The sequence below is a fragment of the Paracoccus salipaludis genome, assembly GCF_002287065.1.
In the GTDB taxonomy this organism is placed as follows: Bacteria; Pseudomonadota; Alphaproteobacteria; order Rhodobacterales; family Rhodobacteraceae; genus Paracoccus; species Paracoccus salipaludis.
Genome location: NZ_NSJZ01000006.1, coordinates 55,807 through 113,216, shown reverse-complemented (window position 1 = coordinate 113,216; position 57,410 = coordinate 55,807). Strand labels below are relative to the sequence as shown.

Below are 57,410 nucleotides of genomic sequence, written 5' to 3'. Positions count from 1 at the left end.
TCGGCACGCTCTACGTCTTCGGCCTGATGGGCCTGCTGGTCGGGATCATCTCGGACCTGACCTATGTGCTGGTCGATCCGCGCATCGACTTCGAAAGCCGCGCCGGATGAGCCTGTCGCCCCTGAACCAGCGCCGCTGGCGCAACTTCCGCCGCAACAGGCGCGCCTTCTGGTCGATGGTGATCTTCGCCGCGCTGTTCGTGCTGTCGATGCTGGCCGAGGTCATCGCCAACGACAAGCCCATCGTCGCCAGCTATCGCGGAGAGCTGTATTTCCCCGCCTACCGCTTCTACCCCGAAACGGCCTTCGGCGGCGACTTCGGGACGGAAGCCAACTACACCGATCCGTCGGTCGAATGCCTCATCATCTCGGGCGGGCGCGAGGAATGCTGGGACGAGCCCGAGGACACCATCTCCGAGGCCCGCAGCGCCGGCACCGTGAACGGCGAGGAAATCCAGCGCGGCTGGACCCTCTGGCCGCCGATCCCCTATCATTACCGCACGATCAACAACGTCGGCACCGCGCCCTCGGCGCCCGATGCCGCGCATTGGCTGGGCACCGACGACACCGCGCGCGACGTCCTGGCCCGCGTGATCTACGGCTTCCGGCTGTCGATCCTGTTCACGCTGATCGTCACGGTCATCGCCTCGGCCCTGGGCATCGCGGCGGGGGCGGTGCAGGGCTATTTCGGCGGGCGCACCGACCTGATCTTCCAGCGGCTGCTGGAAATCTGGGGCTCGACCCCGTCGCTTTACGTCATCATCATCCTGTTTGCGATCCTCGGACGCAGCTTCTGGCTGCTGGTCTTCGTCTCGATCCTGTTCGGCTGGCCCGCGCTGGTGGGCGTCGTCCGGGCCGAGTTCCTGCGCGCCCGCAACTTCGAATATGTCCGCGCCGCGCGTGCGCTGGGCGTGAACGACCGCACCATCATGTTCCGCCACATCCTGCCCAACGCGATGGTGGCGACGCTGACCATGCTGCCCTTCGTGGTGACAGGCACGATCTCCAGCCTCGCAGCGCTGGACTACCTGGGCTACGGCCTGCCCGCCTCGGCGCCCTCGCTGGGGGAACTGGCCTTGCAGGCCAAGCAGAACCTGCAGGCGCCGTGGCTGGGCTTTGCCGCCTTTTTCACCTTCGCCATCATGCTGTCGCTTCTGGTCTTCATCTTCGAAGGCATCCGCGACGCCTTCGACCCGCGAAAGACCTTCCGGTGAACGATCCCCGCAATCCCGCGGCCCCGCCCGCCGCGTCCGTTCCCCCGGTCATCCCGGCCGCTGGTGAGGCCGCTGCCGTCCCGGTCCAGGCCCCCCGCCGCGCGGACGGCGCACTCCCCGCCGGATCGCGGGCAGAGCCCCGGCCCCAGGCCGACGCCGATGCCGTCCTCGACATCCGCGACCTGCGCATCAGCTTCGTCAACGAGGGGCGCTCGACCCCCGCCGTCAAGGGCGTCAGCTTCACGGTGAAACGCGGCGAGACCGTGGCGCTGGTGGGTGAATCCGGGTCCGGCAAGTCGGTCACGGCGCTGGCCACCGTGCGGCTGCTGGGCGCCTCGGCCCAGATCGAGGGCAGCGTCCTCTACCAGGGCACCGAGATGATCGGCGCGCCCGAGGAAAAGCTGCGCGCCGTGCGCGGCAACGACATCAGCTTCGTCTTCCAGGAGCCGATGACCTCGCTGAACCCGCTGCACACGCTGGAACGTCAGATCGGCGAAAGCCTTGCCCTGCACCAGGGGCTGACCGGCGCGGCGGCGCGCGCCCGGATCGTGGAACTGCTGACCCGCGTCGGCATCCGGGACGCCGAAAGCCGGCTGGCGGACTATCCGCACCAGTTGTCCGGCGGCCAGCGGCAGCGCGTCATGATCGCGATGGCGCTGGCGAACGGGCCGGAACTGCTGATCGCGGACGAGCCGACCACCGCGCTGGACGTGACGATCCAGGCGCAGATCCTCGACCTGCTGGCCGAACTCAAGCGCGACGAAGGGCTGTCGATGCTGTTCATCAGCCACGACCTCGGGATCGTGCGCCGGATCGCGGACCGCGTCTGCGTCATGCAGGGCGGCGAGATCGTGGAACAGGGCCCCGTCGAGCAGATCTTCCGCAACCCCCGGCATCCCTACACGCGCAAGCTGCTGGCCGCCGAGCCCAAGGGCATCGCCGAGCCCATCGACCCTGCCGCGCCCGAGATCGTCTCGACCGAGAACCTGCGCGTCTGGTTCCCGATCAAGCGCGGCTTCCTGCGCCGCACCGTGGGCCACATCAAGGCGGTGAACGCCGCGACCCTGCGCGTCCGGGCGGGCGAGACGCTGGGGATCGTGGGCGAATCCGGGTCCGGCAAGACGACGCTGGCGCTGGCGATCATGCGGCTGATCGAAAGCAATGGGCCCATCGTCTACATGGGCCGCGACATTTCCGCCTTGCAGGGCCGGGGCCTCCGCCGGCTGCGCCGCGACATGCAGATCGTCTTCCAGGACCCCTTCGGCAGCCTCAGCCCCCGCATGACCGTGGGCCAGATCATCGCCGAGGGCCTGGGCGTCCACGGCGTCGAAAAGGGCCGCGACCCGCGCGAGATGGTGGCCGGGATCATGGCCGAGGTCGGCCTCGACCCCGCCTCGATGGACCGCTATCCGCATGAGTTCAGCGGCGGCCAGCGGCAGCGCATCGCCATCGCGCGGGCCATGATCCTGCGACCCAAGGTGGTGGTGCTGGACGAGCCGACCAGCGCGCTCGACATGACCGTGCAGGTCCAGATCGTCGAGCTTCTGCGCGATCTTCAGCGCCGCCACGGGCTTGCCTTCCTGTTCATCAGCCACGACCTGCGCGTGGTCCGCGCGATGAGCCATCAGATCATGGTGATGCGCGCGGGCGATGTGGTGGAACAGGGCACGACCGCGCAGGTCTTCGATGCCCCCCAAAGCGACTACACCCGCGCGCTGATGGCGGCGGCCTTCCACGACAGCAAAGACCGCCCGGCGTGAAGATCCTTTTCGTTCACCAGAACTTTCCCGGCCAGTTCCCCCATCTTGCCCCGGCGCTCGCCGCCCGGGGCCATGACGTGCTGGCGATGACGGACGAAGGGAACCAGCGTCCCAGCCCGGTGCGGGTGGTGAAATACGCCAAGCCCCCGCAGGTCACGACCAGCAACACCCTGGGCCGCACCTATGCGGAGATGGCCGAACGAGGCTGGCTGGCCGCTCGGGGCGCGCGGGCGCTGAGGGATCGCCACGGCTACGCCCCCGACGTGATCTTCGGCCATTCCGGCTGGGGCGAGACGCTGTTCCTGCGCGAGATCTGGCCCGAGGCGAAGCTGCTGGTCTATGCCGAACTGATGTACCGCACGCGCGGCCAGGACGTGGGCTTCGACCCCGAGATCAGCCCCGGCACGGACGAGGCGCGGGTCCGCACGGTGGCCCGCTCGGCCCACCTGATCCAGGGGCTGGTGCAGGCGGATGCGGGACTGTCGCCCACGCGCTATCAGGCCGACAGCTTCCCGCCCGAGTTGCGGTCCAAGCTGACCGTCATCCACGACGGCATCGACACCGAACGCGTGCGGCCCGATCCTGCGGCCACCCTGGCGCTGCCCGATGGCCGCGTCCTGCGCGCGGGCGACGAGGTGCTGACCTATGTCTCGCGCTCGCTGGAACCCTATCGCGGCTTCCATGTCGTCATGCGCGCGCTGCCCGCCGTGCTGGCGGCACGGCCGCAGGCGCAGGTGGTGCTGATCGGGGGCGATGGCGTCAGCTATGGCGGCAAGCCGTCGGACGCCGAAAGCTGGAAGGCCAAGATGCTGGCCGAGGTCGGGGACCGCCTGCCGCTCGACCGCGTGCATTTCCTCGGCCGCGTGCCCTATGGCACCTACCTGTCCACGCTGCAGGTGTCGCGCGTCCACTGCTACCTGACCTATCCCTTCGTGCTCAGCTGGTCGCTGACCGAGGCGATGTCGGCGGGCTGCCTGATCGTCGGCTCGGACACCGAGCCGGTGCGCGAACTGATCCGGGATGGCGAGAACGGCCGCCTTGTGCCGTTCCACGACCGGGCCGCGCTGGAGGCTGCCCTGATCCGCGCGCTGGAAGGGGACCCGCAGGCCGGGCGCCTGAAGGCGGCGGCGCGGGCGACGATCACCAGCAGCTATGACCTGAAACGCCACAGCCTGCCGCGCCTGACCGAGTGGGTCGAAAGCTTCGGTCCCCGGGCCTAGAGCAGCAGGGCCAGGACCAGCGGGATCGCCGCGACGGCCAGCACCGTCTGGACGGCGGTGATGCCCGCCATCAGCGGCGCGTCCCCACCCAGCTGCCGCGCGAGGATGTAGGAGGACGAGGCCGTCGGCAGCACCTGGAAGACCAGCGCCGTCACCAGCGCTTCGCCGTCCAGCCCGGCCAGCAGGGCCACGGCCATGGTTGCCAGTGGCATCGCTCCGAACTTCAGCACCGAGGCGATGGCGACCGGGCGGACCCAGCGCCGCGCACCCGCGAACTCCAGCGCCGCGCCCACGCACAGAAGCCCCAGCGGCAGCGAGGCCGCGCCCAGGGACCGCAGCGCGGGTCCGATCCCCGGCGGCATCTGCAACCCTGCCGCCTTGGCCGCAATCCCGGCCACCGAGGCCACGACCAGAGGATTCGTGGCAAGCTGCCGCGCGACCCCGCGCAGGCCCAGCCGCACGGTGCCGTGGCGGGCAAAGACCAGCACGCAGAGGATGTTGACCGTGGGCACGATCACCGCGTTGCAGATCGCCGCCAGCGCGACGCCGTTCTGCGGGAACAGCCCCGCGGCCAGCGTCACGCCGACATAGTTGTTGAACCGGATGCTGCCCTGGAAGACCGAGGTGAAGCCCGGCCCGTCCATCCCCATCAGCGGCCGCAGCACCACTGCCAGTGCCGCCACCCCCAGGATCGCCGCGACCAGCGTGAAGGTCAGCGCCGCGATGGGCAGCGCCTCGGTGTCGGCGGTGACGAGCCCGTGGAAGAACAGGCTTGGCAGCAGGATGAAGTAGCTGAGCCGTTCCGCCTGGGGCCAGAAGCGGTCGTCCAGAAAGCGGCGCCGGCGCAGCAGGAACCCCAGCGCGATCAGCAGGACGACCGGCGACAGGGCTGCAAGAACCTGAGCCGTCATGTACGCGGCCCGGAACCGGCGACGCGGGAAAGGGCCAGGGCAGGGGGTGTGGGCGTGGCGAGGATGTCAGATCCGTGGCGAAGGCATCCGTCTGGGGACGGCATCGCGGAAGGCGCCGCGCACCCGAGGCGCAGCTGTCCCAAAGGGCGATGCGTGCGATGCCCGGCGGTCCGGGCCCCCGGCTCGATCGCCCGGCCGGACATGTCGCTCGCAGGATGCGTGCTTGCCGCGCGCCGTGCCTTCACGGCCGCCCTATGCCCCGCCCTCGCGCAGCCAGCGCAGCCCGGCCTCGGTCGTGGTGGCGGGCATGTATTCCGCCCCCACCCAGCCGCGATAGCCCGAGGCATCCACACGCCGGAAGAACTCGGCGAAGTTGATCTCGCCGCCCTTGGGCTCGTGGCGGCCGGGCGCGCCCGCGATCTGGATGTGCCGGACGCGGGCGGCATGGCGGTCCCAGCAGGCGATGACATCGCCAGTGATCTGGTGGGCGTGGTAGGCGTCGAACTGCAGGCCGAGGTTCGACGCGGCCACCTCGTCGATCAGCTCGGCTGCCTGATCGAAGCCGGCCAGGAAATAGCCGGGCATGTCGCCGGGGTTGATCGGCTCGACCAGCAGGCTGGCATGGGGCGCCCGCGCGCAGGCCCAGCGCAGGTTCTCGACAAAGGTCCGGCGCGCGGCCTCGCCCTCGGCCCGCCCCGCCATCACGTGGATGTGGCGGCAGCGCAGCGCCTGGGCAAAGCGCAGGGCGCGGTCGAAGTCGCGGCGGAACCGCTCCTCTCCGCCGGGGATGGCCGCGAAGCCGCGGGGACCGCCGGCCCAGTTCGGGGGAGGGGTGTTCATCAGAACGAACTCGACCCCCGCGGCCTGCGCGGCCGAGGCAAGCTCGGGCGCGGCGAGGTCATAGGGGAACAGCACCTCGGCGCCCTCGAACCCGGCACGGCGGGCGGCGGCGAAGCGTTCCAGCATCGGCAGTTCCGTGAAGAGGAACGTCAGGTTGGCGGCAAAGCGCGCCATTCAGGCCTCCAGCACGAAGGTCGCCCCGTGCGAGCGCAGGGTCAGCCGCCCGAGTTCATCGGGCTGTGCGGCCTCGGCCAGCCGATAGAAGGTCTTGCGGTCGATCAGGGCGTCAAGGCCCCTGCGGACATGGACATAGGGGCGGGGGGCGCCGTCCCGCTGCTCGACCCGGATGGGGTTGTCCGGACCGGCCACGACCACCTCGCCCACGTTCGTCGTGAAGCGGATCTCGTCCGCGTCGATGTCCGCGTCCACCGCCAGGAAGGGCGCGTCCGCGACCCGGATCCCCAGCTTCTCGACCGGCGTGACAAGGAAGAACCTGTCCCCTTCGCGCTTGAGCACGGACGCGAACAGCCGCACCATCTCGGGCCGGCCGATGGGCGTGCCCTCGTGGATCCAGCGGCCGTCGGGCAGGATCTCGAGGTCCATCTCGCCGCAGTAGGGCGGGTTCCACAGGTGGACGGGCGCGGGGCCGCGGCCTTTTGCCTGCCGCGCGGCCTCGGCGATGCTGCCGCCCCTGGTCGCGCGATCGTGCCCGGAATTTTCCCTCATGTCCGTCATTGCCAGTGGAGCCTTCCGTCGTCCCTCAATATGGTCGGGACTATAGCAGCCCCAGAGGCAGAGTCATGGCCGCAGAAGATAAACTCGTCGCGGATGCCACCCTTCTGGCCGCGCGGCTGACCGAGGCCCGCGCCAGCATCGAACGGCGCTTCGTCGGGCAGCACGAGGTGGTGGAACAGGTGCTGGCCGCGATCCTGTCGGGCGGCCACGCGCTGCTGGTAGGCCAGCCGGGCCTGGGCAAGACCATGCTGGTCGATACGCTGTCCACGGTCCTCGGTCTCGACAGCGCGCGCATCCAGTTCACGCCGGACCTGATGCCGGCGGACATCCTCGGCTCCGAGGTGCTGGACATGCGCGCCGACGGCACCCGCGCCTTCCGCTTCGTCGAGGGGCCGGTCTTCACGCAGCTTCTGATGGCCGACGAGATCAACCGCGCCAGCCCCCGCACCCAGTCGGCGCTGTTGCAGGCCATGCAGGAGGGCGAGGTCACGATCGGCGGCCAGCATCGCCCGCTGGGCCGCCCCTTCCACGTGCTGGCGACGCAGAACCCGATCGAGCAGGAGGGAACCTATCCGCTGCCCGAGGCGCAACTGGACCGCTTCCTCGTGCAGGTGGACATCGACTATCCCGACCGCGACACCGAACGCGCGATCCTGCTGGCCACGACCGGCCTGGACCGGGACCGGCCGCACGGCGTGCTGGACGCCGGGTCGCTGATCGAGGCCCAGCGGCTGGTGCGCGCCATGCCGGTGGGCGAGGGCGTGACGGCGGCGATCCTCGACCTCGTGCGCGCGGCCCGTCCCGGCAGCGCCGAGGCGCCGGGCTGGCTGGGCGACACGCTGGTCTGGGGGCCGGGGCCGCGCGCGGCGCAGGCGCTGATGCTGCTGACGCGGGCGCGGGCCGTGCTGCAGGGCCGCTTCGCGCCGACGCTGGACGACGTGGCCGCCATGGCGGCGCCCGTGCTGCGTCACCGCATGGCGCTGTCCTTTGCCGCCCGCGCGCGGGGCGAATCCGCAGATGCCGTGATCGCCCGGCTGATGGGCGAAAGCCTGCGGGCGGCCGCCTGAGCCCCGCGATGCGCCCCCTCCGGTCCAGCCGCGCCAGCGGGCCCGCGCGCGAGGACGCGGTCGCGCTGCGCCTGCGCTCCGAAACGGCCGCCGCCGGCCTGCCCGAGCTGATGCTGGCCGCCGAGCGTCTGGCCGTCACGGTCGATCCGGGCGCCCATGGTCTGCGCCGTGCGGGCACGGGCGAGGATTTCTGGCAATACCGCCCGGCCGTGGCGGGCGATCCGGCGGGACTGATCGACTGGCGCCGCTCGGCCCGGTCCGACGCGGCCTTCGTGCGCGAACGCGAGCGGCAGGCCCCGCAGTCGGCGGCGCTGTGGGTCTCGGGCGCGGCGGGGATGGGCTGGACGGGGGATCCCGCGCGGCCGACCAAGGGCGACCGGGGGCGGCTGCTGGCGCTGGCCTTGGGGCTGGTCCTTCTGCGGGGAGGCGAGCGGGTCGGCGTCGGTGCGGCCGAGGCCAAGGCGGGCCGGACGCAGGCCGAGGCGCTGGGCCGGGACCTTCTGGCCGCGCAGGACGAGCTGCCGGGCCGGGAAACGCTGCGGTCGCACCGCCGGGTCGTGCTATTCGGGGACTTCCTCGGCGATCCCGCGCCGCTGCGGGGTTTCCTCGCCGAGGCGGCGGCGCTGGGCTGTCCCGGCGCGCTGTTGCAGGTGCTGGACCCGGTCGAGGAAAGCTTTCCCTTCGGTGGTGCGGTGCGCTTCCGTTCGCCCGGCGGGGATGTCCATTCGACGCGCAACGCCTCGGGCCTGCGGGATGCCTATCTGGCGCGTTTGGCGGAACGGCGGGCCGAACTGTCGCGCCTTGCGGCGGGCGCAGGCTGGCGCTTCGGCACGCATGACACGGCCGCCGTGCCCTCGGTCGCGCTGATGTGGCTGTACGAGGCGCTCGCGCCATGATGGTGCTGGGCCCCCTGGGCTTTGCGGTGCCGTGGATGCTGGCCGCAGGCGCCGTGCTGCCGGTGCTGTGGTTTCTGCTGCGCGCCGTACCCCCCGCGCCGCGCGAGGTGGTCTTTCCCGGCACCGCGCTGCTGCTGGGGCTGGCCGACCCTGCGCCGATCACACGGCACACCCCTTGGTGGCTGCTGGTGCTGCGCCTGCTGGCGGTGGCGGCGGCGATCCTGGCGCTGGCCGGACCGGTCTGGAAGCCGGGGCCGCAAACCTCGGGCTCGGGACCGCTGCTGGTGCTGGCCGATGCCGGCTGGGCCGCCGCGCCGGGCTGGCAAGAGGCGCAGGCGCGCGGGCTCGCCGCGCTGGAGCAGGCCGAGGGGCAGGGCCGCCCCGTCGCGCTGTGGATCGCGGACGGGCAGGGCGGACGCGGCGCCGGGCCGGTCTTCGGGACCGCCGCCGAAGCCGCAGCCGCCCTGCGTGCCGCGGCGCCGCAGCCCTGGGCCACGCGCTATCCCGACGACCCCGCAGCGATGCTGGCCGAAGCACCCGCCGCCTTCGACACGCTGTGGCTGTCGGACGGGCTGGACCATCCCGGTCACGCCGGGCTGCTGGCCGCGCTGACGTCGCGCGGGGCCGTGACCGTTGTGCCGCCGCCGCGAATCCTGCGATCCCTGGCGCTGGAGGGCACGCCGCAACCCTCGCTGGTGCTGCGCGCCTCGGCGCCGGGGCCGCTGCCCGACGTGCTGGCGATCGGCCCCGACCCGCAGGGTGTGCCGCGCCAACTGGCGCGCATGACCCCGCCCGAGCCCGTGGCCGCAGGGGACGGCACCATCGCCGCGACCCTTCCCATCGACCTGCCGCCCGAGCTGCGCAACCGCATCACCCGCTTCGCCATCGAGGGCGAGGCCTCGGCGGGCGCGGTGGTCCTGGCCGACGACCGCGTGCGGCGGCGCAAGGTGGCGCTGGTGGGCGATGCCCGCACAACGGAAGGCCAGAGCCTGCTGTCGCCGCTGCACTATCTGCGACAGGCGCTGGCCCCTTCGGCTGACCTTGTCGAGGGCGGCCTGGCCGACGTGCTGCCCGCCGCGCCCGACGTCGTGGTTCTGGTCGATGCCGCCCCGGGCGCGCAGGCGGACGCCCTGGCCGACTGGGTCGACGAGGGCGGGTTGCTGATCCGCTTCGCCGGTCCCCGCGTCGCCGCGCAGGAAACGCTGGCCGACGACCCGCTGCTGCCGGTGCGCCTGCGTCCCGGCGGACGCGACGCGGGCGGCGCCCTTAGCTGGGGCGAGCCGCGCGCCATCGCGGCCTTCCCGACTGACGGGCTGTTCGCGGGGCTGTCCATTCCCGCCGACGTGACCGTGCGCGCGCAGCTTCTGCCGGAACCCGACCCCGAACTGCCGGATCGCACCCTCGTGCAGCTTGCCGACGGCACGCCGCTGGTCACCCGCGCGCCCTTCGGCGAGGGGCAGGTCATGCTTGTCCACACCACGGCCAATGCAGAGTGGAGCAACCTCGCCCTGTCCGGCCTGTTCGTGGGGATGCTGGATCGCATGGTGCAATCCGCTCGCCGCAGCCCGGCCGAGCCCGCCGATCCCGCCGAGGCCGCGCATTGGACCGCCGAACTGGTGCTGGACGGCTTCGGCCGCCCGCGAGAGCCCGAGGGCCTCGCCCCCGTGCCGGCCCCTGACTTCGTGACTGGTCCCGGCCCGCTGGCCCCGGCGGGTGTCTATGCGGCGGCCGAGCGCCGGGCGGCGCTGAACGCGGGCGGCGGTCCGCTGGTGCCCGCGGCATGGCCCGGCGCCACGGTCGAGGCGACCGGCACCGCCCCCGGCACGCCCCTGGGCGGGTGGCTGCTGGCGCTGGCGGGGATGCTGCTGGCGGCCGACGCCTTGGGCAGCGCGCTGATCGCGGGCAGCCGCCGCGGACGGAGGGCCGCGGCATGAGCGTCCGTCTGACCCGGCGCGGCTTGCTGGCCCTTGCCGCCGCCTCGCTGGCGCCGGCCATGGGACGGGCGCAGGACGAACTGGACCCGAGGCTTTCCGAGGCGGCGGGGGAAAGCGCGCTTGCCTATGTGGTCACGGGGGATCTCGAGGTGGACGAAGCCTCGGACCTCGGGCTGGCGGGGCTGACCGCCGCCCTCTGGGCGCGTACCACGGTCGAGCCCGGAACGCCCGTCGCCGTGGCGCTGGACGAGGACGACCTGTCGCTTCTCAGCTTCCTCTACTGGCCGATCACCGACAGCCAGCCGCTACCCTCGCCGCAGGCCTATGCGCGGCTGAACCGCTTTCTGCGGACAGGGGGCATGATCCTGTTCGACACGCGCGACGGCGACCTGGCGGGCACGGGCGCGCCGGGCTCGGCGCAGGCGTTGCAGCGACTGGCCGCGCCGCTGGACATCCCGCCGCTTGGCCCTGTGCCGGCCGACCACGTGCTGACCCGTGCCTTCTACCTGCTGGACGACTTTCCGGGCCGCTGGCAGGGCGCGACCGTTTGGGTCGAGGCCGCGCAGGCCAGCGCCGAGCAGGGCGCCTTCGGGCCGTCCAACGACGGCGTCTCGCCGGTCGTAATCGGCGGCAATTCCTGGGCCGAGGCCTGGGCCGAGGACGAGTTCGGCCGCCCGCGCTACGTCATCGGCTCGGGCTACGACGGCGAGCGGCAGCGCGAACTGGCGCTGCGCTTCGGCATCAACCTCGTGATGTATGCGCTCAGCGGGAACTACAAGTCCGACCAGGTCCATGTTCCCGAACTGCTGGAACGGCTGGGACGCGAGCAGGGCGAGCCGCCGCCCCTGCAGGTGCCGGGGCTGCTGCCATGACGCGGCTGGGCTTCGATCCGCTTCTGCCCTGGCCCTTCGTGGCGGCCTTGGTGGCGCTGGCGCTGCTGGCGGCCGGGCTGGCCTGGTGGCGGGGCCTGCGCGGCTGGCCGTGGCGGGGTCTCGCGGGGCTGGCGGCGGCAGCCGCGCTGGCAGGGCCGACGCTGGAAACGGGCGTGCGCCGGGGCCTTTCGGACATCGTGCTGCTGGTCGAGGACCAGAGTGCGAGCCAGTCGCTGCCGGGCCGCGCCGAACAGGCCCGCGCGGCGGCGGACGCCTTTGCCGAACGCCTGACAGCAAGGCCGGGGACCGAGCTGCGCCGCATCACGGTCGGCGACGATCCCGACGGCACGCGCCTGGGCGAGGCGATCACCCGCGCGCTGGCCGCCGAACCCGAGGCGCGCGTCGCGGGCACCATCGTCGTCACCGACGGGCAGCTGCACGACGCCCCCTCGCTGCCTGCGACCGCCCCCGCGCCGGTCCATGTGCTGCTGACGGGCCAGCCCTCGGACTGGGACCGGCGGCTGGTCGTCGAGGAAGCCCCCGCCTTCGGCCTGATCGGCCAGCCCGTGACGATCCGCCTGCGCGTCGAGGATCAGGGCGCCGTTCCCGACGAGGTCCAGGGCCGGGCCGTCACCCTGCGCGTCTCAATCGACGGCGCGCGCGAGGAGGTGGTGGCGATCCCGCCGGGGATGCCGCTGGACATCCCCGTGACGCCCGAGCATCCGGGCCAGAACGTCGTCGCCGTCTCGATCGACCCGCCCGAGGGCGAGCCGCCGCAGCTGACCGACCTCAACGATCGCGCGGCCATCCAAATCGAGGGCGTGCGCGACCGCCTGCGCGTGCTGCTGGTGTCCGGTGAGCCGCATCCCGGCAGCCGCGTCTGGCGCAACATCCTGAAATCGGACACGAATGTCGATCTGGTGCATTTCACCATCCTGCGCCCGCCGGACAAGATGGACGGGGTTCCCGTCGATGAACTCGCGCTGATCGCCTTTCCGACCGAGGCGCTGTTCGAGGAGCGGATCGAGGACTTCGACCTCATCATCTTCGACCGCTACAGCGTGCGCGGCATCCTGCCCTCCGCCTATTTCGACAACATCCGCCGTTACGTGGAAAACGGCGGCGCGCTGCTGGTGTCCTCGGGGTCCGAGGCGGCGAGCGTGGAAAGCCTGCACCTGTCGCCTCTGGGCGCGATCCTGCCGGGACGGCCGACAGGGCTCTTCCTCGACGCGCCTTTCCTGCCGCAACTGACCGGAGAAGGCCGCCGCCATCCGGTCACCGCCGCGCTGCCCGGCGCGCCCGACCCCGAACGCACGGATGCGCCCCACTGGGGCCGCTGGCTGCGGATGGGCGACGTGATCCCCGAGCCGGATGCCGAGGTGCTGATGACCGGCGACGAGGGCCGGCCGCTGCTGATCGCCAGCCGCGTGGGCGAGGGGCGGGTGGCGCTGCTGACCTCGGACCAGGTGTGGCTGTGGGCGCGGGGGTTCGAGGGCGGCGGGCCGCAGGCCGAGCTTCTGCGCCGCGTGGCCCACTGGTCGATGAAGGAACCGGACCTCGAGGAGGAGTCGCTGCAGGTCCAGCTTTCGGGCAACCTTGGCCTGATCGTCACGCGCCGGACGATGGAGGATGCGGTCGGTCCCGTGACGATCACCCAGGCCGATGGCGCGACGGCCGAACTGACGCTGGAACCTGCGGGCGAGGGCCGCTTCACCGGCCGCTGGCAGGCGCCGGGACCGGGATTGTACCGGCTGGCCGAGGGCGAGTTGTCGCGCGTCGTGGCGGTCGGCCCCAGCGCCCCGCGCGAGTTCGAGCAGACCGTCGCCACCGGCGCGCGGCTGGAGCCGCTGGCGCAAGCCACGAACGGCACGGTCCTGCCGCTGTCGGAGGGTGTGCCGGACCTGCGCACCGTTTCTGTCGAGCGGCAGGCTCATGGCGAAGGCATCCAGCGCCCCTGGATCGCCATCACCCCGCGCGAGGCCGAGGCCGTGGACGGCCTTGCCATCCGGCCGCTGCTGCCGCCCTGGGCCTGGCTGCTGCTGGTGGTGGGTCTGGCGCTGGTGGCCTGGCTGGTCGAGGCGGGCCGGGTTGGCCGTCGCCGGGTCCGGGCTTAAGACTGGGCGCCATGATAATGAAAAGACGAACGCTTCTTCTGTCCGGGCTTGCGGCTGCGACCAGCTTCGCCGCGCCCGCTTGGGCCGACCGCCCGCGCCGCAGGCCGTTGCCTTCCCCTGCGGAAATGCTGGAACGCGCCAGGCTGGGTGCGGCCGACCTGGGCTTCGTGGCCATCGACCTGCGCAGCGGCACGGCGGGGATGTCCGTCCAGCCCGACATGATGCTGCCGCCCGCGAGCACGCTGAAGACCGTGACGGCCCTTTACGCGCTGGACCGGCTGGGGGCGGGGCACCGCTTCACCACGCGCGTGCTGCGGGATGGCGACACGCTGGTGCTGGCGGGCGGGGGCGATCCGACGCTGGACACGGACGGGCTGGCGGCCCTGGCGCAGGACACGGCGCGGGCGGTGGGGGACTGGCGGCCCGCGCGCTTCGTCGTCTGGGGCGGGGCGCTGCCGCGGGTCGAGCAGATCGCGCCAGGGCAGGCGGCGCATCTGGCCTATAATCCCGCCATTTCCGGCATGATCCTCAACTTCAACCGCGTGCATCTGGGCTGGCGCTGCGAGACCGACTGCGCGCTGAGCCTCGAGGCGCGGGCCGAGGGACATTCGCCCCGCGCCTACAGCATCGCGGCGGCGGTCCGTCCCGGCGGGGGCGCCTATCTGCATGGGGCGAGCGGCGGGCGCGAGCAATGGGACATCCCGCGCCGGGGGCTGTCGGCGCGCGGCACCCGCTGGCTGCCGGTGCGCCGCCCCGAGGCCTATGCGGGCGACGTCTTCCAGACGCTCGCCCGCGCGGCCGGACTGCCACTGCCCGCGCCCGAGGTGATCGACACGGCACCCTCGGGGGCCGAGATCGCACGGCGCGACAGCGAACCGCTGCCCGCGATCCTGCACGGGATGCTGAAGCACTCGACCAACCTGACGGCGGAGGTCGTGGGGCTGGCCGCCAGCGGGGCGGACGGGCAGGTGGCCTCCGCTCAGGCGATGGCCGGATGGCTGGCCGAAACCGGCGCAGGCCCGGCGCAACTGGCTGATCACTCGGGGCTGAGCGCGGGGAACCGCATCTCGGCCGGGGTGCTGGCAAGGATGCTGGCGCGGCCCGCCGCGCGCGGGGAACTGAGGCCGCTGCTGAACGCCGACCCGTTGCGTGACGTGCTGGGCCCGGACGCGGGCGGAAGCGGGGCGGGCGGGGCGCCTTTGGTCCAGGCCAAGACCGGGACGCTGAACTTCGTGTCCTGCCTTGCGGGCTATGCGACCCTTCTGCAGGGGGCCGAGGTCGCCTTTGCCGCGCTGGTCGCGGACGATCGGCGTCGCGCGGCGACCGAGGGTCAGGACTGGCCCGAGGGAAGCCTTGCCTGGGTCAGGCGGGCGAAGCTGCTGCAACGCGACCTGGTTGCGGCAAGCGTGACCGCGCCCGAGCCGTTCCATCCGCTGCCACCGGAAATCTAGGCCCATCGGGGCATTGCAGGGAAAACCTGAGTCCTTGCAGTCAAAGCCGCTGGTTGCGCGCCCGCGCGGCCAGTTCGATGGCGGCGGCGTGCAGGCGGTCGATCTCCAGCTCGTCGCGCAGTTCGATCAGCATCCGCAGTTCGTCCTGCCCCAGCTTGCCGTCGGCAGTCGCCACGTCACAGGCCAGCACATAGGCGGTTTCGTGCAGCTTCGGTGGCAGCGCCTCGCGCAGCAGGCCGAACAGCGCGTCAAGGCCCTCCTCGTCCTCGAAGATGGTCAGGACGGTTTGGGACACGGCCCGCAGCCGGTCGATGTCATAGGTGGCAAAGACCGGCGTATGGTCCACCAGCCGCTCGATCGCCACCATCTCGGCCGTGCCCAGACCCTTGCCCGAGGCCGAAATGGCCACCATCACGGCGACCAGGGCGTCACAGGGGGAAAAAGAGGGCAGGTCGAGGCTCATCGGCGGCTCCGCGAGAGGATTGGAAATATTGACGATGCACGGACCGGCCATTACGGCGAATGCCGAACGGACGGAGAGCACCCATGACCACCCTGCGCGATGCGGCGATGAATTCCAAGGCCTGGCCCTTCGAGGAAGCCCGTCGGGTGCTGAAACGTTACGAGAAGAAGGATCCCGAGAAGGGATACGTCCTGTTCGAGACCGGTTACGGGCCCTCGGGCCTGCCGCATATCGGCACCTTCGGCGAGGTCGCGCGGACCACGATGATCCGCCGCGCCTTCGAACTTATCAGCGATATCCCCACGCGCCTGTTCTGTTTTTCCGACGACCTGGACGGGATGCGGAAGGTCCCGGACAACGTTCCGAACACCGAGATGCTGCGGCAGCACCTGCAGGAGCCGCTGACCTCGGTGCCCGATCCCTTCGGTGAATATCCCAGCTTCGGCGACCACAACAACGCCATGCTGCGCCGCTTCCTGGACACCTTCGGCTTCGAATACGAGTTCATCAGCGCGACCGAGTTCTACAAGTCGGGCCAGTTCGACGACACGCTGCGGCTGGCGGCCGAACGTTACGACGCGATCATGGAGATCATGCTGGCCAGCTTGCGCGAGGAGCGGCAGCAGACCTATTCCTGCTTCCTGCCGATCCACCCGGAAACCGGCCGCGTCCTGTACGTGCCGATCAAGAACGTGGACGCCGTGCGCGGCGAGATCACCTTCGACGACGAGACGGGCCGCGAATGGACCCTGCCGGTCACGGGCGGCCATGTGAAGCTGCAGTGGAAGCCCGACTTCGGCGCCCGCTGGGCGGCGTTGGACGTCGATTTCGAGATGTATGGCAAGGACCATTCCACCAACACGCCGATCTATGACGGCATCTGCGAGGTGCTGGGCGGCCGCGCGCCCGAGCATTTCACCTATGAACTGTTCCTGGACCAGCACGGGCAGAAGATCTCGAAATCCAAGGGCAATGGCCTTTCCATCGACGAATGGCTGACCTACGCGGCCACGGAAAGCCTGTCCTATTTCATGTACCAGAAGCCCAAGACGGCGAAGCGGATGCATTTCGACGTCATCCCCAAGGCCGTGGACGAATACCATCAGCAGTTGCGCGCCTTCCCGGGCCAGACGCCCGAGCAGCAGCTGGCAAACCCCGTCTGGCATATCCACGGCGGCAAGGTGCCCGAGTCGAACCTCGTGGTGCCGTTCCAGATGCTGCTGAACCTCGCCTCGGTGGCGGGGGCCAAGGACAAGGACGGTCTTTGGGGCTTCATCCGCCGCTATGCGCCCGAGGCTTCGCCGGAAACGCATCCCGACCTGGATGCCGCGGCCGAGTTCGCCGTGCGCTACTTCAACGACTTCGTGGCGCCGACCCGGCAGTTCCGCGCGCCGACCGACAAGGAACGCGCGGCTCTGGAGGACCTGTCCAGGCGGCTGGCCGCGTGGGATCAGCCCGCCGACGCGGAAGCCTTGCAGACCATGGTCTTCGCCGTCGGGACCGAACATGGGTTCGAGCCGCTGCGCGACTGGTTCCAGGCGCTCTACCAGGTGCTGCTGGGCGCCGATCAGGGGCCGCGCTTCGGCGGTTTCATCGCGCTTTACGGCGTCGATGAAACCCGCGCCCTGATCGAGCGCGCCCTGGCCGGAGAGCTTCAGGGCGCGGCGGCCGAGTAGGCCTTGCGCCCAGGGGATCGCGCTTTCCCGTTGCCGCGTTCCCCGTTGCGCCGCCCGGTCGGTTAACGGCGCGTCAACGCTCGTCCGGCAGGTTCCCTCGCATGACCGCGGGGCCTTCGTCCTCGCGCCCTGAGAGAGGACGAGAGCGCATGAACATCGCCATCACCGCCGGACTGCAACTGATGCCTCCCGGCTTCAGCGCGGGGCTGGGCGCCTGGTCCCAGGCGAACGGCCTTTCGGGCGAGGCGACCTGGGCCGGCGCCCCAAACGCGGCGATCGTTCCGGCGGACCAGGACTTCGGCGCCTGTCTGGAGGTCGTGAAGCAGGCGGATGTCACGCGCATCCGCTTCACCGGGGAAACGCCGATCTTTCCCGGCACCTACCTGCGGATCTCGGCGCGGGTGAAGGGGATCGCGGGCAACCTGCCCCTTGTCCGCGTCGCAGGATGGCCGGGAACAGCGCAGCGCCAGCGCGTGGGGGGCGTGCCCGACAGCGGGCCCGCCGTGGCGCTGCCGGGCTATGGCACGGTGGTCGAGGTGTCGGCCATCGTGGGCACCGCCGTGCGGCCCGGCGTCAACATGGGCTGGGGGCCAACCGCCACGCTGGGGCACATGGGGCTGGACCTGATCGGGCCGAACGGCGGCGCGGTCCGCATCGAGAACCTGAAGATCGAGGATGTGACCGCCGCCTTCGTGCCCTCGATGATCGACTGGGTGGACGTGCGCGACCATGGCGCGATGGGGGACGGGGTGACGGACGACCGCGCGGCCTTCCTGCGCGCGGATGCGGCGGCCGCCGGCGGGCAGGTGCTGGTTCCCGCCGGCACCTATCTCATCAACGGCGACCTGAGCATGAGCGAGCCGGTCCGCTTCGTGGGCAAGCTGCGGATGCCGCGCACGGCGCGGCTGGCGCTGAGGCGCAACTTCGACCTGCCCAGCTATGCCGACGCCTTCGGCGACGAGACCGAGGGCATGAAGCGGGGAATGCAGGCGCTGCTGGACTACAGCGACCACAACATCTTCGACCTTTGCGGCCGCACGGTGAACCTGACCGAGCCGCTGGTGATCGGGGAGATCGCTCCGGGGCTGACCGAGTTTTCCACGCGGCGGGTCGTCGCGAACGGACAGATCGCCGTCGTGGACGGGCCCGCCTGGGCGACGCGCACCGTGGCCTCGGCCGCGACCTACGACCCCGCCCGTGGCGAGGAGCTGCGCAACGTGGCCCAGGTCGCGGCGATCGAGGTCGGCTCGCGCGTGACCGGGCCCGGCGTCGGGCGCGAGGTCTATGTGCGCGCGAAAAACATCGCCGCGGGCACGCTGACCCTGTCGCAGCCCCTTCATGGCGGCGCGGGCACCCGCAACTACAGCTTCCTGCGCTATCGCTATGCCTTCGACTTTTCGGGCGTCCGGCAGGTGGACCGGTTCTATTTCATGAATGTCGAGTTCGGGCTGGACGGGATCGCCAGCGGCGTGATGCTGCCGCCGCAGGGGGGCCTCTGGTCCTTCCGCGACTGCTTCTTCACCCGCGCCAAGGATCGCTGCATCACCTCGATCGGCGAGGCCTGCCAAGGGCTGCTGATCGACCGTTGCGAGTTCATGGCCGACGACATGGGCCGGCCCGCGCAGGACCGCACCAGCGTCTGCCTGAACATCAACAACAACGACGCCAAGATCCGCGACAACCGCTTTGTCCGGTTCGGCCATTTCTGCGTGGCGGCGGGCAGTGGGCACCTGATCACGGGCAACCACTGGTTCCAGGGCGACAGCCAGAACTCGGGCCTGCGGACGGCGGGGCTGGTGCTGACGGGGCGCAACGCGCAGGTGACGGTCACGGGGAACTACATCGACAACGCCAGCGTCGAATGGACCAACGAACATCACCCCAGCCCCGATTCGGACGGCCAGCCCCCGTTCGGCGGCCTGACGATGACGGGCAACACCTTCCTGTGTTCGCACACCGTGGCGAACTTCTCGTGGATCGTCATCAAGCCCTATGGCAGCGGGCATTCGTTGCAGGGGCTGACGGTGATGGGCAACGTGTTCAAGTCGCTTTACTCGCAGATCGACCGGGTCGAGCGGGTGGACAGGACTTTCGCCGACCTGGATGCCAGCAAGATGCGCAACGTCCGGTTCGAGGGGAATACCTTCAACGGGGTCCGGACGCCGACGACGAACCCGCTGTCGATCAGCCACAGCCAGAACACGGCCGCCGCCCGCTGGGTGGTGGCGACCGGGGGCGCTCTGCCCTTCGACGGGCGCTCGATGAAGGTCGAGTCCGTGGTGGCCGAGGGCGCGATCCAGACCGCGAGCGGCGCGCGCAACACCGACCTGCCTTCGATCACCACCGGGCAGGGCAGCGCGAAGAACCAGGTGGTCCTGGACTTCTCGCAGCCCGTGCGGGGGACGATGGCCCTCAGGGTCAGGATGGACCAGCCCGAATAGATCCCGGGCGGGGCGAAGGGAAAGGGCAGGGCCCGGCGGTCAGTCGCCGGGCCTTTCGTCATGCCCGCCGAAGGCAAGGTCGGCGGCGGTCAGGCGGTAGGCTCGGCCGAAGCCCGCGTTCAGCAATCCGCCGCGCGGCAGCATCCGCCACAGCCGGAAATCCCCCAGGCGCGCATAGACCGCCGCCTTCGGGTCATGCGCGACCCAGGCGCGGCGCAGCGCCTCGTCCTCGGCGGGGGGAACCGGGCAGGCCTCGACCTGCAGCGACAGCCGCGCGTGGGTCAGGGACATGCCGCGCCCGGGCTCCTTGGCGGGCGCGTCCAGCAGCAGGGCCGCGCGGCGGTCGGCCCTCAGCGCCGCCGTGTGCAGGGCCAGGTCCGACAGCATGGCGAGAGGTCGCCCCTCGGCATCGGCCTGCAGCGCGATGCGCGACACCATCGGCCAGCCTTGGGGGTCCAGAACCGACAGCACCGCGTCCCGTGCAGCTTCAAGGATCGCGCGCGCCTGCGCGAGGGCCGCGGCGTCCGGCACGCGATGGGGATCGGGAAACAAATCGGTCATTGCAATTTCCTGCTGCAGAATGCCGCAGGCGACTTTTACAGCCATGGCAGCATCCGGAAATAGTTTTGCAATATTTGCATGTGACAAGCCCAAAACCATTGTTAGGCTTGGTTCAGCCCGGATGCGTCGCCGTCCGGGTTCCTGCGCCGGGGGGAGCCGTCGCGGGCCTACAAGTGCAAGGGAGGTCACATGTCGTCCGTCGAAGCCGTTGCCAGGCATCCCATTCCCGAAGGGTTCACCAAGGCCCACGTGACGCCTGAGGATTACAAGGCGCGTTATGCGGAATCGCTGTCGGACCCTGACGGGTTCTGGGGCCGCGAGGGCAAGCGCCTCGACTGGATCAAGCCCTATACGAAGGTCAAGGACACGGACTTCACGCTGGGCCAGGTCTCGATCAAGTGGTTCGAGGACGGGGTGCTGAACGCCTGCGTGAACTGCGTGGACCGCCATCTGCCCAAGCGCGCGAAGCAGACGGCGATTATCTTCGAACCGGATGATCCCGACCAGCCCGCCCAGCACATCACCTATGCCGAGCTGTCGGAAAAGGTGAACCGCTTTGCCAACGTCCTGCTGAGCCAGGGCGTGATGCGGGGCGACCGCGTCGTGATCTACCTGCCGATGATCCCGGAAGCCGCCTATGCGATGCTGGCCTGCGCCCGGATCGGCGCGATCCATTCCATCGTCTTCGCGGGCTTCTCGCCCGACGCGCTGGCGAACCGGATCAACGACTGCGGCGCCAAGCTGGTCATCACCTCGGACACCGCGGCGCGCGGCGGCCGCAAGACGGCGCTGAAGTCGAACACCGACGCGGCGCTGCTGCACTGCTCGGACAGGGTGCGCTGCCTTGTCGTCAAACACACGGGCGACCAGACGACCTGGGTGCAGGGCCGCGACGTTGACGTGAAATACCTGATGGAGCACGCGAGCCCCGACTGCCCCGCCCGCCCGATGGGGGCCGAGGACCCGTTGTTCATCCTTTACACCTCGGGGTCCACGGGCAAGCCCAAGGGCGTCGTCCACACGACGGGCGGCTACCTAGCCTATGCGTCGATGACGCATCAGTACACCTTCGACTACCAAGACGGCGACGTCTTCTGGTGCACCGCCGACGTGGGCTGGGTCACGGGCCACAGCTACATCGTCTACGGCCCGCTGGCGAACGGGGCGACGACCCTGATGTTCGAGGGCGTGCCCACCTATCCCGACGCCGGCCGCTTCTGGGCCGTCTGCGAGAAGCACAAGGTCACGCAGTTCTACACCGCGCCGACCGCCATCCGCAGCCTCATGGGCCAGGGGCCCGAGTGGGTCGAGAAATACGACCTGTCGAGCCTGCGCATCCTCGGTTCCGTGGGCGAGCCGATCAACCCCGAGGCCTGGGTCTGGTACGACAAGCACGTGGGCAAGGGGAAATGCCCGATCGTGGATACCTTCTGGCAGACCGAGACCGGCGGGCACATGATCACCAGCCTGCCTTACGCGATCGAGACCAAGCCCGGCGCGGCGACGCTGCCCTTCTTCGGGGTCAGGCCCGAAGTGCTGGACGCCAGCACCGGCGCCGTGCAGGAGGGCAACCCGGCCGAGGGCGTGCTGGCCATCGCCGACAGCTGGCCGGGGCAGATGCGGACGCTCTGGGGCGACCACCAGCGCTTCGAGGAGGCGTATTTCTCGCAGTATCCGGGCTATTACTTCACCGGCGACGGATGCCGGCGGGACGAGGACGGGTATTACTGGATCACCGGCCGCGTCGATGACGTCATCAACGTGTCGGGCCACCGCATGGGCACGGCCGAGATCGAGAGCGCGCTGGTCGCCCATCCCAAGGTCGCCGAGGCCGCCGTGGTCGGCTATCCGCACGATCTCAAGGGGCAGGGCATATATGCCTATGTCACGGTGATGAACGACGTCATGCCCTCGGAGGACCTTCGGAAGGACCTCGAGACCTGGGTCAGGACCGAGATCGGGCCCATCGCCAAGCCCGACCTGATCCAGTGGGCGCCGGGCCTGCCCAAGACGCGGTCGGGCAAGATCATGCGCCGCATCCTGCGCAAGATCGCCGAGAACGACTATGGCAGCCTCGGCGACACCTCGACGCTGGCGGACCCGAGCGTCGTCAACGAACTGATCGAGAACCGCATGAACCGCGCCTGACGCGGATCGTGCCACCGGGCTGGGGAGGGCCCGGACCCGTCCCAGCCCGGCAGAAGGAACCGGGAACGCGGCGCATCGCCGGCGCGTCCCGGACAAGAAAAGGGCAGATACCTAGGGAGGAGGGACATTCCCATGCTGGACCCGATGCTGCAACGCATCGCATCCAATCCGAATTACAACGAGCTTCGGACCCGAAGGCTCCGTTTCGGATGGACGCTGACCATCGCCATGCTGATCGTCTATTACGGCTTCGTCCTGCTGGTGGCGTTTGGCAAGCAGACGCTGGCCACGCCGATCGGCGACGGCGTCATGACCTGGGGCATTCCCATCGGTTTCGGGGTGATCCTGTTCACCATCGTCGTGACCGCGATCTACGTGCTGCGGGCGAACCGCGAATATGACGACCTGACCGATCGCATCAAGCGCGAGGCGCTGAAATGAGGGCTTTCCTGACCATCGGCCGCGTGCTCGGCCTTTCCGCGCTGGCTGCGGTCCCGTCGGCCGTCATGGCCGCCGGCGCCATCGAAGGCGAGGCGGTGCGTCAGCCGACCAACTGGACTGCCATCGGCATGTTCGCGGTCTTCGTCGTCCTGACGCTGTTCATCACTAAATGGGCGGCGGGGCGCACCAAGTCGGCGGCCGACTTCTATACCGCGGGCGGCGGCATCACCGGCTTCCAGAACGGCCTTGCCATCGCGGGCGACTACATGTCGGCGGCCTCGTTCCTGGGGATCTCGGCCGCGGTGATGGCCAGCGGCTTCGACGGGCTGATCTATTCGATCGGCTTCCTTGTCGGCTGGCCGATCCTGACCTTCCTGATGGCCGAACGGCTGCGGAACCTCGGCAAGTTCACCTTTGCCGACGTGGCGGCCTTCCGGTTCGAGCAGACCCCGGTGCGGATGTTCGCCGCCATTTCCACGCTGGTCGTGGTGGCCTTCTACCTGATCGCGCAGATGGTCGGCGCGGGACAGCTGATCAAGCTGCTGTTCGGGCTGGAATACTGGGTCGCCGTGGTGATCGTGGGCGGGCTCATGATGATCTACGTGCTGTTCGGCGGCATGACCGCGACAACCTGGGTGCAGATCATCAAGGCCTGCCTGCTGCTGGGCGGGGCGTCCTTCATGGCGTTCATGGTCATGTCGGCCTACGGCTTCAGCTTCGAGCGCCTGTTCGCCGAATCCGTCCGCATCAAGACCGACATCGCCACCGGCGCGGGCCAGGCGCCCGACGAGGCGGCGACGGCCGGGCGGTCGATCATGGGGCCGGGCAACTTCGTGAAGGACCCGATCTCGGCCATCTCCTTCGGCATGGCGCTGATGTTCGGCACCGCCGGCCTTCCCCATATCCTGATGCGCTTCTTCACCGTTCCCTCGGCCAAGGAAGCGCGCAAGTCGGTGATGTGGGCGACGGTGTGGATCGGCTACTTCTACATGCTGACCTTCATCATCGGCTTCGGCGCCATCACCTTCGTGCTGACGAACCCGGCCTTCCTGGAAGGCGGCGTTCTGGGCGCGCCCCTGATCGGCGGCAACAACATGGCGGCCGTGCACCTGGCCAACGCCGTCGGCGGCAACATCTTCCTGGGCTTCATCTCGGCGGTGGCCTTCGCGACGATCCTGGCGGTCGTGGCGGGCCTGACGCTGTCGGGGGCCTCGGCCGTGTCGCACGACATCTATGCGACCGTCGTCCGCAAGGGGCACGCCGACAGCGCGGCCGAACTGCGGGTGTCGCGCATCACCGTGCTGGCGCTGGGCGTCGTGACGGTCCTGCTGGGCATCCTGTTCGAAAAGCAGAACATCGCCTTCATGGTGTCGCTGGCCTTCGCCGTGGCGGCCTCGGCCAACTTTCCGGTGCTGTTCCTGTCCCTGCTGTGGAGCGGGATGACCACGCGCGGCGCGGTGATCGGCGGCTTCCTGGGGCTGATCTCGTCGGTGGTGCTGACGGTCCTGTCGCCGTCGGTCTGGGAAGCCACGCTGGGCAACGAGGCGGGCTCGGCGCCCTTCCCCTACACCTCGCCCGCGCTCTTCTCGATGACGCTGGCCTTCCTGGGGATCTGGCTCTTCTCGGTCACCGACAAGAGCCGGCGTGCCGCGATCGACAAGGCGGGCTACGTGCCGCAGCAGATCCGGTCCGAGACCGGGATCGGCGCGGCCGCGGCCTCGGCGCATTGAGCGGCGAGCGCCCCCTGCACGAAACTGCGGCCGGACCTTCGGGTCCGGCCGTTTCCCTTGACGCGCCCGCCGATCCCCATGTCCGGCGCGAGGCGCTGTCGCTGATCCATTCGCGCGTGGGCGATGCCTTTCTGCGCAAGGCCTTCGTGGTCGAGGGGGGCCTCGATGTCCTGACGCTGTGCCGCCAGCTGGCCGAGCGCGGCCTGGGCGACGCCCTTGTCCGGGACGAGGGGCGCTTGGGGGTCTTCACCACCACCAACCTGCGGGACGTGCTGCTGCTGGACCGCCCGCCCGCCGCCATCCCCGTGCGCGAGGTCGCGAGCTTTCCCGCCGTGTCGGTCCCGATCGATGCCGAGCTGCTGGAGGCGATGATCCTGATGCTGCGCCACCGGGTCCACCGCGTCGTCGTCCGCCAGGGCGACCAGGTGGTCGGCGTTCTGGGCCAGCTGGACCTGATGAGCTTCCTGGCCAACCATTCCCACCTGATCGCGCTGGCCGCCGCCCAGGCCGAGACGGTCGCCGAACTCAAGTCCGCCGCCGACCAGATCGCCCCGCTGGTGGGTGTGCTGCACGGCGACGGCGTCCGGGTCGAGGTGATTGCCGGCATGGTCAACGAACTGAACCGCGCCGTCTTCCGCCGGTTGTGGGAACTGGTCGCGGACCCCCACCTGCGCGAGGACAGCTGCCTCATCGTCATGGGCAGCGAGGGGCGGGGCGAGCAGATCATGCGCACCGACCAGGACAACGGGCTGATCCTGCGCGACGGCTACGACCCCCGCGCCGCCGCCGAGGCGGCCGAGGCCTTCACCGCCGCACTGGCCGACTTCGGCTATCCGCCGTGCCCGGGCGGGATCATGGCCAGCCGCCCTGAATGGCGGCAGACCGTCTCGGGTTTCCGCAGCGCCATCGGCGGCTGGGTCCACGGCAGCGACCCCGAGGGTCCGATGAACCTTGCGATCTTCATGGATGCGCTGCCGGTCGCGGGCGACGCGCGCCTGCTGGAGGAGCTGCGGGCGCACATGGGCCGCCTGATGGCGGGCAACGACGCCTATCTCGCGCATTTCGCGGGCTCGGTGCACAGCTTCTCGCAGGACGGAAGCTGGTGGCGGTGGCTGCCGGGGCTGACGGGGCGCGCGGCGGCCGAGATCGATATCAAGAAGCTCGGGATATTCCCGCTTGTGCAGGGGACGCGGGCGCTGGCGCTGCAATACCGCCTGCCGCAACTCTCGACGGCCGACCGGCTGGCCGCGCTGGTGGAGGCGGGCCACATGGACGCGGCACGCGCGCGCGACCTGACGGACGCGCTGCACCTGCTGATGGCCGTCAAGCTGGACAGCAACCTGGCCCAGCTGGCCGAGGGGCGCGCGCCGGGCAACCTGATCCGGCTGGACGCGCTGGGAACGCTGAACCGGCAGGGCCTCAAGCAGGCGCTGGCGATCGTGGCCGATTTCCGCGCCTGGATCACCCAGCATTTCCGGTTGGCGGTATGAGCGCCGGGGCCGACCGCGCGCCCTTGTGGCAGGAGGAGGCGGTCGCCGCCCTTGTCCACGAGCTGCGGACCCCCGTGACCACGATCCGCGCCCTGTCCGAAATGATGATGCAGGCCCCCGACATGGACGGCGCCGAGAGGCAGGGCTTCCTGTCCATCATCGCCGCCGAGTCGCAGCGGCTGGGGCGGCTGGTGGACGAGGTGATGGACGTGGCGCGGCTGGGGTCGGATCAGGCCGAGCTTCGGCGCGAGGCCGTGGATCTTGGCGATCTGCTGCGCGAGGCCGTGCGGCTGGCCTCGCCCTTGCTGGCCGGCAAGGACGCGCGGATCGCGCTGGAGTTGCCGGCCGGGGCCGTGGTGGCGCCCGGCGACCGCGACCGGCTGTTGCAGGTGCTGCTGAACCTGCTGTCGAACGCCGCCAGGGTGGTGCCGGACGGGGGCGGGCAGATCACGATCAGCCTTGAGGCCGGGCGCGAGGCCGTGATCCGCGTCCGGGACAACGGCCCCGGCATCCCGCCCGAGCAGCGCGAGGCCGTGTTCCAGCCCTTCCGCCGCCTTGGACCGCAAGGGACACGCCCGCCCGGCACGGGCCTCGGCCTGCCCATCAGCCGCCGCATCGTGGAAGGCCACGGCGGCACGCTTGGGGTCGAGCCCGCCGAAGGGACCTGCTTCGTGATCCGCCTGCCCCTGCCGGAAAGCGAGGGATCGGCATGACCCGGACCGTCCTGATCGCCGACGACGAGCCGAACATCCTTGTCTCGCTGGAGTTCATGCTGCGGCGCGAGGGCCACCGCATCCTGACCGCCGGGGACGGCACCGGGGCACTGGACCTGATCCGCCGCGAGCGTCCGTCGCTGGTCCTGCTGGACGCGACGATGCCAGGCCTGACGGGATTCGAGGTCTGCGAGGCGGTGCGCGCCGATCCCTCCATCGCGGGCACGCGCATCCTGATGCTCAGCGCCAAGGCGCGGCCGACCGACATGGCGCGCGGCCTCGGGGCCGGGGCGGACGCCTATGTCACCAAGCCATTCGCCACCGCCGAGCTGCTGGAGCGTATCCGCGGGCTTCTGACATGAGCGGGCGCGGTCTCGTGGCGGCCGTGCTGGCCCCCGGGGCCGCGCTGGCGCTGTGGGTCGTCCTGGGTGCGGCACTGTTTCTGGGCGCGCTGGGTCCCCAGGGCGCGGCGCTGCGCGCGGCAGGGACCGCGGCGCTGGAAACCCATGGCATGGTGCTGATCCTGTGGTGGCTGGCGGCGGCGCTTCTGGCCGGGTGGCTGGCCCGGCGGCTTTACCGGGCCTGGGTGCTTGCGCCTTCGCGGCTGCTGGCGGCCACGCGCATCCTCGCCGCGCAGGAAAACGCGGCCGGCCTGCCCGAACTGGCGCCGGCCACGCCCGCCACCCGCGCACTGGCCGCCGAGATCGAGAGCCTCGCCCGCGACCGGCAGGAACTGCGCGCCGAGATGGCGCGGCTTGTCGAGCAGGCCAGCCGCAGCGTCGCCGAGCAGCGCGACCAGTTGGCCACGCTGATGGACGAACTGGACCACGCGGTCGTGGTCTGCAATCGCGACGGCCGCATCCTGCTGTTCAACGCGCGGATGCGCAGGCTTGCGCGCAACCTGTCGCCGCAGGACGGGGCCGAACTGGTGGGACTGGGGCGCTCGATCCATGCCGTGCTGGACACCGCCGCCATCGCCCATGCGCTGGAAACGGTGGAAGGGCGGATCGCGCGTGGCGTCTCGCCCCATGCCGCCGTCGCGCAGGTCGTGACCGCGACCCCGCTGGGGCACCTGCTGCGCATCAGCCTTGCCCCCGTCCGCCACGCCGAGGCCGCGGACAACCGGCTGAGGGGCTATGTCCTGCTGGTGGACGACATCACCCGCGACCAGCAGCGCCAGGCGCGGCGCGAGGGGGCACTGCTGCGCATGGCCGAGCAGGGCCGCGCCTCGATCGCCAACATGCAGGCCGCGCTGGAGATGCTGGACTATCCCGACCTCGCGCCTGCCGACCACGACCGCTTCCTGGGCGTGATCCGGGACGAGGTGGCGCGGATGCGCGACCGGCTGCTGTCCGAGGACGAGCCGGGCGCGGAACTTTCCGCGCGCTGGCCGCTGCACGACATGCTGGCCACGGACCTGATGGCAGCCGCGATCCGCAAGCTGCAAGGGACGGCCAATGCGCCGATCACCACCCTTCCGGTCGAGGACGACCTGTGGCTGCGGATCGACAGCTTCGGCCTGATCGCGGCACTGGACCACCTTGCGGCACGCATCCTGTCGCTGGGCGGCGATCCGGTGCTGTGGCTTCGGCTGGCGCGGGCGGGCAGCCACGCGCATCTGGACTTGGGCTGGGTTCTGCGCGAGGGCGCCCCCCCGATTGACCCCCGCGACCTCAGCGCCCTGCCGGACGAGCGAACCGAATCCTGCGCGGCGGCAGCCTCGGTCCGCGACGTGGTGGACCGGCACGGCGGAGAGATCTGGCTGGACCGCAACCGCGATGACGGGCGGCCCTTCTTCCGCCTGCTGCTGCCGCTCGCCGCCGTCGAGACCGCGCCCGCCGATGCGCCGATCGGCGGACGGCCCGAGTTCTACGACTTCGACCTGTTCGCGGCCGCCCACGCGGATGCCGGGGACGCGCGTCCCCTGTCGGAACTGGCCTTCACCGTCTTCGACTGCGAGACCACCGGCCTCGATCCCATGGGCGGGGACGAAATCATCCAGCTCGGCGCCGTCCGCATCCTGAACAGCCGCATCCTGAACGGGGAAACCATCGACCAGCTTGTCGATCCGCAACGCCCCATCCCCGAGGCGGGCATCCCCATCCACGGCATCCGCGACGAGATGGTGCGCGGCAAGCCCGCCATCGCGCAGGTCCTGCCGGTCTTCCACCGCTTTGCCGAGGGCAGCGTTCTGGTGGGCCACAACGTTGCCTTCGACATGCGCTTCCTCAAGCTGAAGGAAGCCGCAACCGGCCTGCGCTTCGATCATCCGGTGCTGGACACGCTGCTTCTGTCCTCGATCCTGCACCCGGCCGAGGAAAGCCACAGCCTCGAGGCCATCGCCGCGCGCTTGGGCGTGCAGATCGGCGCCCGTCACACGGCCCTGGGCGATGCGCTGGCGACGGCCGAGGTCTTCCGCCGCATGATCCCGCTGCTGGAACGCCAGGGCATCGTCACGCTGGGGCAGGCAAGGGCGGCCTCGGACCGCTCGCAATTCGCGAGGCTGCGCTATTAGAGCGTGATCTCGTTCCCGCCTGTGTCCGGGGGCAGCGTGGGCCCCGGCGCGGGTTCCGGCAGAAGGTTCTGCAGATCCCCCAGCGGCGGAGGCGGCGGCGCATCGGCCTTGCGGCGGATCAGGATGTCGCCGTTGGGCAGACGCTCGGGCGGCATCTGGTAGTTGCCGATGTCGTCCATCAGCTTCGACAGTTCCTCGAAGACGGGACGATAATCCTCCATCAGCCCGCCCATGTCGCGCGCGAGCCCCTCCAGGTGTGGCTGGGCGCGGGTGACGAAATCATTCAGCAGGCCTTCCAGCAGGCTGCCGCCCTCGCTGTCCGGCAGTTCAGGGGACGTGTCCGCGCCCGGCGGAGGGTCGTCGGCCCGCGGCATCTCGAAGGGCGTGCCCTGCGCCAGCGCCGAACCGGCAAGGGAAAGCGCCAGGGCGGCGGTCAGGGCGAAGCGGCTCATCCGAGGCGGTCCTGCGATCGGGCGGGACGATCCCGCGCGCCCTGCCAACCTTTCAGGGCAGGCACCGGTTCCTTCAGCCGTATTGCGCGCGCCAGGAGGCCCAGGCCTCGTTGATCGCACGGGTGCGCGATTCGGCCAGCCGCACCGCCTCGGGGGGCAGTCCGTGGGCCTGCGCGCGGTCGGGATGGTTCTCGCGGATCAGTTCGCGATAACGCTTGCGCGCCTGGTCCAGCGGCGTGCCCGGCGGAATGCCCAGAACCTCGCAGCACTGGCAGCGGGGGGCGTCGGGCAGGCGGCTGGCACGGATGGCGGCGTGATCCGCGGACGAGATGCCGAAGATACGCGCGACCTCGTCCAGGAAGACCTGTTCGGCTTCGTGCAGGTCGTGCGCGGTCGAGGTGGCGATGACGTAAAGCCCGTCCAGGACGTCCACCAGCACCGGGTCGCCCGGCGGGAACATCCGTGCCAGGCGTTCCGCCCAGAGGTCGAAGCCCGCCACGTCCTTGCGCGCCAGGTCGAAGACATGGGCCGCGTGGCGTTCCTCGGCGCGCGGGATCTTGAAGATGCGGCGGAAGGCCGCGACCTCCTCGCGCGCGACGCGGCCGTCGGCCTTGGCGATCTTCGCGCCCAGCGCGATCACGCCGATGGTGAAGGCGACCGAGCGTTCCGGCGGCACGGCCGCGCGCGTCCCCCCCATCAGCGCGGCCAGCCGATCACCGATACGCTGCCAGAACCCGCGGGGCGGGGGCAGGTGCGGAGGCGCGTGGGCGGCAAGCGCGAGGTCGTCCATGATCCCGACCCTAGCGAAAGAGAAGGTCATGGAAAAGGGCGGCAGAAATACTAGCTGCCGGGAATGCCATCGTCGGGCCGAGCTAGGTCCTTGCCCATCAGCACGAGGTCATGGAACTGTTCGAACTTCCACCCGGCGGCCGGGATGACGCCCCAGCGCGCATAACCGTGCCGTTCGTGGAAGCGCAGCGAACCTGCGTTGGACCCTGTGATGCCGCCGATCATCAGCCGCCCGCCCCGCGCCCGCGCATGATCCTCGACCGCCGCCAGAAGCGCCGCGCCAAGGCCCTGCCCGCGAAAGCCCGAATGGGCATGGATCGAATGCTCCAGCGCCCGGGCATAGCCCGCGCCGCCGCGGAACTGGGTGTAGGTGGCGAATGCAGCGATTCCGTCGGGCGTTTCGGCCACCAGGAAGGCATGGCCCGCCGCCTGCCGCGCCCCGATCATCCCGGCGATCTCGGCCTCGCTGCGCTCGGTCGGCCAGAAGGTGATGGCGGTGTCGCGGATGATCGGGTTCCAGATGGCCGCGATCCCGGCCGCGTCCCCGGCATCGGCGTCCCGGATCACCGCATCTGTCGCCCGCTTGTCCGGCATGTGCTTCTTCTTCGATCAAATATCCCGGGGGAGCCCGGAGGGCGGGGGCAGCGCCCCCTTGCAGCAGCTCCGCAAGGGCCGCGTTCAGGCCCGGTGCACACCTTCCGCCAGGCTGCGCACGAAGTCCATCACCTCGGCCACGGGCTTGCCCTCGCCGATCTGGCGCACGATGGCCGAGCCCACGACGCAGCCGTCGGCGACCTTCGCCACCGCTTCGGCCGCCTTGGGGGTCGAGATGCCGAAGCCCACGACGACGGGCAGGCCCGCCGCCTTGCGGATGCGCGCGACCTCGGGGGCGACCTCGGCCGCGTCCGCCGCAGGGCCACCGGTGATGCCCGTCACGCTGACATAGTAAACAAAGCCCGAGGTGTTCCTGACGACCGCCGGCAGGCGCCGGTCGTCGGTCGTGGGGGTTGCCAGCCGGATGAAGTTCAGCCCGGCCTCCTGCGCGGGGATGCACAGTTCGGCATCCTCCTCGGGCGGCAGGTCCACGACGATCAGCCCGTCCACGCCCGCCTCGGCGGCTTCCGCCAGGAAGCGGTCCACGCCACCCAGCCGCGCATAGATCGGGTTGTAATAGCCCATCAGCACGACCGGGGTGTCCGCGTCGTGCCTGCGGAAGTCGCGCACCATCTCCAGCACGCCCGAGACGCTGCCGCCCGCCGCCAGCGCCCGCTGCCCGGCCAGCTGGATCGTCGGCCCGTCCGCCATGGGATCGGTGAAGGGCATCCCCAGCTCGATGATGTCCACCCCCGCGCCGGGCAGCCCGCGCATGATCTCCAGCGAGCTGTCGCGATCGGGGTCGAAGGCCATCATGTAGGCGACAAAGGCCTTGCGGTCCTCGGACGACAGCCGGGCGAACAGCCTGTCGATGCGGGTGGCGGGGCGCTGAGGGGTGTCGAGGGTCATGCCGGGGCCTTCTGCTTGCGTCGCGCCTCAAGCTTTACCGGCGCCGCCCCCAAAGCGCCAGCGCGGCCCGCTTTACGCCCCGGTCCCCGTGACCTAGATAGCGCGCCAAAGCTGGAAGGGATCGGATCATGGGCTTTCGCATGGGTATCGTCGGGCTGCCGAATGTCGGCAAGTCCACTCTGTTCAACGCCCTGACGCGCACCGCCGCGGCGCAGGCCGCCAATTTCCCCTTCTGCACGATCGAGCCGAACGTGGGCGAGGTCGCCGTTCCCGATCCGCGGCTGGACACCCTGGCCGAAATCGCCGGGTCCAAGCAGATCATCCCGACCCGCATCACCTTCGTGGACATCGCGGGCCTTGTGAAGGGCGCCAGCAAGGGCGAGGGCCTGGGCAACCAGTTCCTGGCCAACATCCGCGAGGTGGACGCCATCGCCCATGTCCTGCGCTGCTTTGAGGACGGGGACATCACCCATGTCGAGGGCCGCGTGGACCCCGTGGCCGATGCCGAGACCATCGAGACCGAGCTGATGATCGCCGACCTCGAATCGGTCGAGCGGCGGCTTGCGAACCTCCAGCGCAAGCTGAAGGGCGGCGACAAGGAAGCCGTGGCGCAGGAGCGCCTGCTGAAGCAGGCCCGGGACGCGCTGGAGGCAGGCCGCCCCGCCCGCACCATCACGGTGGCCGAGGACGACCGCAAGGCCTGGGACATGCTGCAGCTGCTGACCGCCAAGCCGGTTCTTTACGTCTGCAACGTGGCCGAGGAAGACGCGGCCACGGGCAACGCCTTCTCGGACGCTGTCGCCACCATGGCGAAAGAGCAGGGCGCGGGCCACGTGGTCATCTCGGCCCGCATCGAGGAAGAGATCAGCCAGCTTCCCGCGGACGAGGCGCAGATGTTCCTGTCCGAGATGGGGCTGGAGGAGGCGGGCCTCGACCGCCTGATCCGCGCGGCCTATGCGCTTCTCGGCCTGCAGACCTATTTCACCGTGGGCCCCAAGGAGGCGCGCGCCTGGACGATCACGCGCGGCACGCTCGCCCCCCAGGCCGCGGGCGTGATCCACGGCGACTTCGAGAAGGGCTTCATCCGCGCCGAGACCATCGCCTATGAGGACTACGTCGCGGGCAAGGGCGAGGCGGGCGCCCGCGAAGCCGGCAAGTTCCGCGTCGAGGGCAAGACCTACGAGGTCAAGGACGGCGACGTCCTGCACTTCCTGTTCAACGCCTGAGAAGGTCGGGGACGTCCCGAGGGGCTGGCGCTTCAATCGGGTTCGGCCAGTGAGGTCGGGCCGGGCCGGATCGAGTTCGGCCTCTGCTCCGATCTGAGAACGTCTCGGGTCAGTCGCAAAGCCGCGGCTGTCGGGTAGCGCGGACGGGCAGGGGCAAGCGCCTCTGTTTCGTCGATGATCCGCCCCGTCGATGAACGGCTGCTTGCGCCTCGGCGGAATGGCTAGCCATCACATAGTGATCCGCCGCCCGGTCCTCGCCGGGACGGCTGCCCCCGGCGGTCGACCTGAACGGCGACAAGTTGACGAACTGCGCGCTGAGCCGGGCGACCTTGCCGCCCGCCTCAAGGCCGTGGAGGAGGTGCGCAGGCGGACCTGCTCGGCATCTGGCGCGTCTTGCGGCCGTGGAAGCCGGTGCCGCACCGGCCGTCACGCAACCGCCCGTCACCCCGCGATCTGGCAACAGATCAAGGCGCCGGTCCTGTCCGCTTGCATCGGCATGACGCCTGCGGGGCTGACCGTGACAATGGATGACACGGAGGTGCTGGTCGTTCCCCGCGATCGGATGTCGGACCTGATGGTGGACATGCAAGAGGGAATGCACCCTCCTCAAAGAGAGCGGCCCATCCCAGATTTCCGGGCAACGCATTTCACCGCGCTGAAACCTCATTGATCGGGCCATTCAGGCTCGGTTGCACGAACGCGGGTCCGGGCGGCACCACGAAATCAAATCCTGTCAGCGAAACGGGAGGCACATGGTAAGCGCTGTTACCGACTGGAATGATCGCAAGACAGACAGGTTGAGATCCACATTGCTGCTGGCGTTCTGCCGTGCCCTGTTTCTGCCCGAAGGCTGCCAGTCTGCATGCGACTGACAAGGCATCGTTGACGGGCCAATGCCAGGATCGGCTCCTTCGATGCACCGGAAGATACCCATCCGGCGGGTGGAGACCGGCGCGTGCTGAACCGTCAGGAGTGAGTTCGTCATGAGAGCAGCCCTTCTTGCCGCCCTTGCCCTTGCAACGCTTATCCCCGTTACAACCTCTGCCGAGGAAGCCACGCCGGCTGCACCCGAGCGCGCCGCCATCGAGCGGCGTGCCGTCGAGGCGGTGATATGGGGCATGCCTGCCGTCAACTACGACCTCATGCTGCAGGAGATGCTCACCAAGACCGACGGCGAGGTGAACCAGGTCGTCTACTGGAGCAAGCCCCTCACCTGAAGAACCAGACCCTGACGCCAGCCCCGACACGCTCTACTTCATGGCGTTCTTCGACCTGACGGACGGACCCGTCGTGCTGGAGATCCCGCCTGCCGAGGGCGGCTCGCTCAACGGCAACATCGTCACCACCTGGCAGGTGCCGATCGAGGACCTGGGACTGCACGGCGCCGATCAGGGCAAGGGGGGCAAGTTCGTGCTGCTACTGCCCGGCCATGCCGATCCCGTGCCGGAGGGTTTTACGGCCCTGCAGTCCGACACGTTCGGGGGCTACATGCTGTTCCGCTCGACCCTCGCCAGTCACGACGAGGACGAGGTCGAGCGTGCCCGCGCCTACGCCATGCAGGTCGAGGTTTATCCCCTGGCCGAGGCCGGCAACCCGCCCCCCACCGTCTACACCGACGCCTGGGACGTCCTCTTCGACGCCACCATCCGCTACGACGCGAGCTTCTTCCAGAACCTCACCCGCATCGTCCAGAGCGAACCCTGGCTCGAACGCGACCGCCTGATGATCGACTACCTCCGGTCGATCGGGATCGAGAAGGGCCAGCCCTTTGCGCCCGACGCCGAGATGACAACGCTGCTCGACGCGGCCGCCCAGGAGGCTCGGGCCTGGCTCGAGGCGCGCTATGATGCCTTCTACCCGGGGTTCTTCACACCGGAAGGACAGTGGACCTTTCCCGTTCCAGCCGAACTCGTGCAGGCGCTGCAGAACGGCTACAGCGACCCCGACGCCTATCCGGTCGATCCGCGGGGGTGACCTTCACCTTTGCCTATGTCGCCACCAAGCGCCTCGGCGCGGGTCAGTTCTACCTCGTCAGCATCCACGATGCGGATGGCAGCGCCCTACTTCGGTCACACGGTTGCCGAGGCCGAGGGGATCGGGCGCTTCTTCCATCACCGCACGCCGATGGAGATCGACACGCAGACCGTCATCCGGGCCAATCGCGACACCCTCTACTCGACGGCGGTCGTGGACCTTGACGCCGGTCCCGTGACCATCGTCCTGCCCGAGGCCGAAGGCCGGTTCCGGTCGGTGATCGTCATCACCGGCGATCATTACGTCATCGACACCCGCTATGACGCCGGCAGCTACACCTACGACCGGGATGGGGTCGGCACGCGCTATGCCATGATCGGCGCGCACCCTCGTCGACCCCGAGGACCCTACCGATGTCGAGGCCGTGCACCGCCTGCAGGATGCCATGCGGATCGAGCAGCCGGGCGGCCCCGGCACCTTCGAGGTGCCCAGGTGGGACAAGGCCAGCCAGGACCGCATCCGCGACGCGCTTCTCGTGCTGGCCGAGTCGTTGCCGGACACCCACGGCATGTTCGGCACCGCCGACGAGGTCGATCCGGTCCGACACCTGATCGGTACCGCCTCGGCCTGGGGCGGCAATCCCGAGAAGGATGCGCTCTACCTCAACGTCACGCCCGCCAGGAACGACGGCGAGACGGTATATCGGCTCGTCGTGCCGCCCGACGTGCCGGTCGACGGCTTCTGGTCGATCAGCCGCTACAACGCGCAAGGCTACTTCGCGCCGAACGACCTGAACGCCTACTCGGTCAACAACATCACCGCGAAGACGGCCGCGGACGGCTCGGTCTCGGTGCAGTTCGGCGGCTGCGAGGGCGACATCCCGAACTGCCTGCCGATCGACCCGGGGTGGAACTACATGGTTCGCCTCTACCGGCCCCGACCCGAGGTCCTGAGCGGCACCTGGACCTTTCCTGAAGCGGAACCGGCCGAATAGCGCACCGACCGAGCCGGGCTTGCAGGGGAGGCGTGGTTCTGCGGGAGGTGGCTGACACTTGCAGGGTGGTCGTGATGGCCCGCCGTCATGACTGAGCTTCAGATTATCGCTACACGCCCGAAGGCCGCCACCCGCTTCGTGAAAGCTGCCTTTGGGGTTCGCTCCGTTAGCAGCGTTGTGCCGTGCTGGAGCAGCTTGCCGCTGGGCGGATAAGCCGGACCGAGACTTGGAGGACAGGTTTGCTGCTACAGGAATGGAACGCTTCGTTGGGTAGCGCGAACGTAGGCGCTCATGAAAGCTGCAGAGGACACGAAGGGCGGCATGAGTGAATCAAGCTGCGGCACGACGCATCGAACGAGCGTCCGCTGAGGACCTTCTGCGCCCCCGCAGTTGGAAACCAAGTCAACGTGCTGCGGTAGCCTCGAATGTTTCAGATGGCCTCATAGCGACGATCTCTGGTGCTCTCTCGCGAGCAGATGCTGGACCTGACGGTGCGGACCGGGATTGCCCTGCAGGAGGCGCCGCCTAATCCTCCAGCTTCAACGTGATGGAACGCTGCGGGAACAGGCGTCGCCAAATTTTCGCCATATATCCATGCGCGTTCTTGCGTCGTCCTGTGCTGTGGCGCTGTGCAGCAGACGCCGCAGATTTCTCGCGTCTGCTTCCAGAAAGCCCTTGTTTCCCTCGGCTTCCTGCTGCTAGACCCCGCGGCGGAGACGTGGCCGAGTGGTCGAAGGCACACCCCTGCTAAGGGTGCAGGCGGGAAACCGTCTCGAGGGTTCGAATCCCTTCGTCTCCGCCACGACCTATTGATTCCAATAGATATTTTGGCGGTTTTGACGACTTACCCGCCGAAATGCCCGCCATACTGAAAACGCTTGGTTGCTGCGTGGTGCGACAGGTGGACGCGGCGTGTCCTGTTCCTGTCCATGCGCGCTGAATCAGCGGCCTAGCCCTTTTCCTGAATCGCAGATGCGTGCTGCGCGCTGGGCTGCCGGTCAGCGGACAGAAGCCTGCCAGCTTTCATCCCGCCCCCCCCGGAGTTTAAGGCACCCCGTCCCTTCCGTGACCGGCGGCCCCGATGCGTTTTCCCCGAAAGCTGCCCGGCGGATAGGGTAGAACTTCACGCGGGCTGCGCGGCGCTCACGGCTGCACCCGAGTTGGCATCCCCAACCCTGTTTAGCCCGGCGCAGGCAGGGGTTTGCGGCCAGCGCCATGCCAATGCCAACCTCGTTTTCCCGCGCCACAGTCTAGCCCGGCCCCGGGCCTCGCGCGCCCCTATTGCGAAGCCCCGCTCGGCACGGTCCCTGAACCGGGGGGGCGTCAGAAGGTGCGGCGGCCTTCCAGACAGGACCGGCGGCTTTCTGCGCCATGAACGCTAACACAGGTTTTCGTGTCTCACGCGCGCGCAAGGGCGGGGCGGATGGAAAGTCAGGCGCTCTTGCCGCCGGGACCGGCAGCCCCATTCGCCTGCGCTAAACCGCGACAAAAAAGGTGCGCCCGGCTCACGTCTGGCTCCCTTTTTACGGCGTGGCATAATCAGGCCGCCGGGCATCACCCCATGCGCTTGATTTCCTCTTGTTTGTTTTTCAAGCGGGCCAGCCCGCCCAGCGCCTTATAGCGGGCGGCTTTCACCCCATGAAGGGGCAACGGCGTCTTAGGGTTTTCTTAGGGTGCAGGCGGGCCTGCCATCCTGGCGGGGGCTTTCAGGTTCTTCCGGGCGGCTGGCCCATGCAGGGGGCACAGCGCGCGAAGGGGACAGCGCCAAGCCGCTTTTCGGGGCATCCGGGGCGTCCGTCCCTATCACCCCATCCCGCGCGCGTCGGCGTCTGGAAATGAAGCCCGCGCCTCTGCCTTCCGGCGGGACCGGGCGGCACGTTTGCGGCAGCCTTCGCCACAGTAGCGGGCATCGGCGCGGCGGAACTCGGGCACCGGGCCGCCGCACCAGCGGCACGCCCAGCCGTTCGCGGCCAGGTTCCGCAGGATACACTTGGCACGGGCCATGCGCTGCGTGCGTCCCGACAGCATGAAGGTTTCCACCAGCACGCCCCAGCCCTGCGGGCGTTCCTCGATGGTGATGCCGTGCGGGTCAGGTGCGGGCATGGGGGACGGCCTTTGATAAATCGCGGGTCACAGCCGGGTCAGGTGCCTGATTGCCGGTCGGCGCGGAAGCTGACTTGTCCCGCGCCTTGGCCCAGCGGCGGCGCTGGGCTTGGCGAATACGCTCGATGCCCTCGGGCGTCCGCGCGCCGGTGGACAGCCCCCCGTGAAACTTGCAGCGGCGCTTGCCCGGCTCGGACTTGTTGCGGCAGGGCGTGCCCTTGCGGGTCTTGGCCCCGCAGCGGACGCAGCGACGGGCGGCGCGCTGGGCTTCTCGTTCCCGATACGCGGCAAGCTGGCGCGCAGCCCAGGCATCCATTGCCTCGAAGGGGTCTAACAGCCCATGTCCGCGCGCGTACGTAGTGGTGCAAACAACTGGCCCCAGCACCCAGCCCAGCGCCTCGGCCATGCGGCTCACTGCCCAGCCGTGCGGGTCCAGATGCGGGGCCGCTTCCCAATACTGCACCGCCGTCCGGCCCACCTCGGCCTTCGCGGCAAGCTGGCGCTGGGTCAGCCCGGCGGCCTTGCGGCGGGCGGCCAGTTCTGCCCCCTTGGGTCCAGCATATCGCCTCATTGGCAAGCCTCCCCGTCCAGGCAGGCCAGCGCCGTGTCGCGGTTCTGCAAGCGCCAGCACCTGCCGCAGAACAGCCGCCCTTGCGGGCCGTGGCGTTCAAGGTCCGACATGACCTCCCAGCGGTCGCGGCTCACCCATTCCCCGGACCAGTCCAGCCGCACCATTCCCCCATGAAGGGGAACAGCCGGGCTGCTGGGCGCAGGGGGCGGGCGGGAAGAAGGGCCGTAAAGGGGAAGCACAACGGCACCGCCGGGCATGGGCGCGTTTTCCGGCCCGGACGGCTGGGGGCGTGCTAAACGTGCTAAAGGTGCTAAATCAGCCGTTGCCTGTGGGTGCGGTTTAGCACGATTAGCACGATTAGCACCGGGGGCCGGTTCCGTTCGCGTTTCCTCGACAGGAACCGCAGGGGTCTCGGCACGGATGCGGGCCAGCGCGGCGCGGGCGTCAAACAGCATGGCTGCTCCCCTTCACGATGCGCCAGGCGGTAGAGCGGGCCGCGCCCCGCACCACGGTCCCGGCGGGCAGCGCCGCCACCCAGCCGTGCCGTTCGAGCGTGCCCAGCGCAGCGGTTGCGGCCTTGGTCTCGCGCAGCGCCCGGATGGGGGCTTTCTGCACAACGTCCCCGGTCAGCACCTCCGGGTGCGGCCATTCCTCCACCAGCCAGCGGCGCAGCCGCTCGGCCCGGTCGGTTTCCTCGCTCACCTTCGCGGCGTCGGCCAGCCGCAGCGCCTCGGACAGGTAGAAGTCGGCCAGCTCGATTGCGGACGCCATGTCCTCGGCCTCGACAGACGCTGCGTTCAGGTGGCGCCACAGGGTCAGCACGCCCGCGATGCGGCAGGCTTGTTCGGCGGCCTTGGACGCATAGCCGGTCACGCTCGACAACTCGCCCCCCGGCCCCTGCCGTTCCTCGATGCTGTCGGCAAACTCGATCAGCAGGGCGCGGGCGTCCGGGTCCAGTTTCAGCGTGCGAGGCTCCAGCGCGCGCGTTCGATGGTCCATTGGCAGGTCGCGGGTCAGGATGCCTTGCAGTTGCCGGGCGAAGGATTGCACCGCCCCATCATCCTGCCGTGTCAGGGCGTGCAGACGGGTGCCGATGGTGCTGGCGGGTTCGCAGATCAGGAAGCGCGGCAGGAAGCCCGTGTCGTCGGCCTTGGGGTCGGCCATGAAGTCGCGTGCCACGCCGGGTTGCACCATCAGGTGAACCGCCAGCCTGCGCCCGTGAAGGGTGAAACTGCCCTCGCCTTGCCGGGTCCGGCGGATCGGGTTGCCCTGCCACAGGTCATTCAGAGCGGCCAGGGTCTTTTGCCGGTTGTCGGTGGACATGGCAAAGCCGCCCAGGAATTGCCCGCCTTCATCCGAGAAGATGCCAAGGCTCGGCATCCCTTCGAAGAACAGCCGGGTCAGCCCCTCATAGGTCGGCTCGGTCACGGTGCGGTCAGGGTTGGGCGGCGGTGCGGGTTCCTCGCCCAGCGCCTCAAGGTCCGCCTGCGCTTCCGTCTGCGTCTTTCCGCTATTGCCCGCCTTTCTCTTCACGGAGGCCACGATGCTTTCGCGCTGCGCCCTCCACAGTTCGTGGCGGTCCCGCCACCGCTTGACCTCGCCCGATTGTGCCTCATGCCGCTCGCGCTCGAAGGCGCGCAGCCCGCTCATCAGGGGCGCATCGCACGCGCTCTTGCGCTCGCCGCTGCGGGCGATGGTCAGGGCGTAGAGCGACAGCGGGCGGGGTCCGCCCAGCGTCTCCACATCCGCGAAGCCCTGCACCGCCAGCGATGCCACCGCCAGGGCGCTTTGGGCAGGAATGGCGACAGGGGCCAGCGTCATGGCCTGCACCGCCTCCACCGCCGCTTGCAGCGGCCCCAGCGCGTGAACGGGATAAGCCTCGCCCGCCGGGATTTCCCGCAAGAGCGGCTGCGGGCCTTCGGACGTGAAGGCGGTTTCATCGGCGTGCAGCCGGGTTACGGTATCGGGCATCGCGTTCATGCGGCGGCCCCTTTCAGCTTGAGAATGTCGTTCCAATCCCGGCCATCCGGGGCAGGCAAGAGGCTCACGGTCCAGCCCAGGGCGGACGCGCGTTCGGCCAGCTTGTGCGCGGCTTCAAGGCCTGCCGTGTCACCGTCCGGGGCGATGGTCAGCTTGTGCGGGATGCCAGCGGGCAGACGCAGCCCGGCAATGCCTGCGGCGGACAGGGCGGCCCAGACGGTTGCAGGGCCGCGCAGAAGCCCGCTGGGCAGGCTCAAGGCGGTTTCGATGCCCTCGGCCACCACCAGCGGCCCCTCCCCGTCAGCGACTCGCACAGCGCCGCCCAGCGCCGCGCCCAGCATCGCCTTGGGCGGGTCCACCTCGGCCTTGCCACTGCCGTCAGCCCGCAGGTAGGTGCGATGCACGGCCAGCCGGGGCAGCCCGTCCACCCGCGCCACCAGCGCAGGCAGGCGCTGGGCGGTCGCCCCGTGCCAGCACGCCGGATGAAAGCGCAGGCTGTCCGGCAGGGGGCAGGTGATGCCCCGCCCCCGCAGGTAGGTGTCCGCCAAGGTGCCGTGAACGGGAATGGACTCGTTCCAGACGGCCAGCGCGTGCTTTTCCCGCTTCACGGCCTCCGCTTCATCCTCGACCCGGCGGCGGGCAATCTCGGATGCGCTGGGCGGCTGGGGGCGGTCCATCCGGTCCACCAGCCCCCGGTCGCGCAGGGCAGCCAACACGTCCAGGAAGCTGCACCCGGTCTTGCAGTTGAGAAGCAACCGCCCGTCCGGGGCATCGGCCAGGGTCAGGCTGGGCCGCCGGTCCCCATGCGCGGGACAGCAGGCCAGCCCGTAACGGCGATACCACTTGCCGCGAAGGGCGAGGGTCAGGGCGCGCGCGTCACTCATGGCCGCAGCCCCACACGAAGCCCGCCAGCATCACCGCCTGATCGGGGCTAATGCCGAACCGCTGCACCAGCAGCGCAATCCGCAGCGCCGTCATGCGTCACCGCTTTTCAGCCCATCGGCCAGGCTCTTGGCGCTGGGCGGGAAGCGCAGGCGGGCAATGTCGGTGCCGGGTTCCAGCCGGTAATGCGCCACGTTTTCCGGGCCGCGATAGTCGGTCAGGATGGGCCAGCCGTAATCGTCTTTCAGGCGGTGGACGATAGCGGCCAGACGCCAGCCCTTAACGGCCCGTATTTCGGATTTCGTGCTGATGATGCGGCCCCGGATAAGGGCTTCGCAGGTCCAGAAAACCTGCGTCGGACTTGAATACCAGCGGTCATTCGATGCCATGTCTCGGCCTCTTTCCTTGAAGGGCCGGGCGTGAAACGGTATGATGCAGCTATCCCCGCCGCACATATTACCGCCCCCGCCCGTTTGCCTCGGGTGGGGGTTTCCTTATGCGGCGGCGTTCGCGCGGGACGCTTCCCACGCCTCGATTTCCGACAGCTTCCAGCGGGTGCAGCCGGGCGTCAGCGTCACCGGCTTGGGAAAGGTCGGGTCAGCCTTCGCCCAGCGCCAGGGCGTAGTGCGGTGGACGCTGTAGCGGGCGGCAAGCTGAATGTCGGACAGGTAGGTTTCGGGGACCATGCGATGCACTCCAACGGGTTGGCGTTGGGTGCAATCTGGCGCGGCTCGCCGCGTCAGGTCAGACTGCGGAAACCACGAAAACCCGAATCAGGGTTTTCGCAGGGGGGTTCCCGTTGAAATTACTTCGCTGAACGCTCCCAAGTGCGGATGGTCGTCTCGCTTGGCGGCTCTTTTCCGGTGACGGATGCCATCTCCTTTTGGAGTACGTTCATGCTCCTATCTCCTCGCTTGAATCCTTGGCTGGCATACAATGCCTTTGCAGGATGCTCTGGCCTGCCCCCTTTGCTGCGAGGCTTTCTATCTTTCTGCCAAGCCTTGAAATCGGCAGACCTAACCAGAAGGTCAGAGCCTGAGAAAAGGCCTCCGATAAGCTTGCAAGTGTGAACGTCCACTCGGCCATTATCCGTTAGTGAATAGTAGCCGGCAGGCCAGCGCATGAGGCCTGGGTCCACTTTGTCCCGCGCCTCCAGTACTACCCATTCCGCAGTTGAAGATCGGGCAAACACTGGAATGGCGGCAAGCAACTGCCACATGTCATCCATGGTATTTTCTATCGCCGTGAGCCTCGCCTCGTCATCGGTGAGCAAGTCAGCTTTCCGCATGTGCTCGCGCTCAAGTTCTGCCCTGACCTTCGCTAACCAGACATAATCCTTCGGAACCGCCACTAGCCCAACCTCACCACCTTGCCGCCCGCCCGGCTCGTGCCGGTCAGGTAATCCGCCCATGCCGCCATCATGCTGCGGCGCTTCTCCACCATGTCTCCGCGCCGGTAGGATGCCTCCACCGCGCTTGCCACGCGATGCGCCAGCGCCACCTCGGCCATGTCGCCGGGATAGTGCGTCCGCTCGGCCACCCAATCGCGGAAGGTGGACCGCAGCCCGTGCGGCACCGCCGGGCGCTTGCTCACCCGGTCCACAAAGCCGGAGTTGCCTGCATCCAGGTCCGCCTGATGCAGCCGCTTCATGGCCGCGCTCAGGGTCATGTCGGACAACTCGCCCCCACGGGCCGCCGGGAACACCAGCGGATTGTCCGCGAAGCGCGGCAGGGCTTGCAGCAGCGCCACCGCGTCGGGCGTCAGCGGCACCCGATGCTCGCGCTCCATCTTCATCCGTGCCGCCGGGACAATCCACAGCCCGGCCTCAAGGTCGATTTCATCCCAGCGCGCGCCGCGCACCTCTTGCGAGCGGGTGGCGGTCAGGGCCGCAAACTCCAGCGCACGCGCGCCCATGCCCTCGCGCTGGCGCAGGGCCGCGAACCAGCGGGGCGCATCGTCAATCTGCACCGCCGGGTGATTGCCCACCTTCGCCACCTTGGACGGGGCGGGCAGCAGTTCCTTCAGGTTCCCGGCCCAGCGCGCCGGATTGTCGCCCGTGCGGTGGCCTGCCACCGTCGCCCAGGACAGCACCGCCTCGATGCGCCCGCGCAGCCGGGATGCCGTTTCGGTCCTGCCTTGCCAGAGGGTGCCGCCCGCGTCGTCCACCGGCTGGGTCAGCACCCGCAGCACGTCCTGCGTGCCAATGTCCTGCACCAGCATGGGGCCAAGGTCCGGCAGGGCGTAGCTGTCGAGCGTGTTGCGCCATTGCTGGCGATGCTTGGCGTTCCTGAAGGCATCCAGCTTGGCGGCAAGGTAGCGGTCCACGGCATCCGCGAAGGACAAGCCCCGGTGCTGGGCAGCTATCAGCGCCGCCTTGGCCGCCTTGCGTTCCTCCACCGGGTCGATGCCGCGCCGTATCTGGTCCTTTGCCTCGCGCGCCCGGTCGCGGGCCATCGCCAGCGTCACATCGGGATAGCCGCCCAAGCCGATTTCCCGGCGCTTGGCTCCCACCTGCACCCGCAACAGCCAAGTGCGCCCGCCGTTGGGCGTGATTTGCAGCACCAGCCCGGCAACTCCACCCACCGGGAACAGGACGTTCCGGCCCCGGCCCGGATGCTGAAGCCGCTTCACCTCTATGGCGGAGAGTTCCGCAGCCATCTTTGGCATTCTGACACCCGGCGTATTACCCCACATTCACAATGCAACAGGGCGCGACAGGGCGCAACAGGTGGCGACAGGCAGTCCCACTTTTTGTGGGGTTTGGCGGCCATCGTGCAACGCCATGCTACTGATAAAACAGGAAAATGGCGGGCTTCGTCTCCGCCATCTGCCCTTGCGGTGACATTGTCCGCTTGTGGAAGCGGGCGGCGACGCCGGGTCGTCGCAAGCGGCCAAGAGCGCGCGGTGTCTGGCATGCCGGGCCGATAGTTCCGGTTCCGCGCCGGATTGCACTCCCAAGACCGAAGACGCAGGCCTTGCGCGTCTGCCGGCACAGGCCCGACCGGGGTGCCTTGCCAGAAGACGCCTGCATGGCTTGGATCGGTTTCCGGCTTCTATGCGGGCGTGAGGTCGCCCGATGCGCCTGTCTGAAAGGCCGCCGAAAAGCTCCGCTCCGGTCGCGGGGCACATGCTCCGTTCCGGGGACCATGGGCCCGAACGTCCTCGGGCCGTCCGGGCCCTGCCTTGCGCCATCCCGCGCCCGGCAGCGACCGAGCCACCGTTCCCGGGCACCGGAAGGCCGCAGGCTGGCTGCGGCCTCCCGGCAGGTCCTTCGCGGTCAGTCGGCCTTGAGACCCGACGCCTCGATCAGGTCCTTCCACTTGGCGACTTCGGCTTCCTGCGTGGCTTTCAGCCCTTCGGGCGTTGCCTCGTCAGGGGCCGCAGGGGTGGTGGCAAGCTCGGCGAAGCGTTCCGTGACAAGCGGGTCCTGCAGGGCGGACTGGAGCGCGGCCACGACCTTGTCGACCACCGGCTGCGGCATGTCCCTGGGGCCATACAGGCCCAGCCAGACGGTTGTCTCGAAACCCTCCAGCCCCACTTCGGCCAGGGTCGGCAGGTCGGGAAGCGCGGGCATCCGCTCGGCGCTGGTCACGGCATAGGCCTTGACCGCCCCGCTGCGGATATGACCGATGGTGTTGGTCGCCTGCTCGCAGATCAAGTCGATCTGGCCGCCCAGCAGGTCGGTCAGCGCAGGGCCCGTCCCGGCATAGGGAACCATGACCATCGGCGTCCCGAGCCGGTTTTCGATCAGCAGGCCGCAGAGATAGGACGGACCGCCGACGCCGGCATTGCCGAAGGCCACGCCGTCGCCGCTTTCGCGAATATGGTCCAGCGCCTCGGCGGCCGTGCCCGGCGGCAGGTCCTTGCGGCCCACCAGGGTCATGGGCGTGTGGCTGACGACGCCCAAAGGCTGGAAGGCCTCGCGCGAGCCATAGGCCAGCTTGTCGTAGAACAGGTCGTTCGTGGCCTGCGCCGAGGTGTGCAGCATCAGCGTGTAGCCGTCGGGCTCGGCCCGCGCGACCTGGCCCGCGCCGATGGTGCCGCTGGCGCCGCCCATGTTCTCGATGATGACCTGCTGGCCAAGGGCCTTGGCCATCGGCTCGGCGACAAGCCGCGCCACCGTGTCGGTCGGCCCGCCCGCGGCATAGGGCACGACAAGCGTGATTGTCCGGTCGGGATAGGTCCCCTGCGCCATCGACGCGCCGGACACCAGGGCCGATGCGGCGAGCGCCGCCGCGAAGGTCCAGTATCGGATAGGCATGTTTCCTCCTCTTGCCTGCCGTGTGGTTCTTGATGACTTGCAGGCGCGGCTGCCCTTGCCCTTGCCCGTGCCGGGTGCCCGATGGATCAGGCTTGCCCGTCGGGCAGCGCCGGGGTCAGCGATGCGGCCTTTCGTGGCCGGCTCCCCTCCGGCTCACGCGATGAAAGCGCCGGGGCAGGGAGACCGGGTCAGGGCTCCCGGTCCGGCAGAAGCGGCGCGGCGCGGTCCAGCACCAGCCTGCTGCGGGAAAAGGCGATGGGCGTGCGCAGCCCGGCTATCCCTTCGGGAGCGATCCTGAGGCCACGCGCCTCGATCTGGGGTTCGGCCAGCGCGTCGGCCACGCTGTTGATCGGTCCGGCGGGGACGCCCGCCTCTTCCAGCGCGGCGATGATGGCGGCGCGTGTCGTCCGCGTGGTGGCCTCGGCGATCAGCGGCACCAGCGCCGCGCGGTTCGCCACGCGGGCGGGGTTGGTGGCATAGTCCGGGTTCTCGGCCAGCCCCTCCAGCCGCAGGGCGCGGCAGAGGCCCGCGAACTGCCGGTCGTTGCCACAGGCGATGATGACGTGGCCGTCGGAGGCGGGGAAGGCCTGATAAGGCACGATGTTGGGATGGGCGTTCCCCAGCCGGCGGGGCGTCATGCCGCCGATCATCTGGTTCATCGCCTGGTTGGCCAGCACCGCCACGCCCGTATCCAGCAGCGACAGGTCCACGTGCTGGCCCTGGCCCGAGCGTTCCCGTTCCGCCAGCGCCGCCTGGATGCCGATGACGCCGTAAAGCCCGGTGAAGATGTCGATCCAGGCGACCCCGACCTTCTGCGGTTCTCCGTCCGGTTCCCCGGTCAGGTCCATGATCCCGCACATGCCCTGGATCAGGAAGTCGTATCCCGGCTGCGTGGCCCTCGGCCCGTTCTGTCCGAAGCCGGTGACCGAGGCATAGACGAGGCGCGGGTTCCCGGCCGCAAGGCTCTCGTAGTCCAGCCCGAAGCGTTTCAGCCCGCCGACCTTGAAGTTCTCGACCACGACATCAGCCGTGGCGATCAGCGCCTTGAGCCGCGCGAGGTCCTCGGCATCCGAAAAGTCGCAGGTGAGCGAGGTCTTGCCACGGTTCGCCGCGTGGAAATAGGCGGCGACACGCTCGGTGCTGCCGTCGGGCCGAGGCCGTTCGAGGAACGGCGGGCCCCAGCGGCGGGTGTCGTCGCCCTCGGGCGCCTCGACCTTGATGACCTCGGCGCCCAGATCGGCCAGCGTCTGGCCGATCCAGGGACCGGCGAGGATGCGCGCCAGTTCGACGACGCGCAGCCCTTCCAGTGGAGCCCCCATCAGGCGAAGGCCTGCAGGCCCGTGATGGCGCGGCCGAGGATCAGCGCGTGGACGTCGTGCGTGCCCTCATAGGTGTTCACGGTTTCCAGGTTCTGCGCGTGGCGCATGACCTGGAACTCCTCGGAAATGCCGTTGCCGCCGTGCATGTCGCGGGAAATCCGCGCGATCTCCAGCGCCTTGCCGCAGTTGTTGCGCTTGACGAGGCTGATCATCTCGGGCGCGGCCTGCGCCGCATCCATCAGCCGCCCGACCTGAAGCGAGGCCTGAAGGCCCAGGGTGATCTCGGTCATCATGTTGGCCAGCTTCAGCTGGTAAAGCTGGGTCTGCGCCAGGGGACGGTTGAACTGCTTGCGGTCAAGGCCGTACTGGCGCGCGGCGTGATAGCAGAACTCGGCCGCGCCGAGGACGCCCCAGCTGATGCCATAGCGCGCGCGGTTGAGGCAGCCGAAGGGACCCTTCAGCCCCTCGACGTTCGGCAGCAGCGCGTCCTCGCCCACCTCGACGTCCTGCATGACGATCTCGCCGGTGATCGAGGCGCGCAGGGACAGCTTGCCCTCGATCTTCGGCGCGGACAGGCCCTTGGTGCCCTTGTCCAGCACGAAGCCGCGGATCTTGCCGCCATGCGCCTCGGACTTGGCCCAGACCACGAAGACATCCGCGATGGGCGAGTTGGAGATCCACATCTTCGTGCCGTTCAGCACATAGCCGGTCGCGGTCTTCCTGGCGGTGGTCTTCATGCCGCCGGGGTCGGACCCCGCATCGGGTTCGGTCAGGCCGAAGCAGCCGATGAACTCGCCCGACGCCAGCTTCGGCAGGTATTTCCGCCGCTGCTCCTCGGATCCGTAGGCGTAGATCGGATACATCACGAGACTGGACTGCACCGACATCATCGAGCGGTAGCCCGAATCCACGCGCTCGATCTCGCGCGCGACAAGGCCGTAGCTGACATAGGAAGCGCCCAAGCCGCCGTATTCCTCGGGGATGGTCACGCCCAGAAGGCCCATCTCGCCCATCTCGCGGAAGATGGCGGGGTCGGTCTTTTCCTCGCGGTAGGCGGCAATCACGCGCGGCTGCAGCTTTTCCTGCGCATAGGCGCGGGCGCTGTCGCGCATCATCCGCTCGTCTTCGGACAGCTGGTCGTTCAGGCGGAAGGGGTCTTCCCAGCCGAAGCGGCTCAGGTCCGGGGCGTCCTTGGGTTTCAGCGCGGCCATGCGGTGCCTCCATTCTTTGAAGGGCTGACTACCAGTCCCGCGCGGGGGCTGGTAGCGAGGAATAATCCTCAAACCCATGAGGCAAACTCATGACCTCGTTCCGGTCCCACCATACGCCCAGCATTCCCGAACTGCGCGCCTTCGTGCTGTGCGCGCGGCTCGGCTCGGCCTCGCGCGCGGCGGAAGCGCTGAACCTGACGCAAAGCGCCGTCAGCCGCGCGATCCGCACGCTGGAGGACCGGCTGGGCGTGACGCTGTTCCATCGCATCCGGCAGCGGATGGTCCTGTCGGACGCGGGCCGGGCCATGCTGCGTGACGCCGAGGGCATCCTGGACGACCTCGACCGCTCGGCGCGCAAGATCATGGCCTTCGGGGGCAGCCGGCAGGTCCTGAGGCTGGCCGTCCTGCCGACCTTCGCCGCAACCTGGCTGATCCCACGGCTGGCCGATTTCGCCGCGCGTCACCCCGGCGTGTCGCTGGACCTGACATCGGCGCTGGCGCCGGTGGATTTCGACGACAGCCCCTTCGACGCCGCGATCCAGCGGGCCGAACTGGCACCGGCAGGGGCCGCGATCATGCCGATCCTGCCCGAACGGCTGATCGTGGTGGCCGCACCCGACCTGCCCGTGCCGGGCGACCTCGCGGGCGTTCCCCTGATCCAGCAGACAACGCGCCCGCACCTGTGGGCCGACTGGCTGGCCGCAGCGGGGCTTGAGGTGGATGGCATCAGGGGTCCGCGCTTCGAGCATTTCGAGATGGTCATCGCCGCCGCCCGTGCCGGTCTTGGCGCAGCCCTGCTTCCCGACATCTTTGCTCGCTCGGACCTGGATCGCGGGACGCTCGTGCCGGTCAGCCCGATCTCGCTGGCGGGGCCTTGCCCTTATGCGCTGATCCATCCCGCGCGAGAGCCCGGCGGGACGGTGGCCCTGTTTGCGGACTGGCTGACGACGCAGAGCGAGCCCGCCGGGACATAGGAGACGGGGCGGCTGCGCAGGTCAGCGGTCGGCACGGCTTGCCGCGGCGTGCAGCAGGACGTTCTGGCCGGCGCTGAGGTCCTCGGGCGGGGTCCTCGGCGTTGTTGTCGGCGATTTCCTGTTTCCAAGGGGTGAAGATCATCGCCGTGGGCCAGATCGTGGCCAGATCGTGCCACGTCTGCACCTGATGTTCCGCCACTTCCATCCCTACCTGACCGCATCTGATCGGACGGTGCCGACAAGATCCGGGCCGAAGATGTCGCCGCCCCAAGACCACTCGTCCTCGATTCGGACCGTGCATCCGGCGATGGCGGCGGGCTGCGCGTCGCGGCGCACCCGCTCGGCCATCACGGCCATGGGGTCGGGATGGCGCACGTCGGCCACAGCCGTGGCGCTGTCGGACAGGATGCCCGCCTTGTTCGGCCAGGCGGCCAGCCGCAAACCATGTGGCGGTGCGGGACATCGACGCCCATTACGAGGGCGGCGCGCAGTCGATCTTCTGTGACCGCGCCGACGTCATGACCCTGTCAGTCCATGTGGACCCGATGCCTGTAACTCCTTCTTGACGGGCCGCGTTCACGAGCGGGGCAGGGGCGAGAGCAAGGGCTTCAACCTCAACATCCCGCTGGCCCCCGGCTCGGGCGAGGCCTTCCTTGCCGCGATCTGCCAAGGCTTCGACGCGGCCGCCGCTCACGGGGCAGGGGCGCTGGTCATGGCACTCGGCTACGACACCCATGCCGAAGACCCGCTGAGCCTTGTCCGCGTCACGACCGGAGCATTTCGCGAGGCGGGCCGGGTTGTCACCTCGGCCCGCATCCCGGTCATCGTGCAGGAGGGCGGCTACCAGGCGTCCGTGATCGGCGACCCCCTGAAGCGCTTCCTCCAGGGACTTCGATCGGGGATATCAGGCTGCCTCAGCCCGGCGCGCCGACCTCGGCCTCGATCTCGGCAAGCGACCTGGCGACGATCTCGAACATGTCGTCGGCCTGCTGGCGGGTGATGATCATGGGCGGGCAGAAGGCCACGGTGTCCGTCATGTTGCGCGAGATCAGCCCGTTGCGGTGCATGGCCGCGTTCATCAGCGCGCCCAGCCGGCCCGGTGTCCTCACGGACTTGGCCTGCTTGTCCTCGACCAGCTCGACCGCCGCGATCAGGCCGACGCCCCGGACCTCGCCGACCAGCGGGCTCGACTTCAGCGTTTCAAGCCGGGCGCGGAAATGCGCGCCGACCTCGCGCGCGTTGCCGACCAGATCGTTCTCCTGGATGATCGCGAGGTTTTCCAGCGCAACGGCCGCGCCAAGCGGGTGGCCGCCGGCCGTGTAGCCATGGCCGAAGGTGCTGATGCGGTCGCTTTCATCCGCGATGGGGGCGAAGAAACGCTCGTTCATCAGGATGGCCGAGAAGGGCACGTAGCTTGAGGTGATCTGCTTGGACATCACCATCACGTCGGGCCGGATGCCGTAGGTGGTCGAGCCGAACATCTCGCCTGTCCGGCCGAAGCCGCAGATGACTTCGTCGGCGACAAACAGGATGTCGTATTTGGCCAGCACTGCCTGGATCTTGTCGAAGTAACCCCTGGGCGGGACGACCACGCCGCCTGCGCCCATCACCGGCTCGGCCCAGAAGGCGGCGACGGTGTCCGGCCCCTCGCGCTGGATCAGGGCGTCCAGGTCCTCGGCGCAGCGGGTGGCGAACTGTTCCTCGCTCTCGCCGTCGCGGCCTTCCTTCCAGTAATGCGGGCAGGTGGTGTGCAGCACCCGGTCCAGCGGCAGGTCGAAGGAGCGGTGGTTGAAGGGCAGGCCGGTCAGGCTGGCCGCCGCGATCGTCACGCCATGATAGCCGCGGTTGCGGGCGATGACCTTCTTCTTTTCCGGCTTGCCCAGCGCGTTCGAGCGGTACCACACCATCTTCAGCACGGTGTCGTTCGCCTCGGACCCCGAGTTGGTGTAGAAGACCTTGCTCATGGGGACGGGCGCGATCTCGACCAGCTTCTCGGACAGGTCGATGGCGGGCCCGTGGCTCTTGTGGCCGAAGTTGTGGTAGAAGGGCAGCTTTTCCAGCTGGCGCGTCGCGGCCTCGATCAGCCGACGTTCCCTGAAGCCGACGCCCACGCTCCACAGCCCGGCCAGTCCCTCGATATAGCGCTTGCCGTTGTTGTCGGTGACATAGATGCCCTCGCCATCCTCGATGATCAGCGGACCCACATCCATGTGGCGGCGCGCGTTGGTGTAGCCGTGGAAATGGTGGCGGATGTCGCGTGCCTCGGCCGTGTTGCCGAAGTTGGTCATGTCGTCCATGGGCGGAAGTCCTGCGGGATTGGGAAAGCCGGGCGCGGCAAGACTGCCCGGGCACCCGGCGGTTGTCGACACCGGAGTGCTTGACCGAGGTTTGACGAACTGAAAACCTTCGCGCGTCCGCCGCAGGGAGAAGGCCAGTGTCGCATTCCGGAACACCCTTCCGCGGAAACCTGTCGGATATCGACATCGCTGCCCTGCGCGAGTTCATCGCGATCGTCGAGGCGGGCGGCATCACTGCCGCGCAGGGGCGGCTGGGCAAGGGCAAGTCGGCGATCAGCCTGACGCTTTCGCGGCTGGAGGCGCGTCTGTCGATGCGGCTATGCGACCGCGGCCGCTCGGGATTCCGGCTGACCGAACAGGGGCGGATGGTCCATTCCGCCGCCATCCAGCTGATGAGCGAGATCGGTCACTTTACCGACTTCATCGGGGCCGCCACGCACAAGCTGGAGGGCGAAGTGTCCATGTTCGCCGATGACAGCTTCCTGTTCGAGTTCGCCGATCCCCTGTCGCGCGCGATCGCCCGCATCAAGGACCGTTATCCCCAGCTCAAACTGAACCTGCGGATGACCTCTCCGGACCACGTGCTTGCGTCGGTTCTGGAAGGTTCGGCGGACCTGGGCTTCACCGCCCTGATCCGCCGCAGCGACGCGCTGGTCGCCACGCCCGTCTGCAAGGAACGGATGGGCCTCTTCTGCGGCAAGGACCACGCGCTGTTTCCCCGCGACGACGCCTGCCTGACGATGGAGGAGTTGCGCCGCCATGACTTCGTTGCGGCCGAGGTCGCGCAGGAGGCCGACTATTCGGACTTCGTGGGTGCCTTCACTGTCTCCGACCTCGCGCCCACCATCCTGTCGCGGATGCTGCTGATCCTGTCCTCGCGCTACCTTGGCTTCATGCCCGAGGCCTTTGCGGCCCCCTGGGTGGCACGGGGGGACATCCGCGAGATCGCCCTTCGCGGCAGCCGGGGCGCCAACACATGCTATCTGATCCACCGCCGCGCCCGTCCGCTCGGCCTGGGAGGGTCGATCTTCCGCAGCATGATCCTTGACGAGTTCGCGCGCTGGCAATCAGGCGGCGAGGTCGGGACCGAGGTGACTTCGGCTGTATAAACGTCGGTGTCCTCCGCAGGCACCGTCCCGCCCGCACGCTTCGGCCGCTTGGGCAGGCATGACTGACAAGGAAGGACCGCCAAGGAAATCGGTCGTGGCGCTCACGGCAGGCAGGGATGGTTGGCCCGGTCAGGGTCCACGCCGTGCCGCCAGATCCGGGGCTGAAACTTGCACCGTCCCCAAGGGAGCGCGGCCTTGACCCAGGCAGCGGCCGCCTGGACGGACAGAGCCGGGCGACCGCTGAAGATCAGGGCGCTTGCCGTGCAAGCGCCCCCGTTATTTGCGGACGTCCTCAGTAGAAGTCGGCCGCGTCGATCCCCTTGAAGACATAAACGTCGTCGCCGAACCTCAGGACTGCGTCGTTGCCGACATCCTGAAGGCTGACAAAGGACTTCGACGACGAGATTGCCGCGTAGCCGGTCAGGCCGTTGATGGTCAGCATGTCCTGGGACACATCGTAGTCCATGATGCTGGCGCGGCTCACGCCCGTGGTCTGTGCATTGAGGAACACGAAGCGATCCGCATCCTCGCCCCCGGTCAGATAGTTGGAGGAGGTGCCCGTCATGTCCACCTCGATCCGGTCGTCGCCCTCGCCGGCGTTGACCGAGTCCACGCCCTTGCCTGTGCCGATCAGGTCGTTGCCCGTGCCCCCAACAAGCGTGTCGTCGTTTGCCCCGCCGCGCAGCGTGTCCTGGCCGTCGCCGCCGTTCAGGTTGTTGTCGCCATCGCCGCCGATCAGCGAATCATGGCCGAGCCCGCCCAGGATCATGTCGGCACCGGCCCCGCCCGACAGGACATCGTTGCCCGCACCCCCGTCGATCGTGTCGGCGTCCGTGCCGCCCGTGATGGCGTCGCTGCCATCCTCGCCGTACATCGCGTTCAGTCCGCGCACGGCGCTGATCACATCGGCGCCGGTTCCGCCGCGCATGGTATCGTTCCCGCCACCCCCGATCAGGGTGTCGAAACCGTCATCGCCAAGCAGCCGGTCATTGCCCTCGCCGCCCGAGATCCAGTCGTTGTCGGCCCCGCCGCTGATCACGTCATCGCTGCCATTGCCTGCAAGGCTGTCCTGGCCGAAGCCGCCATAGATGGTGTCCTGCTCCGCGCCTCCGGTGATCGTGTCGTTTCCGTTCTCTCCGGACAAGACATTGCGGCCACGCGCATCCGTGATGACGTCGTCTCCTTCCCCGCTGACCAGGCTGTCGTCGCCGCCGGCGCCGGCCAAGGTGTCGTCGCCCGCGCCGCCGTACAGGGTGTCGTTTCCATCGCCGCCGTCCAGCGAGTCGTTGCCGGCATCCCCGTAAAGCACATCCTGATCGGCTCCGCCGTGAATGCTGTCGTTGCCGTCGCCGCCGATCAGCATGTCGTCGCCGGTATCGCCGGTGATCGTGTCGTTTTCGGTACCTCCGTTGACGACATCGCGCCCTGCGCGGCCCGTCAGCGCGTCGCTGCCCGCCCCGCCAAGGATCGTGTCGTCGGACATGCTTCCGGTCACGGTGTCGTTTCCTTCGCCGGCGTCGATCTGCCCGCCGGTCCAGTTCAGCTTGTCGCGCTCGGCGTCAGTCCATCCAACCTCGATCAGGTCGTCCCTGGCCGTTCCGTGCACGATGCCGTCGCGGCGGATGATGCCGTAGTTCATCAGCACGACGCGACCCTGTTCCCAGGTGATGGCCAGGTCATCCGCCGCCCCGTCGCCGTCCGAGTCGATCAACTGCCCCGTGGCCGCCAGCTCGGCATCGCTCCACAGCCGACCGGCCAGGGTAAGGGTGTCGCCCTGTTCCCTGCGGTAGTCGGTGACGACATCGTCGCCTCCATCCGCGAACACGAAGCTGTCCGCCCCGCGCCCGCCGGTCAGAAGGTCGCTGCCCGTCCCACCCTGAAGGAGGTCGTCGCCATCGCCCCCGGACAGGACGTCATCTCCGCCGTTTCCATGCAGGGTGTCATTGCCGTGCTGGCCGAACAGGTGATCACGGTGGGCGCGGCCGATCAGGACGTCGTTACCGTCGCCGCCGAACAGCATGTTCATCGCATTGTCGATGCCGGTCAGCGTGTCGTTGCCGCCGTAGCCCACGGCATAGCCAAGGCCGTCAAGGCCGGTCGGGCCGCGCTCCTCGTCGGTGACGAAACCTGCAAGCAGGCGCGCCGTGATCGCTTCGTCCCCGGCATGTGCGCGATCGCTCTGACCCATGGTGAGGGCATTCATGCCATGGGCAAAGCTGTCGGGATGACGGAAGCGGATCTGCCAGCCGTTGTCGATCGACAGGAAGGCGGACTGCCCCGTTTCCGCGCCGGGGAACCAGCCGATGCCGATGCCCGCATCCAGGAACGCCTCATATGCCCGGGCCATCCAGAACGAAGGGTTGCTGCCCCAGGGGTTGTTCGCGTCGCCCCCCAGCGCATTGGTTTCGGTAAGGATGATGTCGTCACCCTCCAGCACGCCGTAGTTCTGGCGGATCAGCGCCTCGAAGCCGTCGATCTCTTGCCCGGCGGCACTGGCCCACTCGGGGTAGAGGTGGGCCGACCAGACCAGGTCGCTGCCGGCCGCAGCCCGGATCTGGTCAAGCACCGAGCCCTGGCCGTCGCTTGAGCCCGTGGACGCAAGCACGTCGAACCTGGCCGAATAGGCGAAGCCGCCGATCATGACGCGGGCGTCCGACCGATCCTGCACCAGTTCGGCGAACTCGGCCATGTGATCGCCATACAGGCGGACGAACTCGCCCGTGTTGCCTGTGCGGTCCTCTGCACGGGCATAGGTGTTGGGCTCGTTGACGGCCTCGAGGGCATAGACGGCCGCCGCCGCCTGGGGATGCTGGTCGAGCCAGTCGAGCATCTGCTCCCAGCTTTGCATCATCCGGTCGTGGATGGGTCCCTGAAGCTGTGCCCGCATCTGGTCGGCCGAGGCGGGGTCCATCTCGCCTCCGTACCGCTGGATATCCCCGTCGGAGTAGTTGAAGACGATCTGAAAGCCCTGCTTCGCGGCCTCGAGAATGAAGCGCTCATACTCCGGGTGCAGCGAGCCGTCGGGGTTGAACGAGAAGGCGTTGAACGGCAATCGCAGCGTGTTCACGTCGGGCAGGTTGAGGCGAAGCTGCTGGGCGTAGGCTTCGGGCTGGTTCTCCATCCCCATCGGGATGGTCTGGAACGACGACTGCCACAGGTAATACTTTTCATCGGCGGCGAGGTTGGCGGCATAGGTGCCATTCTGCTTGTCGATCCTCGCCTGGTCCTCGGCAAAGACTTGCAGGTTGATCATGTTGGTCTGGGTTGTCGCGGACATTTTCCCCTCCGTACCCGATGACATTCGACCTAACAGTCATTCCCTAAACAATCGTTAAAGTTGTATAACGAACGGTAACAAATCATCACGAGCATGTGATAGTCGAGTTGGATAGCAAGTCGTCTCCCTAAAAATATAGCGTCGTATCAGTTAATTATATGTTAACCCTCCAGATGATAGACCACCCGATATTCGTCGTTCTTCCCGGGCGGGGACTGCCGCTGTCGTAACTATAGCAACTCCAGGTTGCACACGTCGCCGCAGCTAGGCTGTCCTGACCTGGTTGCACCTGCCGTCCTACATGCTCGCCACCGGAGCCTCCGGCCGGCAGTTCCTCGGGCAGGCCCGAGAGAAAAGCTCTTTCCGCGAGCCGTCGCCGGCGTTACATACATTCATGTTTGTCTGTATGTGCGCCTGCTGAGGCGAAGGGACGATGCGGCGAAGCAAGGAAGATTCAGAGCAGACCCGCGCCGCCATCCTGGATGCGGCCGAACGGATGTTCTGCGAAAAGGGCTATGCTGCCGCCACGGTCGAGTTGATCTCGCGCGCGGCCGGCCTGACGCGGGGCGCCTTCTACTGGCACTTCCGCGACAAGGCCGACGTGCTTGCGGCGCTTCATGCGCGCACGTTCCTGCCGCAGGAAAAGATCCTGACCGGCGTGATCGCCTCGGACACGCCGGACCCCCTGGACTGCCTGTTCCTGGCGGCGGCCGAGGCGCTTCGGTCCTTCGAGGTCAACGAAGGCGAGCAGCGCATCTTCCGGATCATGTCCGACCTGACGATCGGACAGGACGGACGCGAGGCTGTCGCCCGCATCCATGCCGAGATGCGGGCCCTGATCCGGACGGTCATGCAGCGGGCCGAGGCCAACGGCACGCTGAACCCCAGGATCACGGTTGCCGAGGCCGAGCTGTACATCACGGTCACCATCGGCGGCCTGCTGGCCGAATGGCTCCGGTCGGACAAATGCTTCCCGCTGGCGCTTTCAGGCGAAAGGCTGCTGCGCCATCTCATGACCATGCTGCGCACGGACCAGGGGGCCGCCCCCCGTGCCCGCCAATGCGACAGCCCGCGCCCGCCGGGACCGGACCCGAACTCGGTTCTCGACATCCGGTGCGCTCGCGCGCCAAAAACCAAGCAAGCTCTCCCTCAGCGCTGACCTGAAAGTTCCTCATGTTCCAATTACCTCTTTCCCGCTCCGCCATCGGGCTCGCAGGAGCCTTGCTGATCGGCCTTGCGCCCTGCGCCGCCTCGGCGCAGGCGCCCACCCCGACCGTCACCGTCCTGACGGCCCAGC

General features: G+C 69.0%; 49 protein-coding genes, 1 tRNA gene and 3 pseudogenes (2 of these 53 only partly in view). 30 read left to right on the top strand and 23 right to left on the bottom strand.

Translation table 11 applies throughout. The features are described from left to right. The 4 genes from CK240_RS09435 to CK240_RS09420 form a co-directional block, all read left to right on the top strand. On the top strand, positions 1-110 hold the final stretch of the coding sequence (locus tag CK240_RS09435; protein WP_095640090.1) for a microcin C ABC transporter permease YejB. 967 nt of this gene lie to the left of the window's left edge; 110 of the gene's 1,077 nt are visible here — the last part of the coding sequence; the start codon falls outside the window, past its left edge; the stop codon is at positions 108-110. Next, positions 107-1,213, top strand: coding sequence for an ABC transporter permease (locus CK240_RS09430; RefSeq protein WP_095640089.1), 1,107 nt, complete (start codon positions 107-109; stop codon positions 1,211-1,213). Before CK240_RS09435 ends, CK240_RS09430 begins: the two co-directional genes overlap by 4 nt. A gap of 173 nt (positions 1,214-1,386) precedes the next feature. Next, positions 1,387-2,973 (top strand): ABC transporter ATP-binding protein, encoded by a 1,587-nt coding sequence (locus CK240_RS09425; RefSeq protein WP_205957805.1) that lies wholly within the window; start codon positions 1,387-1,389, stop codon positions 2,971-2,973. Next, entirely contained in the window at positions 2,970-4,193 is a 1,224-nt protein-coding gene (locus tag CK240_RS09420; protein ID WP_095640088.1) for a glycosyltransferase family 4 protein, read from the top strand. The genes CK240_RS09425 and CK240_RS09420 overlap by 4 nt, the downstream gene beginning before the upstream one ends. On the opposite strand, the gene CK240_RS09415 is transcribed toward CK240_RS09420, so the two are convergent. The 3 genes from CK240_RS09415 to CK240_RS09405 form a co-directional block, all read right to left on the bottom strand. After that, on the bottom strand, positions 4,190-5,104 hold the full coding sequence (locus tag CK240_RS09415; RefSeq protein ID WP_095640087.1) for an AEC family transporter: 915 nt from the start codon (positions 5,102-5,104) through the stop codon (positions 4,190-4,192). The genes CK240_RS09420 and CK240_RS09415 overlap by 4 nt on opposite strands. A 252-nt stretch (positions 5,105-5,356) precedes the next feature. Further along, on the bottom strand, positions 5,357-6,118 hold the full coding sequence (locus tag CK240_RS09410) for a hydroxypyruvate isomerase family protein (protein WP_095640086.1): 762 nt from the start codon (positions 6,116-6,118) through the stop codon (positions 5,357-5,359). Further along, the gene (locus tag CK240_RS09405) at positions 6,119-6,670 is read right to left on the bottom strand and encodes a DUF1285 domain-containing protein (RefSeq protein ID WP_095640154.1); all 552 of its coding nucleotides are present in this window, start codon (positions 6,668-6,670) and stop codon (positions 6,119-6,121) included. A gap of 74 nt (positions 6,671-6,744) precedes the next feature. Here CK240_RS09405 and CK240_RS09400 point away from each other — a divergent pair, with 74 nt between their 5' ends. The 5 genes and pseudogenes from CK240_RS09400 to CK240_RS09375 all read left to right on the top strand — a co-directional run bounded on the left by CK240_RS09400 (position 6,745) and on the right by CK240_RS09375 (position 15,013). Beyond that, entirely contained in the window at positions 6,745-7,746 is a 1,002-nt protein-coding gene (locus tag CK240_RS09400; RefSeq protein WP_095640085.1) for an AAA family ATPase, read from the top strand. 8 nt (positions 7,747-7,754) lie between these two features. Further along, complete coding sequence (locus tag CK240_RS09395) at positions 7,755-8,642, top strand: DUF58 domain-containing protein (protein WP_095640084.1); 888 nt, start codon at positions 7,755-7,757, stop codon at positions 8,640-8,642. Further along, positions 8,639-11,448 (top strand): annotated as a pseudogene (locus CK240_RS09390) (DUF4159 domain-containing protein). Before CK240_RS09395 ends, CK240_RS09390 begins: the two are co-directional and overlap by 4 nt. After that, positions 11,445-13,562, top strand: a complete 2,118-nt coding sequence (locus tag CK240_RS09380; RefSeq protein WP_095640081.1) for a hypothetical protein — start codon at positions 11,445-11,447, stop codon at positions 13,560-13,562. Before CK240_RS09390 ends, CK240_RS09380 begins: the two are co-directional and overlap by 4 nt. A 17-nt stretch (positions 13,563-13,579) precedes the next feature. Continuing rightward, positions 13,580-15,013, top strand: coding sequence for a D-alanyl-D-alanine carboxypeptidase (locus tag CK240_RS09375; protein ID WP_205957801.1), 1,434 nt, complete (start codon positions 13,580-13,582; stop codon positions 15,011-15,013). A 40-nt stretch (positions 15,014-15,053) separates the two neighbouring features. On the opposite strand, the gene CK240_RS09370 is transcribed toward CK240_RS09375, so the two are convergent. Further along, positions 15,054-15,476 carry a tellurite resistance TerB family protein gene (locus CK240_RS09370; RefSeq protein WP_095640079.1) on the bottom strand — a complete coding sequence of 141 codons (423 nt, stop codon included), beginning with the start codon at positions 15,474-15,476 and terminating at the stop codon, positions 15,054-15,056. An 83-nt stretch (positions 15,477-15,559) separates the two neighbouring features. On the opposite strand from CK240_RS09370, the gene CK240_RS09365 reads away from it, so the two are divergent. Beyond that, positions 15,560-17,152, top strand: a complete 1,593-nt coding sequence (locus CK240_RS09365) for a lysine--tRNA ligase (protein ID WP_095640078.1) — start codon at positions 15,560-15,562, stop codon at positions 17,150-17,152. A gap of 149 nt (positions 17,153-17,301) precedes the next feature. Next, entirely contained in the window at positions 17,302-19,593 is a 2,292-nt protein-coding gene (locus tag CK240_RS09360; RefSeq protein WP_095640077.1) for a glycosyl hydrolase family 28-related protein, read from the top strand. Positions 19,594-19,632: 39 nt separating this feature from the next. Here CK240_RS09360 and CK240_RS09355 read toward each other — a convergent pair whose 3' ends face one another. Next, a complete protein-coding gene (locus tag CK240_RS09355; protein ID WP_095640076.1) occupies positions 19,633-20,154 on the bottom strand; it encodes a pyridoxamine 5'-phosphate oxidase family protein in 522 nt (173 codons plus the stop codon). A gap of 189 nt (positions 20,155-20,343) precedes the next feature. Between CK240_RS09355 and acs the strand changes: the two genes are divergently transcribed. From acs to CK240_RS09320, 7 genes are all read left to right on the top strand, one after another. Next, positions 20,344-22,302, top strand: a complete 1,959-nt coding sequence (gene acs, locus CK240_RS09350) for an acetate--CoA ligase (RefSeq protein WP_095640075.1) — start codon at positions 20,344-20,346, stop codon at positions 22,300-22,302. A 132-nt stretch (positions 22,303-22,434) separates the two neighbouring features. Then, positions 22,435-22,743, top strand: coding sequence for a DUF485 domain-containing protein (locus tag CK240_RS09345; RefSeq protein WP_095640074.1), 309 nt, complete (start codon positions 22,435-22,437; stop codon positions 22,741-22,743). Between the two features lie 65 nt (positions 22,744-22,808). Then, positions 22,809-24,473, top strand: a complete 1,665-nt coding sequence (locus tag CK240_RS09340; protein ID WP_240517363.1) for a cation acetate symporter — start codon at positions 22,809-22,811, stop codon at positions 24,471-24,473. Continuing rightward, positions 24,470-25,963, top strand: coding sequence for a DUF294 nucleotidyltransferase-like domain-containing protein (locus CK240_RS09335; protein WP_240517356.1), 1,494 nt, complete (start codon positions 24,470-24,472; stop codon positions 25,961-25,963). Before CK240_RS09340 ends, CK240_RS09335 begins: the two co-directional genes overlap by 4 nt. Continuing rightward, on the top strand, positions 25,960-26,676 hold the full coding sequence (locus tag CK240_RS09330) for a sensor histidine kinase (protein ID WP_095640072.1): 717 nt from the start codon (positions 25,960-25,962) through the stop codon (positions 26,674-26,676). The genes CK240_RS09335 and CK240_RS09330 overlap by 4 nt, the downstream gene beginning before the upstream one ends. Continuing rightward, positions 26,673-27,038 carry a response regulator transcription factor gene (locus tag CK240_RS09325; protein WP_095640071.1) on the top strand — a complete coding sequence of 122 codons (366 nt, stop codon included), beginning with the start codon at positions 26,673-26,675 and terminating at the stop codon, positions 27,036-27,038. The genes CK240_RS09330 and CK240_RS09325 overlap by 4 nt, the downstream gene beginning before the upstream one ends. Beyond that, a complete protein-coding gene (locus CK240_RS09320) occupies positions 27,035-29,191 on the top strand; it encodes an exonuclease domain-containing protein (RefSeq protein WP_095640070.1) in 2,157 nt (718 codons plus the stop codon). The genes CK240_RS09325 and CK240_RS09320 overlap by 4 nt, the downstream gene beginning before the upstream one ends. Here CK240_RS09320 and CK240_RS09315 read toward each other — a convergent pair. The 4 genes from CK240_RS09315 to trpA form a co-directional block, all read right to left on the bottom strand. Then, entirely contained in the window at positions 29,188-29,643 is a 456-nt protein-coding gene (locus CK240_RS09315) for a hypothetical protein (protein ID WP_095640069.1), read from the bottom strand. The two genes, CK240_RS09320 and CK240_RS09315, sit on opposite strands and share 4 nt — an antisense overlap. Positions 29,644-29,716: 73 nt before the next feature. Next, a complete protein-coding gene (locus tag CK240_RS09310; RefSeq protein ID WP_095640068.1) occupies positions 29,717-30,433 on the bottom strand; it encodes a molecular chaperone DjiA in 717 nt (238 codons plus the stop codon). Positions 30,434-30,483: 50 nt separating this feature from the next. Further along, positions 30,484-31,026, bottom strand: coding sequence for a GNAT family N-acetyltransferase (locus CK240_RS09305; protein WP_240517354.1), 543 nt, complete (start codon positions 31,024-31,026; stop codon positions 30,484-30,486). An 84-nt stretch (positions 31,027-31,110) separates the two neighbouring features. After that, on the bottom strand, positions 31,111-31,935 hold the full coding sequence (gene trpA, locus CK240_RS09300) for a tryptophan synthase subunit alpha (protein ID WP_095640067.1): 825 nt from the start codon (positions 31,933-31,935) through the stop codon (positions 31,111-31,113). Between the two features lie 128 nt (positions 31,936-32,063). Between trpA and ychF the strand changes: the two genes are divergently transcribed. The 7 genes and pseudogenes from ychF (at position 32,064) to CK240_RS09275 (ending at position 36,931) form a co-directional block, all read left to right on the top strand. Next, entirely contained in the window at positions 32,064-33,161 is a 1,098-nt protein-coding gene (ychF, locus tag CK240_RS09295) for a redox-regulated ATPase YchF (protein ID WP_095640066.1), read from the top strand. 523 nt (positions 33,162-33,684) lie between these two features. Continuing rightward, on the top strand, positions 33,685-33,831 hold the full coding sequence (locus CK240_RS18965; RefSeq protein ID WP_205957800.1) for a hypothetical protein: 147 nt from the start codon (positions 33,685-33,687) through the stop codon (positions 33,829-33,831). 313 nt (positions 33,832-34,144) lie between these two features. Then, the gene (locus CK240_RS09290) at positions 34,145-34,378 is read left to right on the top strand and encodes a hypothetical protein (protein WP_095640065.1); all 234 of its coding nucleotides are present in this window, start codon (positions 34,145-34,147) and stop codon (positions 34,376-34,378) included. A gap of 28 nt (positions 34,379-34,406) precedes the next feature. Beyond that, positions 34,407-35,135 (top strand): annotated as a pseudogene (locus CK240_RS09285) (DUF1254 domain-containing protein); the annotation flags it as partial. A gap of 15 nt (positions 35,136-35,150) precedes the next feature. Further along, positions 35,151-35,384: pseudogene (locus tag CK240_RS19580) on the top strand (DUF1254 domain-containing protein); the annotation flags it as partial. Positions 35,385-35,559: 175 nt separating this feature from the next. Beyond that, entirely contained in the window at positions 35,560-36,129 is a 570-nt protein-coding gene (locus tag CK240_RS18955) for a DUF1214 domain-containing protein (protein WP_205957799.1), read from the top strand. 712 nt (positions 36,130-36,841) lie between these two features. Then, positions 36,842-36,931 (top strand) — tRNA-Ser (locus CK240_RS09275). A gap of 1,001 nt (positions 36,932-37,932) precedes the next feature. Here the strand turns inward: CK240_RS09275 and CK240_RS09270 are convergent. From CK240_RS09270 to CK240_RS09225, 11 genes are all read right to left on the bottom strand, one after another. Then, complete coding sequence (locus CK240_RS09270) at positions 37,933-38,232, bottom strand: hypothetical protein (protein ID WP_095640063.1); 300 nt, start codon at positions 38,230-38,232, stop codon at positions 37,933-37,935. Continuing rightward, on the bottom strand, positions 38,219-38,803 hold the full coding sequence (locus tag CK240_RS09265) for a helix-turn-helix domain-containing protein (protein WP_095640062.1): 585 nt from the start codon (positions 38,801-38,803) through the stop codon (positions 38,219-38,221). The genes CK240_RS09270 and CK240_RS09265 overlap by 14 nt, the downstream gene beginning before the upstream one ends. Before the next feature lie 444 nt (positions 38,804-39,247). Continuing rightward, complete coding sequence (locus CK240_RS09260) at positions 39,248-40,774, bottom strand: YfjI family protein (RefSeq protein WP_167650007.1); 1,527 nt, start codon at positions 40,772-40,774, stop codon at positions 39,248-39,250. A gap of 5 nt (positions 40,775-40,779) precedes the next feature. Further along, positions 40,780-41,667 carry a DUF7146 domain-containing protein gene (locus CK240_RS09255; RefSeq protein WP_095640060.1) on the bottom strand — a complete coding sequence of 296 codons (888 nt, stop codon included), beginning with the start codon at positions 41,665-41,667 and terminating at the stop codon, positions 40,780-40,782. Positions 41,668-41,757: 90 nt separating this feature from the next. Beyond that, positions 41,758-42,054, bottom strand: a complete 297-nt coding sequence (locus CK240_RS09250; RefSeq protein ID WP_095640059.1) for a hypothetical protein — start codon at positions 42,052-42,054, stop codon at positions 41,758-41,760. Between the two features lie 105 nt (positions 42,055-42,159). Next, positions 42,160-42,351, bottom strand: coding sequence for a helix-turn-helix transcriptional regulator (locus CK240_RS09245; protein ID WP_095640058.1), 192 nt, complete (start codon positions 42,349-42,351; stop codon positions 42,160-42,162). A 119-nt stretch (positions 42,352-42,470) separates the two neighbouring features. After that, complete coding sequence (locus tag CK240_RS18245; protein WP_135058817.1) at positions 42,471-43,016, bottom strand: hypothetical protein; 546 nt, start codon at positions 43,014-43,016, stop codon at positions 42,471-42,473. After that, positions 43,016-44,332, bottom strand: coding sequence for a tyrosine-type recombinase/integrase (locus tag CK240_RS09240; RefSeq protein ID WP_095640057.1), 1,317 nt, complete (start codon positions 44,330-44,332; stop codon positions 43,016-43,018). Before CK240_RS09240 ends, CK240_RS18245 begins: the two co-directional genes overlap by 1 nt. Positions 44,333-44,942: 610 nt before the next feature. Next, positions 44,943-45,926 carry a tripartite tricarboxylate transporter substrate-binding protein gene (locus tag CK240_RS09235; RefSeq protein ID WP_095640056.1) on the bottom strand — a complete coding sequence of 328 codons (984 nt, stop codon included), beginning with the start codon at positions 45,924-45,926 and terminating at the stop codon, positions 44,943-44,945. 188 nt (positions 45,927-46,114) lie between these two features. Further along, positions 46,115-47,245, bottom strand: coding sequence for a CaiB/BaiF CoA transferase family protein (locus tag CK240_RS09230; RefSeq protein ID WP_095640055.1), 1,131 nt, complete (start codon positions 47,243-47,245; stop codon positions 46,115-46,117). Next, a complete protein-coding gene (locus CK240_RS09225; RefSeq protein WP_095640054.1) occupies positions 47,245-48,456 on the bottom strand; it encodes an acyl-CoA dehydrogenase in 1,212 nt (403 codons plus the stop codon). Before CK240_RS09225 ends, CK240_RS09230 begins: the two co-directional genes overlap by 1 nt. An 89-nt stretch (positions 48,457-48,545) precedes the next feature. Here CK240_RS09225 and CK240_RS09220 point away from each other — a divergent pair, with 89 nt between their 5' ends. Next, the gene (locus CK240_RS09220; protein WP_095640053.1) at positions 48,546-49,430 is read left to right on the top strand and encodes a LysR substrate-binding domain-containing protein; all 885 of its coding nucleotides are present in this window, start codon (positions 48,546-48,548) and stop codon (positions 49,428-49,430) included. A gap of 207 nt (positions 49,431-49,637) precedes the next feature. On the opposite strand, the gene CK240_RS09215 is transcribed toward CK240_RS09220, so the two are convergent. After that, positions 49,638-49,871, bottom strand: a complete 234-nt coding sequence (locus CK240_RS09215) for a hypothetical protein (protein ID WP_095640052.1) — start codon at positions 49,869-49,871, stop codon at positions 49,638-49,640. Positions 49,872-49,992: 121 nt separating this feature from the next. Here CK240_RS09215 and CK240_RS09210 point away from each other — a divergent pair, with 121 nt between their 5' ends. After that, complete coding sequence (locus CK240_RS09210) at positions 49,993-50,430, top strand: arginase family protein (RefSeq protein WP_095640051.1); 438 nt, start codon at positions 49,993-49,995, stop codon at positions 50,428-50,430. On the opposite strand, the gene CK240_RS09205 is transcribed toward CK240_RS09210, so the two are convergent. Then, positions 50,345-51,718: an aspartate aminotransferase family protein gene (locus CK240_RS09205; RefSeq protein ID WP_205957804.1), complete on the bottom strand. Its 1,374-nt coding sequence runs from the start codon at positions 51,716-51,718 to the stop codon at positions 50,345-50,347. The genes CK240_RS09210 and CK240_RS09205 overlap by 86 nt on opposite strands. Positions 51,719-51,864: 146 nt before the next feature. Between CK240_RS09205 and CK240_RS09200 the strand changes: the two genes are divergently transcribed. Beyond that, a complete protein-coding gene (locus tag CK240_RS09200; protein WP_095640049.1) occupies positions 51,865-52,836 on the top strand; it encodes a LysR family transcriptional regulator in 972 nt (323 codons plus the stop codon). A gap of 292 nt (positions 52,837-53,128) precedes the next feature. On the opposite strand, the gene CK240_RS09195 is transcribed toward CK240_RS09200, so the two are convergent. Beyond that, a complete protein-coding gene (locus tag CK240_RS09195; RefSeq protein WP_167650006.1) occupies positions 53,129-56,113 on the bottom strand; it encodes a calcium-binding protein in 2,985 nt (994 codons plus the stop codon). A gap of 433 nt (positions 56,114-56,546) precedes the next feature. Between CK240_RS09195 and CK240_RS09190 the strand changes: the two genes are divergently transcribed. Further along, positions 56,547-57,272: a TetR/AcrR family transcriptional regulator gene (locus CK240_RS09190; protein WP_095640047.1), complete on the top strand. Its 726-nt coding sequence runs from the start codon at positions 56,547-56,549 to the stop codon at positions 57,270-57,272. Positions 57,273-57,286: 14 nt separating this feature from the next. Next, positions 57,287-57,410, top strand: the 5' portion of a protein-coding gene (locus tag CK240_RS09185; RefSeq protein WP_095640046.1) for an efflux RND transporter periplasmic adaptor subunit. 1,088 nt of this gene lie beyond the right edge of the window; the window shows 124 of its 1,212 coding nt (coding positions 1-124); the start codon lies at positions 57,287-57,289; its stop codon lies beyond the right edge, outside the window.

Coding starts and splice junctions, on each gene's coding strand:
- CK240_RS09430 (WP_095640089.1), top strand. CDS start 107: ATGAGCCTGTCGCCCCTGAACCAGCGCCGCTGGCGCAACTTCCGCCGC.
- CK240_RS09415 (WP_095640087.1), bottom strand. CDS start 5,104: ATGACGGCTCAGGTTCTTGCAGCCCTGTCGCCGGTCGTCCTGCTGATC.
- CK240_RS09410 (WP_095640086.1), bottom strand. CDS start 6,118: ATGGCGCGCTTTGCCGCCAACCTGACGTTCCTCTTCACGGAACTGCCG.
- CK240_RS09405 (WP_095640154.1), bottom strand. CDS start 6,670: ATGAGGGAAAATTCCGGGCACGATCGCGCGACCAGGGGCGGCAGCATC.
- CK240_RS09400 (WP_095640085.1), top strand. CDS start 6,745: ATGGCCGCAGAAGATAAACTCGTCGCGGATGCCACCCTTCTGGCCGCG.
- CK240_RS09395 (WP_095640084.1), top strand. CDS start 7,755: ATGCGCCCCCTCCGGTCCAGCCGCGCCAGCGGGCCCGCGCGCGAGGAC.
- CK240_RS09380 (WP_095640081.1), top strand. CDS start 11,445: ATGACGCGGCTGGGCTTCGATCCGCTTCTGCCCTGGCCCTTCGTGGCG.
- CK240_RS09375 (WP_205957801.1), top strand. CDS start 13,580: ATGAAAAGACGAACGCTTCTTCTGTCCGGGCTTGCGGCTGCGACCAGC.
- CK240_RS09370 (WP_095640079.1), bottom strand. CDS start 15,476: ATGAGCCTCGACCTGCCCTCTTTTTCCCCCTGTGACGCCCTGGTCGCC.
- CK240_RS09365 (WP_095640078.1), top strand. CDS start 15,560: ATGACCACCCTGCGCGATGCGGCGATGAATTCCAAGGCCTGGCCCTTC.
- CK240_RS09360 (WP_095640077.1), top strand. CDS start 17,302: ATGAACATCGCCATCACCGCCGGACTGCAACTGATGCCTCCCGGCTTC.
- CK240_RS09355 (WP_095640076.1), bottom strand. CDS start 20,154: ATGACCGATTTGTTTCCCGATCCCCATCGCGTGCCGGACGCCGCGGCC.
- acs (WP_095640075.1), top strand. CDS start 20,344: ATGTCGTCCGTCGAAGCCGTTGCCAGGCATCCCATTCCCGAAGGGTTC.
- CK240_RS09345 (WP_095640074.1), top strand. CDS start 22,435: ATGCTGGACCCGATGCTGCAACGCATCGCATCCAATCCGAATTACAAC.
- CK240_RS09340 (WP_240517363.1), top strand. CDS start 22,809: ATGGCCGCCGGCGCCATCGAAGGCGAGGCGGTGCGTCAGCCGACCAAC.
- CK240_RS09330 (WP_095640072.1), top strand. CDS start 25,960: ATGAGCGCCGGGGCCGACCGCGCGCCCTTGTGGCAGGAGGAGGCGGTC.
- CK240_RS09325 (WP_095640071.1), top strand. CDS start 26,673: ATGACCCGGACCGTCCTGATCGCCGACGACGAGCCGAACATCCTTGTC.
- CK240_RS09320 (WP_095640070.1), top strand. CDS start 27,035: ATGAGCGGGCGCGGTCTCGTGGCGGCCGTGCTGGCCCCCGGGGCCGCG.
- CK240_RS09315 (WP_095640069.1), bottom strand. CDS start 29,643: ATGAGCCGCTTCGCCCTGACCGCCGCCCTGGCGCTTTCCCTTGCCGGT.
- CK240_RS09310 (WP_095640068.1), bottom strand. CDS start 30,433: ATGGACGACCTCGCGCTTGCCGCCCACGCGCCTCCGCACCTGCCCCCG.
- CK240_RS09305 (WP_240517354.1), bottom strand. CDS start 31,026: ATGCCGGACAAGCGGGCGACAGATGCGGTGATCCGGGACGCCGATGCC.
- trpA (WP_095640067.1), bottom strand. CDS start 31,935: ATGACCCTCGACACCCCTCAGCGCCCCGCCACCCGCATCGACAGGCTG.
- ychF (WP_095640066.1), top strand. CDS start 32,064: ATGGGCTTTCGCATGGGTATCGTCGGGCTGCCGAATGTCGGCAAGTCC.
- CK240_RS18965 (WP_205957800.1), top strand. CDS start 33,685: ATGGATGACACGGAGGTGCTGGTCGTTCCCCGCGATCGGATGTCGGAC.
- CK240_RS09290 (WP_095640065.1), top strand. CDS start 34,145: ATGAGAGCAGCCCTTCTTGCCGCCCTTGCCCTTGCAACGCTTATCCCC.
- CK240_RS09270 (WP_095640063.1), bottom strand. CDS start 38,232: ATGCCCGCACCTGACCCGCACGGCATCACCATCGAGGAACGCCCGCAG.
- CK240_RS09265 (WP_095640062.1), bottom strand. CDS start 38,803: ATGAGGCGATATGCTGGACCCAAGGGGGCAGAACTGGCCGCCCGCCGC.
- CK240_RS09260 (WP_167650007.1), bottom strand. CDS start 40,774: ATGCCCGATACCGTAACCCGGCTGCACGCCGATGAAACCGCCTTCACG.
- CK240_RS09255 (WP_095640060.1), bottom strand. CDS start 41,667: ATGAGTGACGCGCGCGCCCTGACCCTCGCCCTTCGCGGCAAGTGGTAT.
- CK240_RS09250 (WP_095640059.1), bottom strand. CDS start 42,054: ATGGCATCGAATGACCGCTGGTATTCAAGTCCGACGCAGGTTTTCTGG.
- CK240_RS09245 (WP_095640058.1), bottom strand. CDS start 42,351: ATGGTCCCCGAAACCTACCTGTCCGACATTCAGCTTGCCGCCCGCTAC.
- CK240_RS09240 (WP_095640057.1), bottom strand. CDS start 44,332: ATGCCAAAGATGGCTGCGGAACTCTCCGCCATAGAGGTGAAGCGGCTT.
- CK240_RS09235 (WP_095640056.1), bottom strand. CDS start 45,926: ATGCCTATCCGATACTGGACCTTCGCGGCGGCGCTCGCCGCATCGGCC.
- CK240_RS09230 (WP_095640055.1), bottom strand. CDS start 47,245: ATGGGGGCTCCACTGGAAGGGCTGCGCGTCGTCGAACTGGCGCGCATC.
- CK240_RS09225 (WP_095640054.1), bottom strand. CDS start 48,456: ATGGCCGCGCTGAAACCCAAGGACGCCCCGGACCTGAGCCGCTTCGGC.
- CK240_RS09220 (WP_095640053.1), top strand. CDS start 48,546: ATGACCTCGTTCCGGTCCCACCATACGCCCAGCATTCCCGAACTGCGC.
- CK240_RS09205 (WP_205957804.1), bottom strand. CDS start 51,718: ATGACCAACTTCGGCAACACGGCCGAGGCACGCGACATCCGCCACCAT.
- CK240_RS09195 (WP_167650006.1), bottom strand. CDS start 56,113: ATGTCCGCGACAACCCAGACCAACATGATCAACCTGCAAGTCTTTGCC.
- CK240_RS09190 (WP_095640047.1), top strand. CDS start 56,547: ATGCGGCGAAGCAAGGAAGATTCAGAGCAGACCCGCGCCGCCATCCTG.